The 56959-nt window shown below is 62.6% G+C and carries 51 protein-coding genes (2 of these 51 cut by a window edge); 30 read left to right on the top strand and 21 right to left on the bottom strand.

Translation table 11 applies throughout. From position 1 onward, the window contains the following. Both BT116_RS04365 and BT116_RS04360 read left to right on the top strand, forming a co-directional pair. Positions 1-1102, top strand: the 3' portion of a protein-coding gene (locus tag BT116_RS04365; protein ID WP_003197504.1) for an ABC transporter permease. It extends 5 nt beyond the left edge of the window; the window shows 1102 of its 1107 coding nt (coding positions 6-1107); its start codon lies off the left edge, out of view; the stop codon is at positions 1100-1102. Continuing rightward, a complete protein-coding gene (locus tag BT116_RS04360; RefSeq protein ID WP_072340374.1) occupies positions 1102-2028 on the top strand; it encodes an ABC transporter permease in 927 nt (308 codons plus the stop codon). Before BT116_RS04365 ends, BT116_RS04360 begins: the two co-directional genes overlap by 1 nt. 52 nt (positions 2029-2080) lie before the next feature. On the opposite strand, the gene BT116_RS04355 is transcribed toward BT116_RS04360, so the two are convergent. After that, entirely contained in the window at positions 2081-2518 is a 438-nt protein-coding gene (locus BT116_RS04355) for a hypothetical protein (RefSeq protein ID WP_072340371.1), read from the bottom strand. 82 nt (positions 2519-2600) lie between these two features. Here BT116_RS04355 and BT116_RS04350 point away from each other — a divergent pair, with 82 nt between their 5' ends. The 3 genes from BT116_RS04350 to BT116_RS04340 all read left to right on the top strand — a co-directional run bounded on the left by BT116_RS04350 (position 2601) and on the right by BT116_RS04340 (position 5208). After that, positions 2601-2951: a MerR family transcriptional regulator gene (locus BT116_RS04350; RefSeq protein WP_072340357.1), complete on the top strand. Its 351-nt coding sequence runs from the start codon at positions 2601-2603 to the stop codon at positions 2949-2951. Between the two features lie 25 nt (positions 2952-2976). Continuing rightward, complete coding sequence (locus BT116_RS04345; RefSeq protein WP_072340354.1) at positions 2977-3663, top strand: SDR family oxidoreductase; 687 nt, start codon at positions 2977-2979, stop codon at positions 3661-3663. Positions 3664-3849: 186 nt separating this feature from the next. Then, entirely contained in the window at positions 3850-5208 is a 1359-nt protein-coding gene (locus tag BT116_RS04340) for an 8-oxoguanine deaminase (RefSeq protein ID WP_072340351.1), read from the top strand. A gap of 243 nt (positions 5209-5451) precedes the next feature. Here the strand turns inward: BT116_RS04340 and BT116_RS04335 are convergent, their stop codons facing one another. Further along, positions 5452-6543, bottom strand: a complete 1092-nt coding sequence (locus tag BT116_RS04335) for a calcium:cation antiporter (protein WP_072340348.1) — start codon at positions 6541-6543, stop codon at positions 5452-5454. A gap of 316 nt (positions 6544-6859) precedes the next feature. Here BT116_RS04335 and BT116_RS04330 point away from each other — a divergent pair, with 316 nt between their 5' ends. The 3 genes from BT116_RS04330 to BT116_RS04320 all read left to right on the top strand — a co-directional run bounded on the left by BT116_RS04330 (position 6860) and on the right by BT116_RS04320 (position 10029). Next, the gene (locus tag BT116_RS04330; RefSeq protein ID WP_072340346.1) at positions 6860-7942 is read left to right on the top strand and encodes a BMP family ABC transporter substrate-binding protein; all 1083 of its coding nucleotides are present in this window, start codon (positions 6860-6862) and stop codon (positions 7940-7942) included. Positions 7943-8026: 84 nt separating this feature from the next. Continuing rightward, a complete protein-coding gene (locus tag BT116_RS04325) occupies positions 8027-8992 on the top strand; it encodes a 2-oxoglutarate and iron-dependent oxygenase domain-containing protein (protein WP_072340343.1) in 966 nt (321 codons plus the stop codon). An 83-nt stretch (positions 8993-9075) separates the two neighbouring features. Further along, entirely contained in the window at positions 9076-10029 is a 954-nt protein-coding gene (locus BT116_RS04320; RefSeq protein ID WP_072340340.1) for an adenosine deaminase, read from the top strand. Positions 10030-10284: 255 nt separating this feature from the next. Here the strand turns inward: BT116_RS04320 and BT116_RS04315 are convergent, their stop codons facing one another. From BT116_RS04315 to BT116_RS04305, 3 genes are all read right to left on the bottom strand, one after another. Beyond that, a complete protein-coding gene (locus BT116_RS04315; protein ID WP_072340337.1) occupies positions 10285-11667 on the bottom strand; it encodes an MFS transporter in 1383 nt (460 codons plus the stop codon). Positions 11668-11779: 112 nt separating this feature from the next. Continuing rightward, positions 11780-12514, bottom strand: a complete 735-nt coding sequence (locus BT116_RS04310; protein WP_072340334.1) for an ArsR/SmtB family transcription factor — start codon at positions 12512-12514, stop codon at positions 11780-11782. 141 nt (positions 12515-12655) lie between these two features. Then, a complete protein-coding gene (locus tag BT116_RS04305; RefSeq protein WP_072340331.1) occupies positions 12656-13585 on the bottom strand; it encodes a LysR family transcriptional regulator in 930 nt (309 codons plus the stop codon). 113 nt (positions 13586-13698) lie between these two features. On the opposite strand from BT116_RS04305, the gene BT116_RS04300 reads away from it, so the two are divergent. After that, on the top strand, positions 13699-14712 hold the full coding sequence (locus tag BT116_RS04300) for a zinc-binding alcohol dehydrogenase family protein (protein WP_072340328.1): 1014 nt from the start codon (positions 13699-13701) through the stop codon (positions 14710-14712). 174 nt (positions 14713-14886) lie between these two features. After that, positions 14887-15057, top strand: a complete 171-nt coding sequence (locus BT116_RS30990; RefSeq protein ID WP_170845930.1) for a hypothetical protein — start codon at positions 14887-14889, stop codon at positions 15055-15057. 1 nt (position 15058) lies between these two features. On the opposite strand, the gene BT116_RS04295 is transcribed toward BT116_RS30990, so the two are convergent. Both BT116_RS04295 and BT116_RS04290 read right to left on the bottom strand, forming a co-directional pair. Next, positions 15059-16261: a multidrug effflux MFS transporter gene (locus tag BT116_RS04295; RefSeq protein ID WP_072340325.1), complete on the bottom strand. Its 1203-nt coding sequence runs from the start codon at positions 16259-16261 to the stop codon at positions 15059-15061. Between the two features lie 95 nt (positions 16262-16356). Further along, positions 16357-16554, bottom strand: a complete 198-nt coding sequence (locus BT116_RS04290; protein ID WP_063323094.1) for a heavy-metal-associated domain-containing protein — start codon at positions 16552-16554, stop codon at positions 16357-16359. Between the two features lie 148 nt (positions 16555-16702). Between BT116_RS04290 and BT116_RS04285 the strand changes: the two genes are divergently transcribed. From BT116_RS04285 to cueR, 3 genes are all read left to right on the top strand, one after another. Next, positions 16703-17086 (top strand): hypothetical protein, encoded by a 384-nt coding sequence (locus BT116_RS04285; protein WP_072340322.1) that lies wholly within the window; start codon positions 16703-16705, stop codon positions 17084-17086. Between the two features lie 104 nt (positions 17087-17190). Then, positions 17191-19584: a heavy metal translocating P-type ATPase gene (locus BT116_RS04280; protein ID WP_072340319.1), complete on the top strand. Its 2394-nt coding sequence runs from the start codon at positions 17191-17193 to the stop codon at positions 19582-19584. After that, the gene (gene cueR, locus BT116_RS04275; protein ID WP_072340315.1) at positions 19581-19994 is read left to right on the top strand and encodes a Cu(I)-responsive transcriptional regulator; all 414 of its coding nucleotides are present in this window, start codon (positions 19581-19583) and stop codon (positions 19992-19994) included. The genes BT116_RS04280 and cueR overlap by 4 nt, the downstream gene beginning before the upstream one ends. A gap of 292 nt (positions 19995-20286) precedes the next feature. Here cueR and BT116_RS04270 read toward each other — a convergent pair whose 3' ends face one another. Together BT116_RS04270 and BT116_RS04265 are read right to left on the bottom strand one after the other, a co-directional pair. Continuing rightward, on the bottom strand, positions 20287-21180 hold the full coding sequence (locus BT116_RS04270) for a PA4780 family RIO1-like protein kinase (protein WP_072340312.1): 894 nt from the start codon (positions 21178-21180) through the stop codon (positions 20287-20289). 239 nt (positions 21181-21419) lie between these two features. Then, positions 21420-22211 (bottom strand): AraC family transcriptional regulator, encoded by a 792-nt coding sequence (locus BT116_RS04265; protein WP_072340309.1) that lies wholly within the window; start codon positions 22209-22211, stop codon positions 21420-21422. 79 nt (positions 22212-22290) lie between these two features. On the opposite strand from BT116_RS04265, the gene BT116_RS04260 reads away from it, so the two are divergent. Then, positions 22291-23319 (top strand): bile acid:sodium symporter family protein, encoded by a 1029-nt coding sequence (locus tag BT116_RS04260; protein ID WP_072340306.1) that lies wholly within the window; start codon positions 22291-22293, stop codon positions 23317-23319. On the opposite strand, the gene BT116_RS04255 is transcribed toward BT116_RS04260, so the two are convergent. Then, complete coding sequence (locus BT116_RS04255; RefSeq protein ID WP_063323100.1) at positions 23306-24583, bottom strand: acetyl-CoA C-acetyltransferase; 1278 nt, start codon at positions 24581-24583, stop codon at positions 23306-23308. The genes BT116_RS04260 and BT116_RS04255 overlap by 14 nt on opposite strands. A 194-nt stretch (positions 24584-24777) precedes the next feature. On the opposite strand from BT116_RS04255, the gene BT116_RS04250 reads away from it, so the two are divergent. Continuing rightward, a complete protein-coding gene (locus BT116_RS04250) occupies positions 24778-26130 on the top strand; it encodes a 3-oxoacyl-ACP reductase (protein WP_072340302.1) in 1353 nt (450 codons plus the stop codon). A gap of 2 nt (positions 26131-26132) precedes the next feature. Then, complete coding sequence (locus tag BT116_RS04245) at positions 26133-26987, top strand: MaoC family dehydratase (protein WP_072340299.1); 855 nt, start codon at positions 26133-26135, stop codon at positions 26985-26987. A 78-nt stretch (positions 26988-27065) separates the two neighbouring features. Here BT116_RS04245 and BT116_RS04240 read toward each other — a convergent pair whose 3' ends face one another. The 4 genes from BT116_RS04240 to BT116_RS04225 are packed head-to-tail and all read right to left on the bottom strand — an operon-like array spanning position 27066 to position 29322. Continuing rightward, positions 27066-27620 carry a DUF4136 domain-containing protein gene (locus BT116_RS04240; RefSeq protein WP_072340296.1) on the bottom strand — a complete coding sequence of 185 codons (555 nt, stop codon included), beginning with the start codon at positions 27618-27620 and terminating at the stop codon, positions 27066-27068. A gap of 20 nt (positions 27621-27640) precedes the next feature. Further along, positions 27641-28258 carry a DUF4136 domain-containing protein gene (locus BT116_RS04235; RefSeq protein WP_063323104.1) on the bottom strand — a complete coding sequence of 206 codons (618 nt, stop codon included), beginning with the start codon at positions 28256-28258 and terminating at the stop codon, positions 27641-27643. A 12-nt stretch (positions 28259-28270) separates the two neighbouring features. After that, on the bottom strand, positions 28271-29020 hold the full coding sequence (locus BT116_RS04230; RefSeq protein WP_063323105.1) for a methyltransferase: 750 nt from the start codon (positions 29018-29020) through the stop codon (positions 28271-28273). Further along, positions 29017-29322 (bottom strand): MazG-like family protein, encoded by a 306-nt coding sequence (locus BT116_RS04225; RefSeq protein WP_072340293.1) that lies wholly within the window; start codon positions 29320-29322, stop codon positions 29017-29019. The genes BT116_RS04230 and BT116_RS04225 overlap by 4 nt, the downstream gene beginning before the upstream one ends. A 164-nt stretch (positions 29323-29486) precedes the next feature. On the opposite strand from BT116_RS04225, the gene BT116_RS04220 reads away from it, so the two are divergent. Then, positions 29487-29780 carry a hypothetical protein gene (locus BT116_RS04220; RefSeq protein ID WP_018607618.1) on the top strand — a complete coding sequence of 98 codons (294 nt, stop codon included), beginning with the start codon at positions 29487-29489 and terminating at the stop codon, positions 29778-29780. A 132-nt stretch (positions 29781-29912) separates the two neighbouring features. Beyond that, on the top strand, positions 29913-31262 hold the full coding sequence (locus BT116_RS04215) for an MATE family efflux transporter (protein WP_072340291.1): 1350 nt from the start codon (positions 29913-29915) through the stop codon (positions 31260-31262). Positions 31263-31265: 3 nt separating this feature from the next. On the opposite strand, the gene BT116_RS04210 is transcribed toward BT116_RS04215, so the two are convergent. The 6 genes from BT116_RS04210 to BT116_RS04185 form a co-directional block, all read right to left on the bottom strand. Next, the gene (locus BT116_RS04210; RefSeq protein ID WP_072340288.1) at positions 31266-32063 is read right to left on the bottom strand and encodes a DUF4123 domain-containing protein; all 798 of its coding nucleotides are present in this window, start codon (positions 32061-32063) and stop codon (positions 31266-31268) included. Continuing rightward, complete coding sequence (locus tag BT116_RS04205; protein ID WP_072340285.1) at positions 32060-33367, bottom strand: type VI secretion system Vgr family protein; 1308 nt, start codon at positions 33365-33367, stop codon at positions 32060-32062. The genes BT116_RS04210 and BT116_RS04205 overlap by 4 nt, the downstream gene beginning before the upstream one ends. Before the next feature lie 427 nt (positions 33368-33794). Beyond that, positions 33795-35708, bottom strand: a complete 1914-nt coding sequence (gene speA / locus BT116_RS04200; RefSeq protein WP_014336393.1) for an arginine decarboxylase — start codon at positions 35706-35708, stop codon at positions 33795-33797. Positions 35709-35919: 211 nt separating this feature from the next. Then, positions 35920-36291 carry a translation initiation factor Sui1 gene (locus BT116_RS04195; protein ID WP_003197435.1) on the bottom strand — a complete coding sequence of 124 codons (372 nt, stop codon included), beginning with the start codon at positions 36289-36291 and terminating at the stop codon, positions 35920-35922. Between the two features lie 168 nt (positions 36292-36459). Continuing rightward, positions 36460-37017, bottom strand: a complete 558-nt coding sequence (locus BT116_RS04190; protein WP_063323109.1) for an NUDIX hydrolase — start codon at positions 37015-37017, stop codon at positions 36460-36462. Between the two features lie 3 nt (positions 37018-37020). Then, positions 37021-38088 (bottom strand): DUF2333 family protein, encoded by a 1068-nt coding sequence (locus BT116_RS04185; RefSeq protein WP_072340282.1) that lies wholly within the window; start codon positions 38086-38088, stop codon positions 37021-37023. A 284-nt stretch (positions 38089-38372) separates the two neighbouring features. Here BT116_RS04185 and BT116_RS04180 point away from each other — a divergent pair, with 284 nt between their 5' ends. The 5 genes from BT116_RS04180 (at position 38373) to accC (ending at position 44691) form a co-directional block, all read left to right on the top strand. After that, complete coding sequence (locus BT116_RS04180; RefSeq protein ID WP_072340280.1) at positions 38373-40043, top strand: GGDEF domain-containing response regulator; 1671 nt, start codon at positions 38373-38375, stop codon at positions 40041-40043. Positions 40044-40095: 52 nt separating this feature from the next. Then, complete coding sequence (locus BT116_RS04175) at positions 40096-42042, top strand: methyl-accepting chemotaxis protein (protein WP_072340278.1); 1947 nt, start codon at positions 40096-40098, stop codon at positions 42040-42042. A 311-nt stretch (positions 42043-42353) separates the two neighbouring features. Further along, the gene (gene aroQ / locus BT116_RS04170) at positions 42354-42806 is read left to right on the top strand and encodes a type II 3-dehydroquinate dehydratase (protein WP_063323112.1); all 453 of its coding nucleotides are present in this window, start codon (positions 42354-42356) and stop codon (positions 42804-42806) included. A gap of 47 nt (positions 42807-42853) precedes the next feature. Beyond that, a complete protein-coding gene (gene accB, locus BT116_RS04165; RefSeq protein WP_003197423.1) occupies positions 42854-43318 on the top strand; it encodes an acetyl-CoA carboxylase biotin carboxyl carrier protein in 465 nt (154 codons plus the stop codon). A 17-nt stretch (positions 43319-43335) separates the two neighbouring features. Continuing rightward, positions 43336-44691, top strand: a complete 1356-nt coding sequence (gene accC, locus BT116_RS04160; protein WP_072340276.1) for an acetyl-CoA carboxylase biotin carboxylase subunit — start codon at positions 43336-43338, stop codon at positions 44689-44691. Between the two features lie 77 nt (positions 44692-44768). On the opposite strand, the gene BT116_RS04155 is transcribed toward accC, so the two are convergent. After that, entirely contained in the window at positions 44769-48737 is a 3969-nt protein-coding gene (locus BT116_RS04155) for a dermonecrotic toxin domain-containing protein (protein ID WP_072340275.1), read from the bottom strand. A gap of 193 nt (positions 48738-48930) precedes the next feature. On the opposite strand from BT116_RS04155, the gene prmA reads away from it, so the two are divergent. The 7 genes from prmA to BT116_RS04120 all read left to right on the top strand — a co-directional run. Beyond that, positions 48931-49809: a 50S ribosomal protein L11 methyltransferase gene (prmA, locus tag BT116_RS04150; RefSeq protein ID WP_063323115.1), complete on the top strand. Its 879-nt coding sequence runs from the start codon at positions 48931-48933 to the stop codon at positions 49807-49809. A 30-nt stretch (positions 49810-49839) separates the two neighbouring features. Beyond that, positions 49840-51066: a DUF3426 domain-containing protein gene (locus tag BT116_RS04145; protein ID WP_072340272.1), complete on the top strand. Its 1227-nt coding sequence runs from the start codon at positions 49840-49842 to the stop codon at positions 51064-51066. A gap of 185 nt (positions 51067-51251) precedes the next feature. Next, on the top strand, positions 51252-52259 hold the full coding sequence (gene dusB / locus BT116_RS04140) for a tRNA dihydrouridine synthase DusB (RefSeq protein ID WP_072340269.1): 1008 nt from the start codon (positions 51252-51254) through the stop codon (positions 52257-52259). Beyond that, a complete protein-coding gene (gene fis, locus BT116_RS04135) occupies positions 52256-52576 on the top strand; it encodes a DNA-binding transcriptional regulator Fis (protein WP_003186237.1) in 321 nt (106 codons plus the stop codon). Before dusB ends, fis begins: the two co-directional genes overlap by 4 nt. Before the next feature lie 83 nt (positions 52577-52659). After that, entirely contained in the window at positions 52660-54267 is a 1608-nt protein-coding gene (purH, locus tag BT116_RS04130) for a bifunctional phosphoribosylaminoimidazolecarboxamide formyltransferase/IMP cyclohydrolase (protein WP_072340266.1), read from the top strand. Between the two features lie 140 nt (positions 54268-54407). After that, on the top strand, positions 54408-55703 hold the full coding sequence (gene purD / locus BT116_RS04125) for a phosphoribosylamine--glycine ligase (protein ID WP_072340263.1): 1296 nt from the start codon (positions 54408-54410) through the stop codon (positions 55701-55703). Between the two features lie 99 nt (positions 55704-55802). Continuing rightward, on the top strand, positions 55803-56959 hold the beginning of the coding sequence (locus tag BT116_RS04120; protein ID WP_072340260.1) for a hybrid sensor histidine kinase/response regulator. Its footprint extends 1633 nt past the window's final position; only the first 1157 of its 2790 coding nucleotides appear in the window; its start codon is at positions 55803-55805; its stop codon lies beyond the right edge, outside the window.

Raw genomic sequence — 56959 nt, 5'->3', positions numbered from 1 at the left:
GCTTTCTCTCGAACCACGCGGCCAACAATCGCGCCTGATGCTCTGGTGCTCGCCGCTACTGGCCGCCGTGTTGACCCTGGCCTGTGGCTCGCTACTGTTTATCGCCCTGGGGCACGACCCGCTGCAAACGCTGTACACCCTGTTGATCGCCCCGATCAGCGATCTGTACGGCGTGTCCGAATGGCTGGTCAAGACCTTGCCGATCCTGCTCTGCGCCCTCGGCCTGGCCGTGGCCTATCAGGCGCGAATCTGGAACATCGGCGCTGAAGGCCAGCTGTTGCTGGGCGCCTTGGCCGGCAGTGCCTTGGCGGTGAACATCATCGACATGCAAAGCCGCTGGGCACTGGTGCTGATCCTGCTGACCGGCACCCTGGCCGGTGCCGCCTGGGCCGGGCTCACGGCGTGGCTGCGCACGCGCTTCAATGCCAATGAAATCCTCACCAGCATCATGCTCAATTACATCGCCCTGAACCTGCTGCTGTTTTGCGTTCACGGACCGTTGAAAGACCCAGCGGGTTTCAATTTCCCGGAGTCGGCGATGTTCGGCGAGGCCAGTCGCCTGCCGTTGCTGCTGGAAGATGGTCGGGTCCATGCCGGGCTATATTTCGCCCTGCTGGCGCTGGTGGCGGTGTGGGTGTTGCTGCAGAAAAGCTTCGTCGGCTTTCAAATCAAGGTGCTGGGCCTCGATGCTCGCGCCGCCGGTTTCGCCGGTTTTCGCCAGAAGCCGCTGGTGTGGCTGGCGCTGTTGATCAGCGGGGCGCTGGCCGGGTTGGCCGGTGTCTGCGAAGTGACCGGGCCGATCGGCCAGCTGGTGCCGCAGGTGTCGCCGGGCTATGGCTATGCGGCGATTACCGTGGCGTTCCTGGGACGGCTCAATCCCATCGGCATTCTGTTTTCCAGCCTGTTGATGGCGTTGCTGTATATCGGCGGCGAGAGCGCGCAGATGTCGCTGAACCTTCCCCAGGCAATCACCCAACTGTTCCAGGGAATGATGCTGTTTTTCCTGTTGGCCTGCGACGTGCTGATCCTGTACCGGCCACGCCTGAACCTGCGCTGGGCCCGGCGCACCCGAACCACCGCCGTACAGGCAGGAGCGCTGTGATGGATATCGACCTGTTGAGTAATATTTTCTACGCCATGGTGCGCTGCGGCACACCCCTGCTGCTGGTGGCCCTGGGTGAATTGGTCTGCGAGAAAAGCGGCGTCCTCAACCTGGGCCAGGAAGGCATGATGCTGTTCGGTGCGGTGATCGGTTTTATCGTCGCGTTCAACAGCGGCAATCTGTGGCTCGGCGTGCTGCTAGCGATGGCTGCCGGCATGCTGTTGTCGGCGTTGTTCGCGTTGGTGGCGCTGGTATTCAACGCCAATCAGGTGGCCACCGGGCTGGCGTTGACGATTTTCGGCGTGGGCCTGTCGAGTTTTGTCGGCGCGGCCTGGGTCGGCAAACCACTGGCGGGGTTCGAGCCGCTGGCGATTCCCTACTTGAGTGACATTCCCTTGATCGGGCGGATGCTGTTTGCCCAGGATCTGCTGGTTTACCTGTCCTTCGCCCTGTTTGCCCTGGTGGCGTGGGTGATCATGAAAAGTCGCGCCGGGCTGATCATCCAGGCCGTCGGCGAGAACCCCGACGCCGCCAGTGCCATGGGCCTGCCGGTGTTAAGGGTGCGGACCCTGGCGGTGCTGTTCGGCGGCGCCATGGCCGGGTTGGCCGGCGCCTATCTGTCGCTGGCCTACACGCCGATGTGGGCCGAGAACATGAGCGCCGGGCGCGGCTGGATCGCCCTGGCGCTGGTGGTGTTCGCCAGTTGGCGGGTGTGGCGCCTGCTGCTGGGCGCCTACCTGTTCGGCCTCGCCAGCATCCTGCACCTGGTGGCCCAGGGCTTGGGGCTGGCGATTCCATCGAGCTTGCTGGCGATGTTGCCGTATGCCGCAACCATTGTGGTGCTGGTGCTGTTATCCCGGGACGCTGTGCGCACCCGACTGTATGCGCCGGTGTCCTTGGGGCAACCTTGGCAGTCGGGGCACTGAGGTACACCCGTGGCGAGGGAGCTTGCTCCCGCTGGGGCGCGCAGCGTCCCTCCTAGGAAGGCGACTGCTGCGCAGTCGAGCGGGAGCAAGCTCCCTCGCCACGGATGGGCAGTACCTGCATGACGCCCCACACCACCTCCAAAAACAGGAACACCCACAACACCGCACTGGCCCCATGAAGCAGCGCATACAGCATCCAGGCGGCAAACAGAAACCGCCCCGTCGCGTCAAAACGCCCATACAGCGGCTGCGGATCCCGAATCCGCAGCACCGCCCACACGCAGACAATCGAGCCCAGCAGATTCACCATCAGCACATGCGCCGGCGCAAACGGCGGCAGTTCTCCAGGCAGGTCGAATAGCTGAGCCAAGCTCATCAACACACCATGCAGCGCCGCAAAGCTCCACGGCGTGGCCAGCACGGCCGACACGATAAGGTCGTACCAGGCGCTGCCGCGCACCACCTGGCGATACTGCATCGAATTCCACATACACTTTGCTCCAGATAATTGGGGAGCGAAAAGGCTAAAGCCTGGGGTATGCTCCAAGGTCAAGCCCCTTGCGGAGTCATCCATGCGTATCGGTGAATTAGCCCAAGCCTGCGCCGTCAGTCGAGACACCCTGCGCTTCTACGAGGAGCGGGGCCTGATCGCGGCCGCGCGCAGTGCCAATGGCTATCGCGACTACCCCGCCGACGTGGTCCAACTGGTGCTCTATATCAAGACCGCCCAACGCCTGGGCTTTACCCTGGGCGAGATCGGCGCCAGCGTCGCCGCCCTGTGGAACGCCCCCGACCCGGACTGCGCCGTGACGCAATTGCTGCAAGACAAACTGAACCTGATCGAAACCCGTATGACCGAACTCGACGCGTTGCGTCACGAGCTGAAACAACGGCTCGGGCAACGCTGTCCATTAAATCCATGACCTTTTTCTTTCAAGGATGCCTCTCATGAATTCGGCAAGAAACGCATTGATCATCGGCGCCTCCCGGGGCCTGGGCCTTGGTCTGGTGAAGACCCTGCTCAGCGATGGCTGGAACGTGACCGCCACCGTGCGCAACCCGCAGAACGCAGAGGCTTTGAGGGCGCTGGGCCCGGTGCGGATCGAAAGACTCGACATGGACGACCAGCAAGCGGTCATCGCCCTGAGCCAACAACTCAAGGGCGAAACCTTCGACCTGCTGTTCGTCAACGCCGGCGTCAAGGGTCCGGACAACCAGAGCCCAGGCGGCGCGACGCTGGCCGAAGTCGGCCAGTTGTTCTTCACCAACGCCGTGGCGCCGATCAACCTGGCCCAGCGCTTCGTGGGCCAGATCCGCGACGGCAGCGGCGTGCTGGCGTTCATGAGCTCGGTGCTGGGCAGCGTGACCATGCCCGACGCCCCGGAACTGGCGCTGTACAAGGCCAGCAAGGCGGCGCTCAATTCCATGACCAACAGCTTCGTCAGCCAACTGGGCGAGCTGGCATTGACCGTGCTGTCGCTACACCCGGGCTGGGTCAAGACCGACATGGGCGGTGAAGGGGCGGACATCGATGTCGAAACCAGTACCCGTGGGTTGATTGACCAGGTCAACGCCTTCGCCGGCCAGGGCGGGCATCACTTCGTCAACTACAAGGGCGAAACGATTCCCTGGTAACCCCACCTTTCCTTTGTGGGAGCGAGCTTGCTCGCTCCCACAGGGGTCTCGACCTGACACTGGATCTGCGCCCGATAACCTGAGTAAACTCCGCACCTCGCCCCGTCCAACGGGCGACCCTGGATCAGCAGACAGGGCATCACTGAGCTGGCTAACCTGAACCCACTTTCAGAGGAGCCGGCCACCATGCCTGCGACCCGTACCTGGTTAAAAAATCCCCTCGCCATTTTTACCGCCAACGACCTCGATGCCCGTGGCGGCCTCGTCCTGCTGGACGGTGTGATCGTCGAACTGCTGAGCGCCGGCCAGCAACCCGCCCAGCCCTGTGACGACATCTTCGATGCACGTGAGCATGTGATCCTGCCGGGGTTGATCAACACCCACCATCACTTCTACCAAACCCTGACCCGCGCCTGGGCGCCGGTGGTGAACCAGCCGTTGTTTCCCTGGCTGAAGACCCTCTACCCGGTGTGGGCGCGGCTGACCCCGGAAAAACTTGCCCTGGCCAGCAAAGTGGCCTTGGCCGAGTTGCTGCTGTCAGGCTGCACCACGGCGGCCGACCACCATTACCTGTTCCCCGAAGGCCTGGAAAATGCCATCGACGTGCAGGTTCAGAGTGTTCGTGAACTGGGCATGCGCGCGATGCTGACCCGCGGTTCCATGAGCCTGGGCGAGGCCGACGGTGGCTTGCCGCCGCAGCAGACCGTGCAGCAGGGCCAGGTGATTCTCGACGACAGCCAGCGCTTGATCAGCCAATACCACGAGCGCGGTGACGGCGCCCGGATCCAGATTGCCCTGGCGCCCTGCTCACCGTTTTCGGTCACCCCCGAGATCATGCAGGCCAGCGCCGAGCTGGCGGAGCAACTCGACGTGCGCCTGCACACACACCTGGCCGAGACCCTCGATGAAGAGGACTTTTGCCTGCAACGCTTCGGCCTGCGCACCGTCGATTACCTGGACAGCGTCGGCTGGCTCGGACCGCGCACCTGGCTGGCCCATGGGATTCATTTCAACCCGGATGAAATCGTCCGCCTCGGCACCGCCGGCACCGGCATCTGTCACTGCCCAAGTTCGAACATGCGCCTGGCCTCGGGCATTTGCCCGACCCTGGACCTGACCGCCGTCGGCGCTCCCGTGGGCCTGGGGGTAGACGGTTCGGCATCCAACGATGCTTCGAACATGATCCTCGAAACCCGCCAGGCGCTGTACATCCAGCGCCTGCGCTATGGCGCGCAAGCGATCACGCCGGAACGCGTACTGGGCTGGGCGACCCGGGGCTCGGCACAACTGCTCGGGCGCGGCGATATCGGCGAACTGGCGGTGGGCAAGCAGGCCGACCTGGCGCTGTTCAAGCTTGATGAGCTGCGCTTTTCCGGCAGCCACGACCCGATCTCGGCCCTGCTGCTGTGCGGTGCGGATCGGGCGGATCGGGTGATGATCGGCGGGCACTGGCGAGTGATCGACGGGCAGGTCGAAGGGTTGGACTTGAAGGGTCTGATTGCCGATCACAGCCAGGCGGCGCGGGAACTGATCGCCGGAGCCTGATCCAGCCAAAATCCCCGGTGGGAGCCAATGCGGTTCATTTAAGAAAAATGATGGACCTGTGGCGAGGGAGCTTGCTCCCGCTCGGCTGCGAAGCAGTCGTAAACCGGTGTGTCCGATGCTCCGCATTTGGCAGGTTTTGGGGGCGCTCCGCGGCCCAGCGGGAGCAAGCTCCCTCGCCACGGGTTTGTCGATTGCCCTAAGTGAACAGCAAGCCCGCCCCCACAGTTTGGCTTTGTGCAGGGCCTAAAGCCCCAGCAACGACAACATGATGAACGTCGCGAACAACACAAAGTGGGTCATGCCTTCGATGGCATTGGTTTCGCCATCGTTGAGGTTGATGGCGCTGACGATCAGGGTGATGAAGATCATCACCGTCTGCACTGGGGTCATTGCCATCTGGAACGGCTGGCCGGTGTAGAGGGCCATGGCCTCCATTATCGGCACGGTCAGGATCACGGTGGACAGCGACGCGCCCAGCGCGATATTCACCACCGACTGCATGCGATTGGCGAGGGCCGCGCGCAGGGCGGTGAGGATTTCCGGTGCGGCGGAGATGGCGGCCACCAGGATCGCCGTGACCACCGGCGGCGCACCCGAGCCTTCCAACCCCAGGTCGAGGGCCTTGGACATGACTTCGGCCAGAGCGCCGATAATCACCACGCCAACCACCAGCGCACCGATGGAAAGCGTCAGGCTGATGGGTTCCGGTTCGTTTTCCACCGGCTCTTTCTTGCGGCGTTTTTCCGGATAGCTGTAGCTGAAGAAGTAACTGTGAGGCCCGACCTGCATGCGCAGGAACAAGGTGTACAGCACAATCATCGCGCCGATGGTAAAGGCCGAATACATTTTCCAGCTCTCGCGGGGAATGAACTCCGGCACCACCATCGATACCCCCATGGCGGTGAGAATCATCACGCTGTAGGTGCGCGCCGAATCGTCGTTGTAGGCCTGCTCGCCATGCTTGATCCCGCCCATCAGCGCCGCGAGCCCGAGGATGCCATTGATGTCGAGCATCACCGCCGAATAGATCGTGTCCCGCACCAGTGTCGATGACGCTTCGTTGCTCATCATGATCGCCAGGATCACCACCTCCACCAGCACCGCCGACAGCGTCAGGATCATCGTGCCGTAGGGATCACCGACCTTTTCCGCCAGCAGTTCGGCGTGATGGGCCACGCGCATCGAGGCGGCGACGATGAAGCCGATCAGCACCAGGCCGCCGATCAACGCGACCAGTTGCCCGTTGCCCAATAGCCAATGTTCCAGCGGGTAGGCGATGAACGCGGCGATCAGCGCCAGCAACAGCAGTTTTTCTTGCTTGAGCAAAGTGAGCATCGCGGGCCTGTCACCGTGGGCGGGGTCATGAGTTACTGACTGTAGGAGGCGGTGAACGTTTCGTTCGAGTGTGACGCACCAGTGGGTGGCGACTGGCAGGCGGCGCGCACCTTTATCGCCCGGACGATCTTATTGTGGCGAGGGCGCTTGCTCCCGCTGGGACGCGTAGCGGCCCCCGGCTTTTACGGTCGCCGCGCGACCGAGCGGGAGCAAGCGCCCTCGCCACAGTTGGACCGTGTCGATTAGTTGTCTTGTTGGTCAGCATTTTGCATTGGTGCCGTACAGCCAACCTCACAACAAAACGGAGTTCGAGTTCATGCACAAACGCCCCTTGAAGAAGTTGCTTTGCGCCGTCGTCGCCGCCGTCGGCCTGGGCGCCGGCCTGAATGCCAGTGCCGCCGACCCGCTGAAGGTCGGCTTCGTCTACATCGGCCCGATCGGCGATCACGGCTGGACCTATCAGCATGAACAAGGGCGCAAGGAGCTGGCGGCGAAATTCGGCGAACAGATCACCACCAACTACGTGGAAAACGTGCCGGAGGGTGCCGACGCCGAGCGGGTGATCCGCAACATGGCCAAGGACAAATACGACCTGATCTTCACCACCTCCTTCGGCTACATGAACCCGACACTGAAAGTCGCCAAGCAGTTTCCCAAGGTAATCTTCGAACACGCCACCGGCTACAAGCAGGACAAGAACCTGGGTACCTACCTGGCTCGCACCTACGAGGGCCGCTACGTCGGTGGTTTTCTCGCGGCCAAGATGACCAAGACCAAGAAGATCGGCTACGTCGCGTCCTTCCCGATCCCGGAAGTCATCCGCGACATCAACGCCATCCAACTGGCCCTCAACAAGTACAACCCCGGCAGCGAGATCAAAGTGGTGTGGGTCAACTCCTGGTTCGACCCGGGCAAGGAAGCCGACGCCGCCAACGCGCTGATCGACCAGGGCGTGGACGTGGTGTTCCAGCACACCGACAGCCCGGCACCGATCCAGGCAGCCGAGCGACGCGGCGTCTATGCGGTGGGCTACGCTTCGGACATGGCTCACTTCGGTCCCAAGGCGGTGCTGACCTCCATCGTCAATGACTGGGGCCCGCATTACATCCAGGCAACCCAAAGCGTGCTCGACCACAACTGGAAATCCCAAGACTACTGGGGCGGCCTGAAAGAAGGCACGGTAAAGCTGCCGATCAGCGACCTGGTGCCAGCAGCGGTCAAGGGCGAAGCCGAGCAGATCATCGCCGACATCGAGAGCGGTGCCTTCCATCCGTTCACCGGCCCGATCAAGGACCAGGCCGGCGTCGAGAAAATCCCGGCGGGCGCGAGCGCCACCAACGCGGAACTGGCGTCGATGAATTACTACGTCGAAGGCATGAAGGCCGAGATTCCCAAATAGTCCCCAAAACCAACCCCAAACCTATTGTGGGAGCGAGCTTGCTCGCTCCCACATGGGGCTCCTATTTCAAGCCAGGAAAGCCGCATGAACAGCCTGCCCATCATCGACATCAGCCCGCTCTACGGCGATGAGTCCGACGCCTGGCAAACCGTCGCCGCGCAGATCGACCATGCCTGCCGCCAGTGGGGCTTTTTCTACATCAAGGGGCATCCCATCAGCGCCACGCGTATCGCCGAGGTGCTGGGCAGTGCCCAACGCTTCTTCGCCCTGCCCGTCGAAGAAAAACTCAAGATCGACATCACCCAGACCCGCCACCACCGTGGCTACGGCGCCGTCGCCACCGAACAACTGGACCCGACCAAGCCCAGCGACCTGAAGGAAACCTTCGACATGGGCCTGCACCTGCCGGCCGATCATCCCGAAGTCCTCGCGGAAAAACCGCTGCGCGGCCCCAACCGACACCCAAGCCTGAGCGGCTGGGAAAGCTTGATGGAGCAGCATTACCGCGACATGCAGGCCCTTGCCCAAACACTGCTGCGGGCCATGACTCTGGCCCTTGGCATCGAGCGGGACTTTTTCGACACGCGCTTCAACGAGCCAGTCAGCGTGCTGCGCCTAATTCATTACCCACCACGCCAGACCGCTAGCAGCGCCGAGCAACAAGGTGCGGGCGCCCATACCGACTACGGTTGCATCACCCTGCTCTACCAGGATGCCGCCGGCGGCCTGCAAGTGCGCAACGTCAACGGCCAATGGATCGACGCGCCACCCATCGATGGCACCTTCGTGGTCAACCTTGGCGACATGATGGCGCGCTGGAGCAACGACCGTTACCTGTCGACGCCGCATCGAGTGATCAGCCCGCTGGGGGTGGACCGGTACTCGATGCCGTTCTTTGCCGAGCCGCACCCCGACACGCTGATTCAATGCCTGCCCGGTTGCCAGGATGACGCCCACCCGCCAAAGTACCCAACGACGACCTGCGCCGAATTCCTGCTGTCGCGCTTCGCCGACACCTATGCTTACCGGCGTGAGTCGCTCGCCGTGTAGTGGATCAGCCGGTCAGGTTTTACCCGACATTGCGGCCAGCGCCTGTAGAATGCCCGCCATCGATTCGCTGATGAGAAAAGACCATGTACGACTGGCTGAACGCCCTGCCCAAGGCTGAACTGCACCTGCACCTGGAAGGCTCGCTGGAGCCCGAACTGCTGTTCGCCCTGGCCGAACGCAACAAGATCGCCCTGCCATGGAGCGACGTCGACACCTTGCGCAAGGCCTATGCCTTCAACAACCTGCAGGAATTCCTCGACCTGTATTACCAGGGCGCCGATGTGCTGCGCACGTCCCAGGACTTCTATGACCTGACCTGGGCCTACCTGTTGCGTTGCAAGGCGCAGAACGTGATCCACACCGAACCGTTCTTCGACCCGCAGACCCACACCGACCGTGGTATCGCGTTCGAAGTGGTGCTCAACGGCATCGCCGCCGCCCTCAAGGACGGTGAGCAGCAACTGGGCATCACCAGCGGCCTGATCCTGAGTTTCCTGCGCCACCTGAGCGAAGAACAGGCCGAGAAAACCCTCGACCAGGCGCTGCCGTTCCGCGAGGCCTTCGTGGCCGTGGGCCTGGACAGTTCGGAAATGGGCCATCCACCGAGCAAGTTCCAGCGCGTATTCGACCGCGCACGCATCGAAGGCTTCCTGACCGTCGCCCATGCCGGCGAAGAAGGTCCGCCCGAGTACATCTGGGAAGCCCTGGACCTGCTGAAGATCCAGCGCATCGACCATGGCGTGCGAGCCATTGAAGACGAGCGGCTGATGCAGCGGATCATCGACGAGCAGATTCCGCTGACCGTGTGCCCGCTGTCCAACACCAAGCTGTGCGTGTTCGACGACATGTCGCAGCACAACATCCTCGACATGCTCGAACGCGGGGTGAAAGTGACGGTGAACTCCGATGACCCGGCGTACTTCGGCGGCTACGTCACCGAGAACTTCCACGCGCTGTATACCCATCTGGGCATGACCCAGGACCAGGCCAAGCGCCTGGCCCAGAACAGCCTGGATGCGCGGCTGGTAAAACCTTAAGCCAGACAATCACCCCTGTAGGAGCGAGCTTGCTCGCGATGGCGGTACATCAGTCGACATTAATGTTGAATGCCGGACCGCTATCGCGAGCAAGCTCGCTCCCACCGGTTTTTTGATCGCCTGCAAATCCACAGTTGGACACAGATCCAATTGTGGGAGCGAGCTTGCTCGCGATGGCGGTGCATCAGTTGACATTAATGTTGAATGCCAGACCGCTATCGCGAGCAAGCTCGCTCCCACAAGGGGGGTTAGTGTTTAGTCGGCAGCGGGCGCTTCGCTCAACTCCTCCAACGTCTTGCCCCGGGTTTCCATACCGAACAACCAGACCACCCCCGCCGCCACGGCGAAGCACAACGCGCCCAGGGCAAATACGCCGCCCTGCCCGGTGATGGGGAACACCAACCCGGTCACCAATGGCCCGAGCAGCGAACCGATGCGACCGACCGCCGAGGCAAAACCAGAGCCTGTGGCCCGGGCCGAGGTGGGGTACAGCTCCGGCGTGTAGGTGTAGAGCACCGCCCACATGCCGAACAGGAAAAACTGCATCAGCAACCCGGTGCCGATCAACAGGCCAACGTTGCCGCCAAACACCGCGCTCTGCCCATACAGAAACGCCATCACCCCGCCGCCCAACAGCGTGATGACGCACACCGGTTTGCGCCCCCAGCGCTCCACCAGCCAGGCCGCCATCAGGAAACCGGGAATCCCGCCCAGAGAAATCAGCACCGTGTAATACACCGACTGGGTCACCGCGAACCCCGACTGCTGCAACAACGCGCTGAGCCAGGACGTCAGGCCGTAGAAACCGAGCAAGGCAAAGAACCAGACGCTCCAGATCATCATCGTGCGCTGGCGATACAGCGGCGACCAGATCTGCGCCAGGGCGGAAAAGAAATTGCCTGGCGTGCTCTCAACCCTTGGCAAACGGATCGGCTCCGGCAGGGTCTGATGCCCCAGCGAGGTCCGGACCTTGTCTTCGATTCGCTTGAGCACCGCGTCCGCTTCATCGCCCCGACCGGCTTGCTCCAGCCAGCGTGGCGACTCGGGAATGAAGAAACGAATCGCCAGGACAAACACCGCCGGCACCGCCAGCACCAGGAAGATGTCGCGCCAGCCGACCACCGGCAGCAGGAAATACGACAGCACCCCCGCTGCCACGAAACCCAGCGGCCAGAAGCCGTCCATCAAGGCGATGTAGCGACCCCGACGCTTGGCCGGGATCAGCTCCGAAAGCATCGATTGGGCAATCGGAAACTCCATGCCCATGCCGATACCCAGCAGGATGCGAAACAGCGTCAAGGTCTCGATGTCCTGGGCCGTGGAGCACAAGTAACTGGCAATGCCCCACAGCACGATGCTCCACTGGAACACCGGCTTGCGCCCGAAACGATCGGCCAGCATGCCCGACAGCGACGCCCCCACCACCATGCCGAAGAAGCTGGAGCTGGCGAGCAACCCGGCCTGGGCGGTACTCAGGCCGAACTCGGCTTTGATCGATCCCAACAGGAACGTCATCATCGCCAGGTCCATGGAGTCAAAGAAAAACGCCAGGGCGATGATGATGAAGATGACCCGGTGGTAACCGCTGATGGGTAACCGTTCCAATCGTTCCGCCGCGCTGTAGCCGTGAGTGCCCATGCTGCCTCCCCAATCCGATAATTTCCCCGGACCGAGTGTGCGCGAACCTCGCAGGTGGCTATTGCTGAATACGACCTACCCACAGCCCTGAGCGACGCATCGGAAGCGTTCTCTAGATTGCCATCTCCACCGTGTCCTGCCGGGCGAACCGGTGGATTTCCTGCTGGCCGAGCGTCGTCACCTGCAGGGCTCGCGAATCGTTGGGCAAGCTCAGCCAACCCGACTGCATGAACAGCTGCAGCAGGGCCGCCCCCAGCGCGCCCCCCAGGTGTGGACGACGCTCGCTCCAGTCCGGGCAGGCACAGGCAATGCGGGCGTTGCGATGGGCCAAGGCCTGGATGAACAGGCCACGTTCGGCCAGCTGATTAGCGCCTTTGTGGGTGACGATCACCCGCTGCTCGAACTGCTCGATCCACCCGGCATCCAGCAGTTGCTGATACAGATCCGCCGCCAGGGTGCCCCCCAGGTGATCGTCGCAAAGTCTGGCCCGCATCAACGACGTGGGAGCCGACGGCGCTTTGCTCGGCATGACCCGGCGCTTGAAGATGTCCGGGATCTGGCGCGGCGTACTGACCAGCGTCGCGCTGGCCAGCGCTTCGACGGCAGCGCCGATTTCAGGGGCTGCCAGGCGGAAAAACCGCTTGCGGCCCCGGGCTTCGACTTTCAACAGGCCTCCGGCGGACAGGCGTCCCAGATGCGCGCTGGCCGAGGACGGCGACAACCCGGCGAGCAATGCCAACTCCTCGGCCTGGCGGGCCGTGCCGTCCATCAAGGCCCACATCATTGCGCTGCGCTTGGGGTCAGCCAGCAGCGTGGCGATCTGGCTGATGCAAGGTGCATGTTCCATGTATTCACTCCCTGTTGAATCATTCGTCTACTGCTCTGGCGCAGGCGGTCGCTAGTATAAGCGGGGCGCTCGAGCTTTCCTGTCCTCCGGAAACCTTTGGAGGCGATTGTTCCTGAGGGAAAATTCTCTATTTGCCCGCGACTAATGGCCGGTCCCCGTCAAGACTGGAAAACGAGCCGTCAATTCACCGCAGCGGGCCTGGAGCATGTCCCGCAAAAGGTTGATGGGCTTGCTTAATTGCGCCCGGTGGGCACACAGCAGATTGAGGGGCGCGCGTTCGCATTGCAGGTTCGGCAAAAGGATTTTCAAGCGTCCGGCCAGCACGTCTGTGGACACATCCAGCCACGATTTATAGGCAATCCCGGCACCCGCCACCGCCCAGCGTCGCACCACATCGGCGTCGTCACTGAAACGGTCGCCACTGACGGTGAGGCTCACTTCCCGTTTGCCGTCATGAAAACCCCATCGGTCATGGACCCGACTGCCCAGCATGTACAACAGGCAGTTGTGCTGGGCCAGTTGTTCCAACTGATGGGGTGCACCGTGGCGAGCCAGATAGTCCGGCGATGCGCACAGCACCCGGCGGTTATCCGGGGCAATGGGCAGGGCGACCAGGCTCGAATCTTCCGGATCGCCATAACGCAAGGCGATGTCCACCGGCTGCTTGAACAGATCGGCTATGCGATCGCCCAGCAACAGCCGCACCGTCAGCCCGGGGTGCTCGCGCTGGAACGCGTCCAGCCAGGGCAGCAGCAGGTTGCGTCCCAGGTCCGACGGTGCGGACAACTGCAACACCCCACTGACCTGGTCCTGGCCACTGGTCAACAACCGCCGGCCCTCGTCAAGGCTGCTCAATGCGGCCCGGGCATATTCGAGAAAGCCCTCGCCTTCGGCCGTCAGGCGCAGGCTACGGGTGGAACGGGCCAACAGCCGCGCGCCGAGGTGCTGCTCGATCCGTTTCAACGCGGCACTGGCCACCGCCGCCGACAGGTCCATGACCCTGGCCGCAGCCGAAAGACTGCCCAGGTCCGCCGCCCGGACAAACAACTGCAAGTCATCGAAGCGAAGCATGACGACTCCATTATCAAAAAATCATTGAAAGAGCCTGTTCTTTTAGCCGGTTTTATCTCGACGATAAATAGCTAAACATGGCCTCCATCGAATTCATCTCACGGAGCCGCTTCATGAAAGCCATCGCCTACTACCACTCTTTGCCTATCACTGACCCGCAATCGCTCCAGGACATCGAGCTACCAGAACCGGTCGCCGGTCCCAGGGACCTGCTGGTGGAGGTCAAGGCTATTTCGGTCAACCCGGTGGACACCAAGGTCCGCCAGAACGTCCAGCCCGAAGACGGCGCGGCCAAGGTGCTGGGCTGGGACGTGGCCGGAGTGGTCAAGGCGGTGGGCAGCGAGGTCACGCTGTTCAAGGCCGGGGACCAGGTGTTCTATGCCGGCTCCATCGCCCGGGCCGGCGGCAACAGCGAGCTGCACGTGGTGGATGAGCGCATCGTCGGCCACATGCCCAAGACCCTCGGTTTCGCCGAAGCGGCGGCGCTGCCGCTGACGGCCATTACCGCCTGGGAGTTGTTGTTCGAGCGCCTGCAAATCCAGGAAGGCCAAAGCGACCTGGGCCAGAGCCTGTTGATCGTCGGCGCGGCGGGAGGCGTGGGTTCGATCCTGACGCAACTGGCCAGCCAACTCACCGGGCTGAAGGTGATTGGCACCGCGTCCCGTGTGCAGACCCAGGATTGGGTGCGCAGCCTGGGGGCCGACCTGGTGATCGACCACAGCCAGCCATTGAGCCAAGTGTTGAAAGAAGCGGGCCGGCCCCAGGTGACTCACGTCGCCAGCCTGACCCAGACCGACCAGCATCTGGACCAGTTGGTCGAAGCCCTCGCGCCCCAGGGCAAACTGGCGCTGATCGACGATCCCAAGGCGCTGGACGTGACCAAGCTCAAGCGCAAGAGCCTGTCGTTGCATTGGGAATTCATGTACACCCGCTCGCTGTTCGAAACGGCCGACATGCTTGAACAGCACAAACTGCTCAACCGCGTGGCCGCCCTGATCGACGCAGGCACACTGAAGACTACGGTTGGCGAGCATTTCGGCACCATCAACGCCGAGAACCTGCGCCGGGCGCATGCCTTGCTGGAAAGCGGCAAGTCCAAGGGCAAGATTGTGCTCGAGGGCTTCTGACGGCAGGTCGAAACACTTCACCTGTGGAGAGGGAGCTTGCTCCCTCTCCACAGGTGTTGCATTAACTTGGGACCGCACCGTCAGTCCGAGAATTGATCCTTGTCACAATTGCGATCGCATTCGGGTCTACACTCGAGGCCTTTGCAACGCAATCTTTTCGTGAGGAGGTCAGCAATGAAGATCCTGATAAAAGAAGTGGCAAAATCCCAGTGGCAAGTGCGCCTTGACCAGCACGTCGTCACCTTCCGTACCGAGGCCGAAGCCCAGGCCTTCGCCAGCACCCTACAAGCGCGGATCCTCGCGCCCCATCATTTCCCCGAACAACAGCAGCGCGCGGTCGGCTGAGTCAGCCCTCGCGACTGGCCTGGGCCAGCGTCCGGGAATTTTGCAGGCGACGGGTCAACATCGCTGCGCTCACCACCAACAGCCCGCAAAGGCTGATGACCAGCGCCATTGGCACGGCGGTGCCGTCATGCAGCGCCGCCACCAACGAGGCTGCCCCGGCGGCGACGGAAAACTGCAGGCATCCCAGCATCGCCGAAGCACTGCCGGCCCGGGCGCCCTGTCCATTCATGGCGCAGGCCGAGGCGTTGGGAAGGATGCACCCCAGGCTGGCGATGCAGATAAACAGCGGGAGCAGCAGCGGCCACAACTGCGCAGGTTGCAATGAGCTGACGGCCAGCAGGCTCAGCCCGGCGCCCACGTAGACCCATACCGCGCGGCTCAGCAGAAACGCCGGGCCGCGCTTGGACAGCAGCCGGGCGTTGACCTGCGCAACCAGGATGAAGCCCGCCGCGTTGGTGCCGAACAGCCAACCGAAATGTTCGGCCGGTACACCGTAGAGCTTGATAAAGACGAAAGGCGAACCGGCGATGTAGGCAAACATCCCAGCGATAGCGATACCCCCCGTCAGCGCATGGCCGAGGAAGACAGCGTCGGTCAATAACCGGCCATATTGGCGCAACGCCCCCGACAACGGTTGCCGAGGCACATAGTCCGGCAAACTTTCCGGCAGCCACAAGGCCACCGCCGTCGACGCCAATGCACTGAACAGGGTCAGGGCAATGAAAATCGACTGCCAGCCATGCAGGTTCACCAGCAACCCGCCCAGCATCGGCGCGAGAATCGGCGCCAGGCCCATCACCAGCATCAACTGCGAAAACACCTTGGCCGAACCCACCGCGTCGCATTTGTCGCTGACCACCGCCCGCGAGATCACCATCCCGGCGCATCCACCCAAGGCCTGGACGAAACGGGCGCCGATCAGCCATTCCAGGCTCGGCGCGTAGGCGCAGGCCAGGGAGGCCAGAGTGAACAGGCCGACGCCGGTCAGCAGCGGAATGCGCCGCCCGAACCGGTCCGCCACCGGCCCATAGGCCAATTGCCCGATGGACAAGCCGAGGAAATAGGCCGCCAGGGTCAACTGGATGTGTTTTTCATCGGTACCGAAGGCCGTGGCCATCGCCGGAAAGGCAGGCAGGTAGAAGTCGATCGCCAAGGGACCGAAAGCGCTCAAGGCGCCAAGAATCAGAATGGTACGGAGGTTCATCGGGCGTCCAGCTCAGGCGTCGTTCGACAGCCCGACAGTCTAGCCGTGCCGGACGCTCTTGAACATTCCGGTAGGTCGCTAACGATTAAAAAACTTCAAGCGGGGCTGGCCTCGTAGCCCTCCTCCTTGATGGCCGCGAGCACGGCATCGGCCGGCAACGAACTCTGGACCTGGACAGTCTTGGCGCCCAGGTCGATTTGCACATCGGCCGCCGGGTCCTTGGACTTGAGCGCCTGGGTGATGGCCTTGACACAGTGACCGCAGGACATGCCCTGGACATTGAAAGTTTGCATGAGATAACTCCTTGGGATTGAGGTTGCCAGCAGTCTCAAGCTTGCCATCATGGCAAGGTCAAGTTCTGACAAAAACTGCCGGGCTGGCAATCGGCATCGCGCTCAGCCAAGCTGCACACATCAAGGATTTAACACCGGAGGTTCAGCCATGCGCTGGTCAGCGTTCAGCCTGTTTTGCATGCTCGGTTTTTCAGCGGTGGCGCCCCAGGCATCGGCCGCCGGCGAAGACTACGGCGTGTTGATCATTTCTCGCGAGCGCCTGGAAGTGGCGACCAGTTGCGAAATCGGCATCTACATCCAGGATCAGCTCTCGGCCAGGCTGTTCCAGGAGCAAAGCACCTCGTTCAACCTGCCGCCGGGCCAGTTCTCCTTGCGCCTGAAGTTGCTGCCAGGCCAGGCACCGGGGTGCAACCCGGGCATGCTCGCGCCAGGGTCGCAGAACATCACCCTCAAGGCCGGTGACATCTTGAAGTTCCGCATCGCCATGAATGAACAAGGTATGTTCCTCAAGCAGGCGGGGCTCGGTTACTGACACGCCACTTGAACTTGTGGCTCGCTCCCACAGAGGATTGGCGCTTGACCTTGCCAACATGGCAAGGTTGATCCTGTAGTCATTCACTACAGGGAGCGTGACCGATGTCCGAATCCATCACATTCGATCTACCCATTGCCGGCATGACCTGCGCCAGCTGCGCCGGACGGGTCGAGCGGGCCTTGAGCAAAGTCACCGGTGCCAGCGCCGTCAGCGTCAACCTGGCGACGGAACAGGCGCGTGTCCAGGCCCCCGAAGGTAGCCTGCCGGCCTTGAAGCAGGCCGTCGAACAGGCAGGCTATAGCGTTCCGGTGCACACCCTGGAACTGAACATCGAAGGCATGACCTGCGCCTCCTGTGTCGGCCGGGTCGAACGCGCCTTGGGCAAGGTCGACGGGGTAAACAGGGTCAGCGTCAACCTGGCCAATGAGCGGGCCCACCTCGAACTGCTCGGCCAAGTGGATCCACAAAACCTGATCGATGCGGTCAAGCGCGCCGGCTATGACGCCACTGTCTGGCAGGCCGAACAGCCCGCTGACACGCAGGCCAACCGTCTGAACCGCGAGCGCCTGATATTGGTGCTGGCGATTGCGCTGTCGGTGCCGTTGGTATTGCCCATGCTGCTGCAGCCGTTCGGCGTGCACTGGATGCTCCCGGCCTGGGTCCAATTCGCCCTGGCGACGCCGGTGCAATTCGTCTTCGGTGCGCGTTTCTACGTCGCCGCCTTCAAGGCCGTGCGTGCCGGTGCCGGGAACATGGACCTGCTGGTGGCCCTGGGCACCAGCGCCGGCTACGGCTTGAGCCTTTATGAATGGGTGATCGCCCGCCCTGGCGGCATGCCGCACCTGTACTTCGAAGCCTCGGCCGTAGTAATTGCCCTGGTACTGCTCGGCAAATATCTGGAAAGCCGCGCCAAGCGACAAACCGCCAGCGCTATCCGCGCCCTCGAAGCCTTGCGTCCGGAACGGGCGATCCAGGTGATCGATGGCCAGGAGCGGGATGTTGCCATCAGTGCCCTGCGCTTGAATGACCTGGTGCTGGTCAAGCCCGGCGAACGCTTCCCGGTGGACGGCGAAGTGCTGGAAGGCCAGAGCCACGCCGACGAAGCGCTGATCAGCGGCGAAAGCCTGCCGGTGCCCAAGCAGCCCGGCGACAAAGTCACCGGCGGCGCCATCAACGGCGAAGGTCGGCTGCTGGTACGCACGCTGGCCCTGGGTACCGAAACCGTCCTGGCGCGCATCATTCGCCTGGTAGAAGACGCCCAGGCCGCCAAGGCCCCGATCCAGAAACTGGTGGATAAAGTCAGCCAGGTGTTCGTACCGGTGGTGCTGGTGCTGGCCCTGGCGACGTTGATCGGCTGGTGGTTGTACGGTGCGCAGTTGGAAACCGCGCTGATCAACGCCGTCGCCGTGCTAGTGATCGCCTGCCCCTGCGCCCTGGGCCTGGCGACGCCCACGGCGATTATGGCCGGCACCGGCGTGGCCGCGCGCCACGGGATTCTGATCAAGGACGCCGAGGCGCTGGAACGTGCCCATGAAGTCAACACCGTGGTGTTCGACAAGACCGGCACTCTGACCTCCGGCACTCCGCGCATCGCCCACTTGACGGCCTTGGAAGGTGATGAAGACGCGCTGCTGAAAATGGCCGGCGCGCTGCAACGCGGCAGCGAACACCCGCTCGCCAAAGCCGTACTGGATGCCTGCGCCGAGCGCGGCCTGGATGTGCCGGATGTCAGCGACAGCCAGTCCCTGGCCGGACGCGGCATTGCCGGTAGCCTCGACGGGCATCGCCTGGCCCTGGGCAATCGCCGTCTGCTGGACGAACTGGGCCTGGCCCCCGGCTCGCTGGCCGAGTCGGCACAGGCCTGGGAGACCGAAGGCCGCACGTTGTCCTGGCTGATCGAACAAGACGCGACGCCTCGGGTGCTGGGCCTGTTCGCCTTCGGTGATACCCTCAAGCCCGGGGCCCTCGCTGCCGTACAGGCCCTCAATGAGCGCCACATCGCCAGTCACTTGCTCACGGGCGATAACCGGGGTAGCGCCCGGGTGGTGGCCGAAGCGCTGGGGATCACCCAGGTCCATGCCGAAGTGCTGCCGGCGGATAAGTCCGCCATCGTCCAGCAGTTGAAAACACACTCGGTAGTGGCGATGGTCGGCGACGGCATCAACGACGCCCCGGCCCTGGCCGCCGCCGATATCGGCATTGCCATGGGCGGCGGCACCGACGTGGCGATGCATGCCGCGGGCATCACCCTCATGCGCGGCGATCCGCGACTGGTGCCGGCGGCGCTGGATATCAGCCGCAAGACCTACGCCAAGATCCGCCAGAACCTGTTCTGGGCGTTCGTCTATAACTTGATCGGCATCCCCCTGGCAGCGTTCGGCTTTCTCAATCCGGTGCTGGCCGGCGCGGCCATGGCGCTGTCGAGCGTCAGCGTGGTCAGCAATGCGTTACTGTTGAAGTTCTGGACACCCAAGCAGTTGGAGGACAAGCGATGAACATCGGCCAAGCGGCCCGCCAGAGTGGCCTGAGCGCGAAGATGATCCGTTACTACGAGTCCATCGGCCTGCTCAAGGCCGCCCATCGCACCGACAGCGGCTACCGGATCTACGGCACCGATGACCTGCACACCCTGGCGTTCATCAAGCGCTCCCGCGACTTGGGGTTTTCCCTGGAAGAGGTCGGCAAACTGCTGACCCTCTGGCAAGACCGCCAACGCGCCAGCGCCGACGTCAAGGCCCTGGCCCGGCAACACATCGATGAGCTGAACCAGAAAATCCGCGAACTGGCCGAACTGCGCGACACCCTCCAGGACCTGGTGGAACACTGCCACGGCGACCACCGTCCGGATTGCCCGATCCTCAAGGAACTGGCATCGGGGTGTTGCCAGGAAAACGCACCCCTCTGACATTCCCAGTGGGAGCGCGGTGGGTCTAGGATTTTGCAGTGCCTACAAAAAAACCCGCCTTGGCCTAATGCTATTCATTCAAGAAAAATGATGGACCTGTGGCGAGGGAGCTTGCTCCCGCTCGGCTGCGAAGCAGTCGTAAACCGGCGGGTGTGGTGTGTCTGATGCTGCGCATTTGGCAGGTTTAGGGGCCACTTCGCGGCCCAGCGGGAGCAAGCTCCCTCGCCACGGGTTTTGTCGATGGCCTTAAGTGAACAGCATTACGGCCATGGTCGGGTTTCCGTTCAGCCAATCATTGCATCCACGGCGGCGCTGGTTCTTCGGTCTTGCCGGGCGGGGCATCATCGGCGGCGCGGACGGCCTGGCGACGTTCCTCGTCCAGGCGCGCGGCCTCGATCTCGCGCATGATCCCGCCGACATCCGCCAGCTCTTCCGGCTCGTCGAACTCGCCGGTCAGCAGGCTGGCCGGGTGCAGGGTGCCGGCTTCGTACAACGCCCACATTTCCTTGGCGTACTTGGTGCGCTTGAGCTCCGGAGCGAACCGGCCGAAGTAGGACGCCATGTTGCCCACGTCCCGCTCCAACATGCTGAAAGCATGGTTGTTACCCGCAGCATCCACGGCCTGCGGCAGGTCGATGATCACCGGCCCGGTCGGCGTGAGCAGGACGTTGAACTCCGACAGGTCGCCGTGCACCAGACCGGTACACAGCATCAGCACGATCTGGGAAATCAGATAGGCGTGATATTCACGGGCCTGGTCCGGCTCCAGCACCACGTCGTTCAGACGCGGCGCTGCATCGCCGTACTCGTCGGTCACCAGTTCCATCAGCAGCACGCCTTCAAGGAAGTCGTACGGCTTGGGCACGCGCACACCCGCGCTGGCCAAGCGGAACAGTGCCGCCACTTCGGCATTCTGCCAGGCGTCCTCGGTTTCCTTGCGCCCGAACTTCGAGCCCTTGGCCATGGCCCGGGCCTGACGGCTGTTGCGGACCTTGCGGCCCTCCTGATATTCGGCCGCCTGACGAAAACTTCGCTTGTTCGCCTCCTTGTAGACCTTCGCGCAACGTAGCTCGTTGCCGCAGCGCACCACATAAACAGCTGCTTCTTTACCACTCATGAGTGGGCGCAGCACCTCGTCGACCAGACCGTCCTCGATCAGGGGTTCAATGCGTTTTGGAGTCTTCATCAGCTTTTATTGTGGGTCCTTTATTACCAAACACGCGAATGACAGTCGTTATACGGCAATCCTTCCTCCACGGGGAGGGGTTGCCGACCTATGAACTTGCGATGCACACAATGTGCCTGATTAATCGACCGAGCCGAATCATAGCCGAGACCGGACTTGGCGTTGGCAACTGAATGCCCGGGCATTTGCGACAAGAGCTGACAGCCGTGCCTACCGTCGGTTGTAAGCGATGCGACGACTCAATGCTTGAACAGTTCCCCCGGCGTAAAGCCGAACATCCCCTTGAACGCGGCAATGAACGCGGACGTTGAATCATAGCCACAGGACAACGCAGCGCTGGTGACGCTGTCGCCCTGCTCCAGCGACCCCAGGGACGACAACAGGCGCATGCGCTGGCGCCAGGCGCGAAAGCTCAGGCCGGTCTCGCGTTGAAACAGGCGCATCAGGGTTTTTTCCGACGTACCCAGACGCTCAGCCCAGGCGTGCAAGGTGACGTTCTGCTCAGGCTGTTCGATCAACTCATTACACAGCCCCAGCAGACGGGCATGTCGCGGCAGCGGCAGGGAGAACCCCACTTCCGGCAGGGTCGCCAGTTGATCCAGCAACACCTGCACCAACCGTTGTTCCTGGGTATCGCCTTGCGGGTAATCGACCGGAAGCTGACAGAACACCTTGATCAACTCACGGGCCAGTGGCGTGACTTCCAGCACCCGACAGCGCTCATCGGCCCAGGGGCAGGCGTGACGATGGACATACAGGCTGCGCATTTCCGCCCGGGTGGAGGTCACCACCTGATGTTCCAGGTCGGCAGGGATCCAGATGCCCCGTTGTGGTGGGGCGAAGAAGCTGCCGGCGGCGGTGTGTACGCCGAGAACGCCGCTGATGGCGTAGGAAAATTGCACCCAGTCATGACGATGGGCTTGCGTCCAGGAACCGGCGCTCAAGCTTTCGACGCGGGCATACAGCGGCCTCGGCAATTGCGCCAGGTCGGGGATACGTCGTTCCAGCTGCTGGTGTCCGTTAGGCGGCATTGATTGGCCTTATGTCGCAAGACGACTGATGAGGACGACGTTAGGCTAAGTCGACTTTTCTTACAACATGCGGTGCCCTATGCATATCTTCAGACACCTCAAACGCATGGTGACCGACTGGTTCCTGTGCGGCATGGTGCTCGCCACGCTGCTGGCGTACTTCTTTCCCACCTTTGGCGCCACGGGCGGTGCCATGCATGCCGAATGGGTGGTCAACATCGGCATCTTCGTGGTGTTCTTCCTGCACGGGGTCAACCTGTCCGGCGAACAGATCCGCCACGGTTTGAAGAACATCCGCCTGCATGTGATGGTGCAGGGTTTCACCTTTGGCGTGTTTCCATTGATCTGGCTGATCAGCCACTGGCTAGTCGGCAGCCATGTGCCTGCGCTGCTGATGCTGGGGTTCTTCTACCTGTGCGCCCTGCCCTCGACGATTTCTTCCTCGGTGGCCCTGACTGGCAGTGCAAAAGGTAACGTGCCGGCGGCGATTCTCAACGCGAGCCTGTCCAGCGTACTGGGGATTTTCCTGACACCGCTGCTGGTCAGTTTCGTGGTCGGCAGCGGCGCCGGAGGTATCGACCTGGGGTCAACCTTGCTCGACCTGTGCCTGATGTTGCTGCTGCCACTGGTGCTGGGGCAGTTCCTGCGGCGTTGGCTGGCCGGTTTTTTCGGTCGGTACAAACGCTACACCAGCGTCATTGACAAGCTGGTGATCCTGCTACTGGTCTATGCGGCCTTCTGCAACTCGATGGTGTCCGGCATCTGGCAACAGCAAGGCCACGGTGTGCTCTTGAGCGCAGTGCTTGGCAGTGCCGTACTGTTGGCGATCATCTTGTGGGCGACCACCCGCACCGCCCGCGCCCTGCACTTCAGCAGCGCCGATGAGGTTGCCGCGGTGTTCTGTGCCAGCAAGAAATCCCTCGCCGCCGGAGTGCCCATGGCGGCGTTGATTTTCGGCAACCATCCCGGCCTGGGGCTGATCCTGCTGCCGATCATGATCTATCACCCGCTGCAGTTGATCGTCTGCTCGATCCTCGCCGAGCGCTACGCCAGCCATCACCGGGAACTGGCGTCCCGCCAGGACGGCGCCGCCCTCAACGCTCGATAATCGCCGTCACCCCCTGGCCTGCGGCGGCGCAGATGGAGATCAAGCCGCGACCTCGCCCGGCGGCATCAAGCAACTTGGCGAGGTTGGCGACAATGCGCCCGCCCGTGGCGGCAAACGGGTGTCCGGCGGCCAGGGAACTGCCCTTGACGTTCAACCGACTGCGGTCGATGGACCCGAGTGGCGCGTCGAGGCCCAGGCGGGTCTTGCAGTAGTCCGGGTCTTCCCAGGCCTTCAGTGTGCATAACACTTGGGCGGCGAACGCTTCATGGATCTCGTAGTAATCAAAGTCCTGCAAGGTCAAGCCGTTGCGCGCCAGCAACCGCGGCACGGCGTAGACCGGCGCCATCAACAGTCCTTCGGCGCCATTGACGAAATCCACCGCCGCCGTTTCGCCGTCGCGCAGGTACGCCAGGATCGGCAGGCCTCGGGCCTTGGCCCACTCTTCGCTGCCCAGCAGCACCAACGAAGCGCCATCGGTCAGTGGCGTGGAATTACCCGCGGTCATCGTGCCCTTCGCGCTTTTTTCGAAGGCCGGCTTGAGGGCAGCGAGTTTTTCCAGGGTCAGGTCCGGGCGCAGGTTGTTGTCCCGGGTCAGCCCAAGAAACGGTGTCATCAAGTCGTTCTGCCAACCTTCGGCATAGGACGCGGCCATTTTCTGATGGCTTTCCAGGGCCAACTGGTCTTGCGCCTCCCGGGGGATCTGCCAGGTCTGGGCCATCAATTCGCAATGCTCACCCATGTTCAGGCCGGTGCGCGGTTCGTTGATGCGCGGCAGGTCGGGGACGAGGTGCTGGGGACGCAGTTGCAGGAAGGTCTTGATCTTGTCGGCGGTGGTCTTGGCGCGATTGGCTTGCAGCAGGATCCTGCGCAGGCCTTCATTGACCGCAATCGGTGCATCAGAGGTGGTGTCGACGCCGCCGGCAATACCGCTGTCGATCTGCCCCAGGGCGATCTTGTTGGCCACCAGCAGCACCGTTTCCAGCCCGGTGCCACAGGCCTGTTGTACATCATAGGCCGGCGTCATCGGTGACAGCCGCGAGCCAAGCACGCACTCGCGGGTCATGTTCATATCCCGGGAGTGCTTGAGCACCGCACCGGCAGCCACTTCGCCGATGTGCAAGCCATGCAGGTTGTAGCGTTCGATCAGCCCCTCGAGGGCAGCCGTCAACATCGCCTGGTTGCTGGCGGTGGCATAGGCCCCGTTGGAGCGGGCGAACGGAATGCGGTTACCACCGATGATCGCGACGCGGCGTAGTTGTGTCATGAAGAACTCCCTGTGTAGGTCTAGTGCCCTATGAAGACTCAACCGAACCCTGTGGGAGCAAGCTTTGCTCCCAAAGGAATTCGATGCCCTGGAAAAGAGCACTCCCGCTCAAGCTTAGGCTTTATCTCGCCAATCGAACGACTGATTGCCAATCATGGTCCACACTTGGAACCTCATCAGCCGGAGTGTGTTCCATGTCTGACCGTTATATCGACTTCGCCAATTCGCCCATTGGCCGGCGCATGGTCGGGTCCCTCGGCCTGCCATCGCCGGTGCGCCTGGAACGCTGGCAGGCCGGGCGCCTGCGGCCGATCGAAGGCGCATTGCTACTGGGCGGCGGGCCGTTGACCGAACAGATCGGCACGTTTGCCAAGCGCCTGACCGACAGCATTTTCATCTACGGCGGCGAGCCGACCCTGGCCACCGAGTGGATCCCCGGCCATGGCCCGAAAATCAAGGCGGTGGTGTACGACGCCAGCCATTTGCTGCAGGTCGACCAGCTCAAGCAGTTGCGCGAATTTTTCCAGCCGCTGATGAAAAACCTCGACCACAGCGCCCATGTCGTCATCCTCGGTCGCGCGCCGGAAAGTCTTGCCGAGCCATTCACCGCCAGTGCCCAGCGGGCGTTGGAGGGTTTCAGCCGTTCCCTGGCCAAAGAGCTGCGCCACGGTGGGACGCTGCAACTGCTGTACGTCGGCGACGGCGCCGAAGCCCAGCTGGAAGGCGCACTGCGGTTTTTCCTGTCGCCCAAGAGCGCCTTCATCTCCGGGCAGGTCATTCGCCTCAACGCCTGTGATACCCAGGTCCAGGACTGGACCCGACCACTGACCGGGCTCAAGGCACTGGTCACCGGTGCAGCCCGCGGGATCGGCGCCTCCATCGCCGAAACCCTGGCCCGCGATGGTGCCGACGTGATCCTGCTGGACGTCCCCCAGGCCAAGACCGACCTCGACGCCCTGGCGGCACGTTTGAGCGGGCGCAGCGTCACGCTGGATATCTGCGCCGAAGACGCCGCCGCCCAGTTGATCGAGCACCTGCCCGACGGCGTCGACATCGTGGTGCACAACGCTGGCATCACCCGGGACAAGACCCTCGCCAACATGACCCCGGAATTCTGGGACGCCGTGTTGGCCGTCAACCTCAACGCCCCGCAAGTGCTGACCAAGGCCCTGCTCGACAGCGGCACCCTGCGCGACAATGGCCGGGTCGTTCTGCTGGCCTCCATCAGCGGCATTGCCGGCAACCGTGGGCAGACCAACTATGCGGCGAGCAAGGCCGGGCTGATCGGCTTGGCCCAGGCCTGGGCCCCGTTGTTGCAACCACGGGGCATCAGCATCAACGCCGTGGCGCCGGGTTTCATTGAAACGCGCATGACCGCCGAGATTCCCTTCGCGCTACGCGAAGCCGGGCGGCGCATGAGTTCCCTGGGCCAGGGCGGCCTGCCCCAGGATGTCGCCGAAGCCGTTGCATGGCTGGCGCAACCGGGCACGGGTGCCGTGACCGGCCAGGCCCTGCGGGTATGTGGGCAAAGCCTTCTGGGAGCGTGACCATGACAATCCAATGGCATGAAGTCAGCAGCCCGCCCTCCATGTCCGGGCTTTATTCGAAAGCGGCGACACGGCGCAAGGTCACCGGAACGACCCTGCCCGAGGAAGGGCTGCGTCAAGTGCTTCAGGTCGACCCGCAACGCCTGGCGGCCTATCGCAAAGTCTGCGGGTTCGTCGATAACGGACTGCTGCCGCCGACCTATCCCCACGTCTTGGCGTTTGCCCTGCAAATGCAATTGCTCACCGCGCGGAATTTTCCATTCCCACTGCTGGGGCTGATCCACTTGAGCAACCGCATTCGTGTATTGCGGCCCATGGGCGCGGTTGGCCAAGTGCGGGCCAGCGTCCATGTCGAGAACCTGCAAGCCCATCCCAAGGGTGCGGTGTTCAATCTCGTGACCCACATCGATGACCAGTTGGGCCCTTTATGGGAGGCTGAGAGCCAGATGCTGTGCAAGGGGGTCCAGCTTGACGGCGCGCTGGTGGAAGACCGGCCGGACATCAGCCTGCCCTTGATGGAGGTGGCGCACTGGACCGCGCCGGTCGACATTGGCCGGCAGTACGCCAAGGTGTCCGGCGACTACAACCCGATTCACCTGAGCGGTATCAGCGCCAGGCTGTTCGGCTTCCCCACCGCCATCGCCCACGGCTTGTGGAACAAGGCCAGGACCCTCGCGGCGCTGGATGACCACCTGCCCGAGGCCAACATCGAGATCGAGGTGACCTTCAAGAAACCGGTACGCCTGCCCAGCGAAGTGACGCTGCTGGCGAGTGCGGCGGGGTCCAGTGGGCAACTGCAACTGGTGGGGACCGGGGCGCTGGAGCATATGGTGGGAGAGTGGCGGCCGGTGACCTGAGCAGCCCCCCCTAATGTTGGAGCGAGCTTGCTCGCGATGGCAGTGGCTCAGCCTCCCCCCATCTTGAATTCGCCGTGCTCAGCGCGGCGGGTAGTTGGACAGGATCCGCCCAACCGTCTCGCGCACGGCGGTGTTGCGGTCAGCCGGGTTGGGGGAGTTGCTGAGCAGTTGTTCGTCACTGCCCCGCCACACCAGCTTGCCGTCCTTACCATCGAGCAGGTCGATCTGCACGGTGGCGACCTTGTAGCTGATGTTGCGGGTTTCGTTGTACATCGGCCCGCCCCAATAGCCATTCCAAGGGCCGCCCCACCCGCCGCCGTAGTGGGTGGTGACCTGCTGCTGGCGGTCCTCGACGATCAAATAGGCCTGGACCAGCACATCGCCACGCCCGCCAGCCGCCGGACGCAAGCCGCGCTGGTCGAGTTGATCGGCAACCGCCTGGCGGATCCGCTGTTCGGTCAGGTCGCTCTTGATGCGAGGGTCATCGGGGCGATATTGCAGCGCCGGGTCTTTCCAGCTCCAACTGCGATACGCCGCGAAATCGCGGCTGGTGTCGAAATCATGGTTGACCTGATTAGAGGCACAAGCGCCCAACAACAGGGTGAAGGCCAGTAGAGCAAGACGGCGAAACATGGTTTTTCTCCGTTGCGTAATCAACTTGGAGGATATGCCGACATGGCTTTTTCCACCGCCGCACGAATGGCATCGGTGCGCTCGCTTTGACTGCCCCGCTGGCCGGTCTCGGCGCTGGCGCTCCATACCGGTTGCCCCGTGCGGGCATCGAACAGATCCACCCGCACCACCACGACCTGCTCCTGATACGTGCGCACCATCGGCACCGGATGGTACATCCCATAACCCGGGCCATAGCGGTCATAACGGTTATAGCCGCCGTAGTAACCGGCATCATAGTCGTCCCGAACCTGGCGCACGCGGGTTTCCAGACGCAGGTCGGCGCTGACGAACAGGTCGGCGGGCCGGTTGTCATGCAGCGGGCGCAGGCCACGCTGGTCCAGGGCATTGCTCACCGCTTCGGCCACTTGGGCCGAATCCGCCCAGGCGGAACCCGACGGCAGGCGCCCGTCGCGCCAGGCCCAACTGCGATAGCGTCCATAGTCACGGGGCGGCGCAGGGTAAGCGCTGCGGTCGAATACCGTGGCGGCCTCGGCCGGTGCCGGCGGCAGTGGATTGGACGTGGCGACATAGGGGTTGCTGCCCTGGCAGGCCGCCAGTCCCAGGCACAGCATCAACAACCCTGAACGACCTTTCATTTCGCTCTCCGGTCACACTGGACGGCAGATCCAGTGCAGATAACGTCCCAACCCGGCAAACGCCGGATGGCGACGGTGGGCCAGTTCCATTTCCAGCAACTGCGCAAGCTCCACGCGGCCCTGGAACTCTACCGGCATATAGTCATGGAAAACCCGCACGCCACTCTGGTTTTCGACCTGCCACAGGCCTTCAAGTTGCGCCGCCAACTCTCGTGGATCAAGAGGCTGTTGCGGCGTCAGGCTCTGTTTTTCGCCGGCCATGTCATTTTTGCGCAACTTGCGAAAATGCCCCTTGAGCAGGTTGCGATAGACCAGCGCGTCGCGGTTGTAGAACGCCAGGGACAGCCAGCCGCCAGGGACCGTGAGTTGATGCAGCACCGGCAGGATCGCGTGAGGTTCGGCCAGCCATTCCAGCACCGCGTGACACAACACCAGGTCGTAAGGTTCGGTGAGCTGGCCGAGCAGGTCCTGCCACGGCGCCTGGATGAACGTGGCGCTCTGGCCCGCCTCGGCAAAGCGCTGGCGGGCGCCTTCGAGCATGGGCTCGGCCGGCTCGGCCAGGGTCACCTGGTGACCGCGTTCGGCCAGCCACAACGACATGTGGCCCAGGCCGGCACCGATGTCCAGCACGCGCAGCGGGCGCTGTGGCAAGGCTTCCAGCAGATCGGCCTGAAGCACCGCCAGGCGGATCGCGCCCTTGGCTCCACCGTAGATTTTTTCGGCAAAACGCGTGGCGAGCTGATCGAAATGACGGTCGCTCATTGGCCGAACCGCCGTTCGCTGTCAGCCAGTTTGCTGCGCACCACGGCGTCCATGTCCAGGCCCAGTTCGCTGCAAAGCAGCAACAGGTACAACACGATGTCACCGACCTCCTGCCCAGCGTGGGCCAGTTTGTCTGCCGGCAACTGGCGCGACTGGTCCTCGGTCAGCCACTGGAAAATCTCCACCAGTTCGGCCATTTCCACACTGGCGGCCATGACGAGGTTTTTCGGGCTGTGGAATTGCCGCCAGTCGTTACGGTCACGAATGGCATGCAGGCGTTCGGTCAGTTCAACAAGGTTCATCGGGTTCTCCTGAATGCGCATAGCTTCAGGGGGATGACCAGGGAAGGCAAGAGTCTCGGTACGAAGCGACAGTTTGCCCCATAATCGAACCAACTCGGCCGCTACAGCTCCTACAATCAGGAGCCAACGGCTCAGCTCAGATCCCCTCCCATCAGGATGCACACATGCAGGCAGAAAGCTTTTTCGAATGGCTCGGCCAGGCGCTCGGTTCGGTGATCCGTTTCATCGTCGACCTGCTCAGCGGTCTCTTCAACACCCTGGCCAATGCCGGCGGCAATTTTGTCGATGGGCTGTCACGTACCCTGGGCATGGACACCTCGATCATCAGCATCATCGCGCTGATCCTCGGGCTGATGCTGCTTTACTCGGCGATCCGCGCCTTCATGCGGGCCTCGATCGTCATGGGCATCATCTGGCTGGTGCTGGGGTTGTGGTTGCTGAGTTGGATCATTCACTAAAGCACCCAGCGATCCCAAGCCGAACACAACCTTGTGGCGAGGGGATTTATCCCCTCGCCACAATGAATCCAAGTTCCGCAGGGAACGATCAGGCGAGAACCCGCTACAATCGCGCTCCATCAAGGAGCCCGCATGTCCAACCTGACCACCGACTGGCGCGACCGCCTTACCCATCGCCGGGTCTGGGCGCTGGCTGCGCCAATGATTCTCTCGAACATTTCCGTACCGCTGGTGGCCTTGGTGGACAGCACCGTCATCGGCCATTTGCCCCATGCCCATCAGTTGGGCGCGGTAGCGGTCGGGGCGAGCTTGTATACGGTGTTGGCGTGGGCCATGGGTTTCCTGCGCATGGGCACCACCGGGTTCGCCGCCCAGGCTGCCGGGCGCGGTGATGGGGCGGCGTTGCGACAAGTGCTGCTGCAAGGGCTGTTGTTGGCGATGGGGTTGGCGGTACTGCTCGGTGCCGTCGGCGTGCCATTGAGCGACGTGGCGCTGCACTTCATGCAGCCGTCCGCCGAGCTCAACCAGTTGACCCGTGACTTCTTCCACACCCGGCTCTTCGGCTTGCCGGCGGCGCTGGCCAGTTATGCGCTGGTGGGCTGGTTCCTCGGTGCCCAGAATGCCCGGGCCCCGCTGGCGATCCTGTTGGTAACCAACCTGATCAACATCGTCCTGAACCTGTGGTTCGTGATCGGCCTGGACTGGGGCGTGACCGGTTCGGCCCGGGCGTCGGTCATTGCCGAGTGGACCGGTGCGCTGGTCGGCCTGGCCCTGGCTCGTCACACACTCCGCGCCTGGCCTGGACAGATTGCCTGGGCCGCCCTGGGGTTATGGCAGAGCTGGCGCCCGCTGCTGGCGGTGAACCGGGACATTTTCATCCGCAGCCTGGCGCTGCAAGCGGTGTTTTTCCTGATCACCGTGCAAGGCGCACGCCTGGGGGATGCGACCGTGGCGGCCAATGCCCTGCTGCTCAACGGCCTGTTGCTGACAGCCCACGCCCTGGACGGCCTGGCCCATGCCGTCGAAGCGCTGTGCGGCCATGCCATTGGCGCGCGAGACCGCCTGGCACTGCGTCGCTCGCTGGTGGTGGCGTGTGGCTGGTCGTTGATCGCAAGCCTGGGCTTTGCACTGCTGTTCCTGCTCGCCGGCCACCTGTTCATCGACATGCAGACCGACATTCCTGACGTGCGCGCCACCGCTTATCACTACCTGCCTTACCTGGCCGCCTTGCCGCTGATTGCGGTCTGGAGTTACTTGCTCGACGGGCTGTTCATTGGCGCCACCCGTGCCCGGGAAATGCGCAACGGCATGCTGTTGACCCTGCTGCTGGTGTTGCCCATCGCCTGGGCGCTGCAAGGGCTGGGCAACCATGGGCTATGGATAACCTTCCTGCTGTTCATGGCCTTGCGCAGCCTGACCCTCGGCGCTTTCGCCTGGCACTTGCAGCGGCACGACCGCTGGCTCGGCGCATCAACCCACTAACGCTCAATCCTGGCCGCCCTGCCAGCGCCGGCGCAGATGCTCGAACCGCTCGCGCTGCGAACCACCCACCAGGCCAGGCCCTGGCCGGGCATCGGGGTATTGCAGGCGCAGCCACAACCAGTCATCGAGCACCGCCCGCTCGGTAAACCCCAGCGTCAGGCCCTGCTGCAAATCCCCCCAGAGCCGCTGGTAATTACATCCGGTGGAGCGGCACCATTGCCAGGCGTGACGCTCCAGCAGGCATCGTTGCAACTGGTCCTGCTGCCGGTCGCTGAGCCCGTGCTCTTTCTCCAGCGCCGCCACTGGCAACCCAGGGTTGGACAGTTGTTGCCAACCCTGGCTGCCGATCGCCCGGTCGGCCCAGGTGCCACCAAACCAACGCAACAAACTGATCGGGCCCAGCCAACAACTGAGTTCTTGAGGGTCGCAACCGTCGAAGAAATAGCTGGCGATGTACGGGTTGTAATAGCTCAACAAAGCTTTGTGGTGCAGACCCAGGGTCACCGTCAGCATGCGCCGCAGATGCGCCAGCAATTGCGCAGCGGGCGATGGGCTGACCAACAACAGCCCCGGCCAGGAACCTGGGTCCAGGTGACAGAGGCTGGCCAGCGCAGGCGAATGGCGCAGATCCACCAACAGCGGACCGTGCTCTCGCAGCCCATGCAGCTCGGTGTTTTCAAACAAGGCAAAGCACCGGGCCTTGGCGAACTGCGCGCGCACAAGCCGCGCAGCGCCAGGCGCACTCGGTACGTCGAGCAGCAGCCATTGCGGCGGTGATCCAGACAGGGCTGCGGCGTTCATCGAGCAACACTCGCGCCGCGCCGCATGAGCATACGGCAGGTGCACAGTGGCTGGGAGCAGGGGCTGAAAGGCCCGCCTTCGGGCAACAAGCACAACAAGACCAGCGGCTCGGCATCCCGGATTGCAGACAGCAGGAGCGGATCGGCAACCGACGGCCCACGCGTTTCGCCTGTGGATGACTCATCCACAATCTCTACTGAGGCAGGCGCATCCAGAAATGCACTGATCATTGGCCGATCCGGATCGCCTTCGATAAAGCTCACCAGCACCTCGGTGCCGTCACTCAAGGCGCCCGTCACGCCTGGGGCCAGTTCGGGCGCCAAAGGCAGCCAGCAATGACTGGGGCTCGCGCCTTCGCCCTGGTAGAGCCAGTCAAACTGCACCGCCACGCGCCCCGCTCCCAGCTCCGACGGCTCGTCCACCGCCACGACCCAGCCACGTTGCCGGCTCACCATGCGCGGTTTTGCCGGGACCTCGCCCGGCACGAACAGCACGCCCCGGGGAATGGCCTTGAAATGATTGCCGTACACCCCCGCCTGTGCGCGGTGCTCGACCTTCGTCAGCAGCCAGCGCCGGTTCCAGTCGGCAAACGGATGGCCCGTCAGCTTCAGCACCTGACCACCGTGCAGGTTCATCACGTCGCTGCGCCCCTGGGCGACCCGCTCCCCCGACACATCGGTTTGCACACTGAAGGACCGCACTGAGGCAATCGGGTCGTCGTCCGCGTAGACCGCCTTACCGGCAGGGGGAAAACTGTGTGGATTATCAGCGAACACCAGGCAATGCCCGTCCCGGGTGTGTTCGAAATGAAAGTGGATACCCGCCTGGGCGCATACGCGCTGCAGGAACTGCAAGTCCGACTCTCGATACTGGGTACAGAAATCCTGCAGTGGATAATCGCCACTCAAATCCAGGCACAGGCTGCGGCCAATGATGTCATGGGCCTTGAGCACCTGGCGAATGATCTGCGGCACCGAGCGGGCGCTGAAAACCCGCTGGCTGAATCGCTGCGCCAGACAGGCCAGCTTCGGCCCGATACGCACCCGGCAGCCGGCGCCATGACTGTGTTGGACCAACTCATGAAGCTGCCCATGAACACCTCGGCCCGGGGCCCCGAAACTCAACCAGACGCTGCGGTACAACAGGCCCGCCAGGTCCAGGTTCGCGTCGCGCAACGACAGTTGCGCTTCATAGACGAAGGGTTCGCTGATCGCTTCGCTACCCGTGAAGGCCACGACGTCAACAGGCTCGGGCAGACCGGCTATCTCCAGACGAAAGGCTGGCTCGCTGGCTGGATCGGACATCGGCGTTTCTCTACAGGAGGGGCGGTCGGGGATTCTCGCCGAGAGCCATGGCCGAGTAGAGGGGCCAAGTACAAGTTAGGAAAGGGACTACACGAAATAAGGACATCGCCGGTTAAATGCACCGACGCGCAGAAATAACGACGGCACAAATGAAAACGCCCTCCGGGACTGTCCGAAAAAACCCGCAGCGCGCGGTGTATTTTCTGACAGCCCTGGAGGGCATTGCCGATCAGTGAAAAAGGTGAGCCCCGCTGTAATCTTGTGGCGAGGGGAGTTATCCCCGCTGGGCTGCGCAGCAGCCCCTAAGCAGCCAACTCAATCTGCCTGACACACCGGTTGTCGGCATTTAGGGCCGCTTCGCGACCCAGCGGGGATGAAGCCCCTCGCCACAAAGGGAGTTCTTTGCTTAGCGAATACTCATGACCCATCAGGAAGACAGATAGGACGAACGCGTCAGCCCCAGGCGCAAGGCATCGAGGAACTGGGTACGTTCGGCGGCGCTGATACGGGCGCTGGCGCACTTGTCGCGGTAGTGAGTCATCAACTCCTCCGGCGACAGGTGCACGTAGCGCAGCATGTCCTCGATAGTATCGTGGGTTTCGATACCGGCGTGGTACACGCTGCCATCGGCGTTCTGGTAGATGTTCACCGAGTCGGTGTCACCGAACAGGTTGTGCATGTCACCAAGGATTTCCTGGTAGGCGCCCACCAGGAAAATGCCCAGCAGATAGTCTTCATCCGGCTTGAGAGCGTGAACCGGCAGGCTGGTCTCGATGCTCTGCTCGTCGACGTACTGCTTGATCTTGCCGTCCGAGTCGCAGGTCAGGTCTTGCAGCACGGCGCGGCGCAGCGGCTCTTCGTCCAGGCGATGCAGCGGCAGGATCGGCAACACCTGGCCGATGGCCCAGGTGTCCGGCAGGCTCTGGAACACCGAGAAGTTGCAGATGTATTTGTCGGCCAACTTGTCGTTGAGCTCATCCAACACCTGGCGGTGCGAGCGCTGGCGCGCCTTCAACGAGTTGTGCAGGCGACGGCACACCGCGAAGTAACACTGCTCGGCCAAGGCTTTTTCCGCCAGGGTCAGCTTGCCGTCGGCATATTGGGTCGCCACGTCGCTCATGTAGTGGGTGGCGCGCCAGTAAGTCTCGGTGACCATCTCGATATCGGTCGGGCCCAGCAGGTCAACCAGCCATTGCACGGTTTCCGGCAGTTCCTGCTTGTTGTCGATCACCGGCACGTCGTCGTTGTGTTTCTCGACGTCGGTCACTTGCACCACCAGCATGGCGTGGTGAGCGGTCAGCGAGCGGCCGCTTTCGGAGAAGATGTTCGGATGCGGCAGGCTCTGGGCATCGCAGAACTCCTTGAGCATGCCGACCACGACACCGGCGTAATCGTCCATGTCGTAGTTGATCGAGCTGGCATTGCGCGAGTGCGTGCCGTCGTAGTCCACGCCCAGGCCACCGCCGACGTCGATGTGATCCACCGGCAGGCCGAGGTTGCGCAGCTCACCGTAGTAACGGATCGCTTCCTTGAAGCCATGCTGGTAGTCCGCCAGGTTGGCGATCTGCGAACCCATGTGGAAGTGCAGCAGGCGAATGCCCTGGTCCAGGCCGGCAGCACGGAAACGCTCGACCACCGACAGCAGTTGCGCGGCCGACAAACCGAACTTGGACTTCTCGCCACCGGTATCGGCCCACTTGCTCGACGCCAGGGACGACAGGCGCACGCGCAAGCCGACCTGCGGCTTGACCTTGAGCGTTGCGGCCTCTTCGATCACCAGGCCGACTTCGGACTCTTTCTCGATGACGATGAAGACGTTGTGACCGAGCTTCTGGCCCATCAGCGCCAGACGGATGAATTCGCGGTCCTTGTAGCCGTTGCAGACGATGGTCCCGCCCTTCGGCGCCAGGGCCAGGACCGCCAGCAGCTCCGGCTTGGAACCGGCTTCCAGGCCGATGGAAACGTTCTGGGTGGCGATGATGTTCTCGATCACCGCTTCCTGCTGGTTGACCTTGATCGGATAGAGCGCGGTGTACTTGCTCTGGTATTCCAGGCGCGCGATGTTGCTGTCGAAGGCGCCGGTGAGCTGGCGCACACGGTCTTGCAGGATGTCGGGGAAGCGCACCAGCAAGGGCAGTGACAGGCCGCTCTGGCGCAACTGGTCGACTTGCTCGAACAGGTCGATGGGCGAGCTGTCGGGACCGTTCGGACGGACTTCGACGCGACCGGCTTCATTGATCGCGAAATACCCGGCCCCCCAATGGCGAATCCCGTAAACACTGCGGCTGTCCGCAACTGTCCATTGGCTGCCATCGTCTTTGCGTGTGCGTCGTACGGACATCGAAGTCCCCTATAAAGAAGTCAAAATGCACCATCCGGTCGGAGGCTGGGGCAGTCTAGAGAGTGAAAATGACGAATTGCCTGTTAGCAAGGTAGACCCTGCTCCCAGCGATGAGTTTAGAAACCCGTTCAGAACAGGCTCTGTGAAAACCATGCGGGCGACCTCGAACGTTGGATTCGGGTCAAGCCGAGGGTGGTTTTCACAGAGGCTGCTAGCCGCCGGATTTCTTTGCCTTGAAGCCGTGCTTGACCAGTTCCGCCAGCAGCAGCTCGACGTGATCGCCCTGGATCTCGATGATGCCGTCTTTCAACGCACCACCGGTGCCACAGCGTTTCTTCAACGTGGTGGCCAGCTCCTTGAGCGCGTCTTCGGCCAACGGCACGCCAGTGATCGTGGTCACCGTCTTGCCGCCGCGCCCTTTGCTTTCACGGCGCACGCGCGCTATGCCGTCACCGGCAGGGATGGCGGTCTGTTTGCAGATGCAGGCATCCACCGGCTGACGGCAATCAGGACAATGACGACCGGCGTCGGTAGAAAATACCAGGCCGCCCAGGGCGGCGAAGGATGCGGCTTTTTTGGCCACCGGCAATCCTCTCGGGAGGACAAAGACTGGTCGAGGGGGAATGTGCCTCGACCGCGAAACCCCACTCAGGCAGGGGCAGCGCTACTGGACCGCAGACGCGGTTCAGCTTGAAAAGTCGCGCAGTGTAACGGCAAAAAGCCGACTTGCTAAGGGCCAATCAGCGCCAATTTATAGCTTCTTTGCGACGCTGCCGCCATGGACCCGCAAATAGCGTTCAAGCGCCGCCAGAGAGTCCGGGCAGTAAGGCTTGCGCTGGATTTCATCAAGCACCTGCTCGAGGGGCAGGAAACGCGCTTCGAGGACTTCTTCGGGCTGCAGGACCAACGGGCCGTCCCATACCGCCGAGAACGCCGAGCACCACAGGCGACTGCCAGGGTCTTCGAAATAAAAATGGTCGTGTGCGGTCAGTTCCACGCCGCTCACGCCCAGCTCTTCCGCCAGTTCACGGGCAGCCGATTCGGCGTAGGTCTCATCGGCCTGCACCATGCCGCCCGCCGCCACGTCCCAGAAACCAGGGTAGATGGCCTTGCTCAGGGTGCGCCGATGAACACACAGCTCACCGGACGAATTGAACAGCATGATGTAGGTGCCGCGTCCGATCAGGCCACGCTCGCGCAGCTCTGAACGCACCAGGCTGCCGAGCAGGTTGTCCTGCTCATCGACCCACGCAATCAGCTCGGCATCCGAGGCCACTCGATGGGCGACCTCCCGGGGGCTTTCGCTCATGAATCAACCCTGGTTCAGCAGTTGCCGCAAGTCGATGACCGCTGCGTTGGCCCGGGAAATGTAGTTGGCCATGACCAGCGAGTGGTTCGCCAATACACCGAAGCCGCTGCCGTTGAGGATCATCGGGCTCCAGACCGGTTCCTGGGACGCTTCCAGTTCACGGATGATCTGCCGCACGCTGACCGTGGCGTTCTTTTTCGCCAGGACATCGGCGAAGTCCACTTCGATGGCGCGCAGCAGGTGCGACAACGCCCATGCCTGGCCACGGGCCTCATAGAACACGTTATCGATTTGCAGCCACGGGGTCTCGACCACCTCTTCATCCACCTGCGGCACCTGGCCCGGGGCCGGGACTTCGGTTTTCAGCGAGGTGTTGAGCTTGACCCGGCCAACGCTGGCCGACAGACGCTGGGACAACGAACCCAGGCGAGTGCCGACATCCCCGAGCCAGTTGTTCAGGTTGTCGGCGCGGGCGTAGAACAGTGCGCTTTTCTGGTTTGGGTCGGACAGACGCGCCTGATAGCGGCTCAGGGAATTGATGCCTTCCTGGTATTCAGATTCGCTGGAGGGCAGTACCCAACTGCGGTTGTCGAAGTTGAAGCGCGGTTCGGCCTTGGCCAGGTCGGCGTCCTCGGCGGACTGGGACTGGGAACGGGCGAAGTCCTTGCGCAGGGCACGGCTCAGGTCGCGGACCTGCACCAGCACGCCGTATTCCCAGCTCGGCATGTTGTCCATCCACAGGCCAGGTGGGAAGCGGTCGTTGGAGATGTAGCCACCCGGCTTGCTCAGCAGGGTCCCGGCCACCGTCTTGAGCGTCTCGACCGTGGTGTAGCCCACCACCATCTGCCGGCCATCTTTCTCGGCCGCGGCCTGGGCGTTCTGCTGCACAGGGAACAGCGCGGGCTCCTGGCTCCAATACCAGCCGACGGCAATGGTCACCAGCAGGTAAAGGCCGATCAGCGTCGCCAGTGCGCGGCTGAAAAAAAGCCCACCCAGGTAGCTGCGGGTGTCCGACTTCGGCTCGGCGGCACGTTCAGGCGCGCTGCCCGCGCGGTTTTTCCAGTCCAGCATGGTGATATCCCTTCAATCACTTGAGTTCTCGGTTCGACCACAACCCTACGCCATCGTGCCTGATTTGAAACGCAATAATGCGGCGCCCATCATGCCGGGCGCGACAGGGCAATCGAACAGCACTATAAAGGAAGCGTTGCCATCGGCCTACGAGACCGGTCAGTCACAAACTGAATTTCGCGACTGGACAGAATATTGACGTATGACACTCATGCAGAGGAAAAGAGGTGCTAGCATAGAGCCACCAGTCGATCTCAGCATGCACCCTAACTAGTAGTCAGGATATGACCGAGCCAGAAGACCCCAGCCGTGAGCGCCTCAAGCACCACTTTGCCCAGCGGGTAATTCATCAGGCTCGTCAGATCCTGGAGATTTGGCAGCGCCTGCAACGCAGTGAGTGGTCAAGCACCGACCTGTCGGAGCTCAGCGAAGCCAACCTGCGCCTGCTGCGCTTTGCCGAGCGCTTCGAACAGCCCGAACACTCCCAGTTGGCCCAAGGCATCAGCCAGTCGCTGCAAGCGGTGGACGCCAATCGTGGGCGCCTGAGCAGCCACCTGATCACCGAAATCAACCGCTTGATGCAGCGCTTGTCGCGTACCGGCCTGCGCCATGGCGACCAACTCGAACAAACCTTCCTGCCGCCGCTGCGCAAACCCATCTACGTGTTGCTGCAAGACCATGACCGCGCCGAGCGCCTGGCCAAGCAGTTGGAGTTCTTCGGCCTCGGCGCCCAGGCGCTGGACAGCGTCGCGGGGTTCCGCGCCTCCATGCTCGAGCGCCTGCCGGCGGCGATTGTCATGGATGTGGATTTCAGCGGACCCGGCGCGGGCCTGAAACTGGCCGCCGAAGCCCAGGAAGGCCTGGAGCAACCGCTGCCGCTGTTGTTCTTCAGTTTGTTGGAAACCGACACGCCGACACGCCTGGCCGCGGTGCGCGCTGGTGGGCAGGAGTTTCTCACCGGCACCCTCGAAGCCTCGAGCCTGCTGGAAAAGATCGAAGTGCTGACCTGCGTTGCCCAGTACGATCCGTACAAAGTGCTGATCATCGATGACTCCCGTGCCCAGGCCATGCATACCGAACGCTTGCTCAATAGCGCCGGCATCATCACCCGCACGCTGATCGAGCCGATCCAGGCCATGGCCGAACTCGCGGACTTCCAGCCCGACCTGATCATTCTCGACATGTACATGCCGGCCTGCACCGGCACGGAACTGGCCAAGGTGATACGTCACAACGACCGCTACGTCAGCGTGCCGATCATCTACCTGTCCGCCGAAGACGACCTGGACAAGCAACTCGATGCCATGAGCGAAGGTGGCGACGACTTCCTGACCAAACCGATCAAGCCCCGGCACCTGATCACCACGGTGCGCAACCGTGCCGCCCGGGCGCGCAACCTCAAGGCGCGGATGGTGCGCGACAGCCTCACCGGCCTGTACAACCACACCCATATCCTGCAACTGCTCGAGGATTGCAGCTTTCGCGCTCGTCGCGAAGGCAAGCCCCTGAGCTTTGCCATGCTCGATATCGACCATTTCAAACGGGTCAATGACAGCCACGGCCACCCCATGGGCGACCGGGTGATCAAGAGCCTGGCGCTGTTTCTCAAGCAACGCCTGCGCAAGACCGACTTCATCGGCCGTTACGGCGGCGAAGAGTTCGCCATCGTCATGCCCGACACCGACATCGACGCCGCCTGCAAAGTGCTGGATGAAATTCGCCAGCGCTTTGCCGAAATCCACTATCCGGCCCAGCCCAAAGATTTGTGGTGCACCTTCAGCGCCGGCGTGGTGGAGATGAGCGAGGACTCCGACAGCCTGATGATGGCCAGCCAGGCGGACGAAGCGCTGTATCGCGCCAAGCATGCCGGGCGCAACCGGATACAGAGCGCCCGCCAATCAAAGCAAAGTGCCACCTTTTCATCGGAATCGACCGATTCGGTCATAAACCTGTAACGCAAACGCAATAACTTCAGGCACTTACGATTCTGCCCCTGGTAGACACTTGATGCGCCTGAAGCTGCTGACCAATCTCAATACCCTTCTTTTAGTTGCCGTGTGCCTCGGCCTCGGCGCCACGCTGTGGTGGTCGCAGATTGCCCTGGAGCGCCCCTATCTGCTGATGGAGCGCTACCTGGGCCTGTCGCGACAATTCCAGGGCGAAGTGGCGCGCAACATCGAGGACTATCTGGCCAGCGGCGATGCCCTGCGCTTGAGCACCGCCACCCAGGCGCTGGAAACCCTGCAAAAAGACCTGGATCAATTTCCCCCGGAACTGGCCAAGGCCCTGCGCCCGAGCCTGGCGAACCTCGACAGCTTTAGCAAGACCGATCTGCTGGCCGCCGGCAAACTGGCCGGTGATCCACAGGCCTTGCTGCTACAGGCCGAACGAGAGTTGAGCGCCAGCCTCGATCAACTGGCCCAATACGCCAATGGCGCCCCGGCCTACTTGCCCCCGCTGTTTGCCGCGTCGCAGCACCTGGGCCGCCTATCCCTCACGCGGGACAAACTGGTCAGCAGTGGCCGCAGCGAATTGGCCGCCGACGTCGAGCGGGAACTGGCCAGCATCCGTGTGGAGGCCGAACGCCTCGACAGCCTGCCGCTGCTGGGCGTCACCGCCAGCAGCGAATCAGGCAGCGATGATTTCGCCGCGCTGATGGGTTTGCAAACCCAGGAAAAAACCGCCGCCGACGACGCTGGCATCGCCCTCAAACGCGAACTCAACAGCCTGCTCGGTCGTTACCCGGCAGAATTGGCCCGCACCCGTGAACTGATCCAGAAACGCACCGAACTGAGCAGCGCCACGCACCTGAAGATCGCCGATGTGCAACAGGCGATCGATACCATGGAGCCTGCGGTTCGCGCCCAGCATGGGCAGATTCAAGGAGAGGTTCGCGTGATCCAGGGCGTGATGATTGGCCTGATCCTGCTGATCGCCCTGCTCATCGACACCTTGCAGCGACGCCTGGCGCGGACCTTGACGCACCTGGCGCCAGCCCTGTCGACCTGGGCCGAAGGCGACTTCAGCCGGGACATCCGCGTGGGCGCCAGCAACCGCGAACTGCAAGACATCGAAGCGTCGCTCAATCGCCTGCGGGCTTATCTGGTGGATCTGGTGGGCACCATTCGCCTGAATGCCGAACAGGTCGCCGGCAGCAGCCGTGCCCTGGCCGAGTTGAGTGGCGAGCTACACGGCGGCGCCGAGGATCAGGCCAGCGACACGGCGCTGATCCGCGACTCCCTCAGCGAACTGGAAGCGACCATCCAGCAGGTGGCCGGCGATGCCAGCCAGGCCGCAGACGCCAGCCGCAGCGCCGGGCATGCCGTGGAGCAGGGGCAGAAGGTCATTGGCCTGAGCCTCACCGGCCTGCATGCGCTGGTGGGCGAAGTGCAAGGCAACGCGCAGATGATCGAACAACTGGCCGAGGAATCGGCCACCATCGGCGGTGTGCTGACGGTGATTCGCTCGATTGCCGACCAGACCAACCTGCTGGCCCTCAACGCCGCCATCGAAGCGGCCCGCGCCGGGGAAATGGGCCGGGGTTTTGCCGTGGTGGCCGAGGAAGTCCGCTCCCTGGCCCAACGCACGGCCGGTGCCACCGCCGAAATCCAGACACTGATCGCCCGTCTGCAACAGGCCGCACGCCAATCGGTGGACGGCATGCGCGCCCAGGTCGAACACGCCGAAGCCACCGCCAACCAGGCACAAGCCGCCGACGGCGCGCTGGATGAGATTGTCGGCGCCATCCAGACCATCGCCGACACGGCGGTACGCATCGCCGATGTCACCGCCCAACAAAGCGGCGCCGTCAGCGAAATCCGCGACCACAGCGAGCGGATTCACCAACTGGGCGGCGACAACCTGCTGCGCATCGGCCAGGGCCGGGAACAGGGTGACAACCTGCTGGTGCTGGGCGGACGTTTGCACACCGCCGTGCAGGCATTTCGGGTTTAGCGCCACAGACTGCATGAAACACTGTGGGCGAGCTTGCTCGCGATAGCGGTGGGTCAACTTGCGTCGATGCTGGATGTGCCGCCCGCCATCGCGAGCAAGCTCGCTCCCACATTGATTCGAGGGGACCCTGGAATTGATGCTCCCACGGGGTGCGGTTTACAACCGTATGACCGGATCAGAGACCTGGGTCACAAATTTCGCGCAAACATCGGTCATCGTGCTGGCTATTGCAGAGAACTGGACAGTCACAAAGGCTTTGCGGCATAGTCGCCAGGTTCTGATACCTGCTCACAGATAACAAGGAACAGCAGATGGCGACCCTATTGGTCCTGCACGGACCCAACCTGAACCTGCTGGGCACCCGTGAACCGGGCGTCTATGGCGCCGTGACACTGGCCCAGATCAACCAGGACCTCGAACAGCGGGCCCGCGCCGCCGGCCATCATTTGCTCTATCTGCAAAGCAACGCCGAATATGAATTGATCGACCGTATCCATGCCGCGCGTGGCGAAGGCGTGGACTTCATTTTGATCAATCCAGCAGCTTTTACACACACAAGCGTCGCATTACGTGACGCGCTGCTGGCGGTGAGCATCCCATTCATCGAAGTGCATTTGTCTAACGTGCACAAACGCGAACCTTTCCGCCATCACTCTTACTTCTCCGATGTAGCGGTGGGAGTGATCTGCGGCCTTGGCGCCAGCGGTTACCGACTGGCCCTGGAGGCCGCTCTAGAGCAGCTTGAAAGACAGGCGACAGCTTGAAAACAAGCGTTAAACGCCCCTGACCGACCCTTGGGAGTTGATGATTCATGGATATCCGTAAAGTTAAGAAATTGATCGAATTGCTGGAAGAGTCCGGCATCGACGAGCTTGAGATCAAGGAAGGCGAAGAGTCCGTACGCATCAGCCGCCACAGCAAGACCCCGGCCCAGCAGTTCTATGCACCGGCACCGATGCATGCGCCAGCCGCCGCGCCTGCTCCAGCAGCAGCGCCGGTTGCCGCAGCCGCGCCCGCCGCACCGGCTGCGCCAGCGCTCAACGGCACTGTTGCCCGTTCGCCAATGGTGGGCACGTTCTATCGCAAGTCTTCGCCATCCTCGCCGTCCTTCGTTGAAGTCGGCCAGACCGTGAAGAAAGGCGACACCCTGTGCATCGTCGAAGCCATGAAGATGATGAACCACATCGAAGCTGAAACCAGCGGTGTGATCGAGTCCATCCTCGTCGAAGACGGCCAGCCGGTTGAGTACGACCAACCGCTGTTCACCATCGTTTGAACCGCGGAGAGCCTTTGATGACTGCGAAGTTGGAAAAAGTTCTGATCGCTAACCGCGGTGAGATCGCCCTGCGGATTCTGCGTGCCTGCAAAGAGATGGGCATCAAGACCGTCGCCGTTTACTCCAAGGCCGACAAAGAACTGATGCACCTGGGCCTGGCAGACGAATCCGTCTGCATCGGTCCGGCGTCGGCTGCGCACTCCTACCTGCACATCCCGGCGATCATCGCCGCTGCCGAGGTGACCGGCGCCACCGCCATACACCCTGGCTACGGCTTCCTGGCGGAAAACGCCGACTTCGCCGAACAGGTCGAAAATTCCGGTTTTGCCTTCATTGGCCCGAAAGCCGACACCATCCGCCTGATGGGCGACAAGGTCTCGGCCAAGCACGCCATGATCGCTGCGGGCGTGCCAACCGTTCCGGGTTCCGACGGCCCGCTGCCTGAAGATGAAGAAACCGCTTTGCGCATCGGTCGCGAAGTTGGTTATCCGGTGATCATCAAGGCCGCTGGCGGCGGCGGTGGTCGTGGCATGCGCGTGGTACACAAGGAAGAAGACCTGATTTCCTCGGCGAAACTGACCCGCTCCGAAGCGGGCGCAGCGTTTGGCAACCCGATGGTCTACCTGGAAAAATTCCTGACCAACCCACGCCACGTCGAAGTCCAGGTGCTGTCCGACGGGCAGGGCCATGCGATCCATCTGGGCGACCGCGATTGCTCGCTGCAACGTCGTCACCAGAAAGTCCTCGAAGAAGCGCCGGCACCGGGCATCGACGAGCAGGCTCGCGAGGAAGTCCTGGCGCGTTGCGTCAAGGCCTGCATTGACATCGGCTATCGCGGCGCCGGTACCTTCGAGTTCCTGTACGAGAACGGTCGTTTCTACTTCATCGAAATGAACACCCGTGTTCAGGTGGAGCACCCGGTTTCGGAAATGGTCACGGGTATCGACATCGTCAAGGAGATGCTCAGCATCGCCGCCGGCAACAAGCTGTCGTTTACCCAGGATGACGTGGTCATCCGCGGTCACGCACTGGAATGCCGGATCAACGCCGAAGACCCGAAAACCTTCATGCCAAGCCCAGGCACGGTCAAGCATTTCCATGCCCCGGGCGGCAATGGCGTTCGCGTCGATTCGCACCTGTACAGCGGTTATGCCGTTCCGCCGAACTACGATTCGTTGATCGGCAAGCTGATCACCTACGGGGCGACCCGCGAAGAAGCCATGGCGCGCATGCGCAATGCGCTGGACGAAATCGTCGTGGACGGGATCAAGACCAACATCCCGCTGCACCGCGACCTGGTCCGTGACGAAGGCTTCTGCAAAGGCGGCGTCAACATCCATTACCTGGAACACAAGCTGGGCAACCAGCACTGATGTTTCAAGTGATGTAAAAGAGACCCCGGTCATTGGCCGGGGTCTTTTTTTGCCAGTCTTTCAGACACGCGAATGAATCAACTCAGCGCCACGGTAGGGAACGCGTGGGCTTCGATCTGCGCCGCAGTCGCTGGCCTGCCCTGCGGGGTGAGGACGGTACCGTAAGCATTGGCTACCAGCATTTCGCTTTTCAAGCGCGTCATGAAGCCGCGTGCGCGCACCGACACTGGGTCAGAGCCTTGTTTCGCCCTCGCCAGCACCGGTATGTAGTAGCGTTCGACCTGACTGCGCGATGTCTTGAACACCGAGGTAACACCACTGCGTATATCCAGTGCGACACCAAAAATATTCCCGAAGCAGGAAGAATACGACCAATGGTCCCAGGTGGGCCGCATGCCCTGGCGTCTCATCACAGACCTGACAGGCCCGCCGATATCGGAGCCTGTCAGCCAGTCCCCCCCCACCAGGGTGACGCGAATATCCTTGGCTGGTCCACCCAGGCGCCGCGTCACGTCCCGGAGACTGCGCTCGATAAGCGCACGGATATTGTGATCGAAATGAATGACCGCCCCCACCTTGGTCGTCGGGTTGTACAACGAAGCGATTACGCATGCTTGTGCGTTCATCGAGAACAGATAATTGTCCGCCGCAGCCTCGCTGAACCTCGCCACCACGGCCTCGCCCTGCAACGCCCCCCTTGATACATCTGGGAAAACATGACCGGGAAACGCCTCCCGCAGGTCACTCACTCGCCCAAGGACACGTACTTGATCATTTCCCCCTCTCAAGCCCACCTCGTTGTGTACCCACTTGCCCTTCCCCACCCTGCGGATAGGCAGGTTGTACAAGGCACCGGGGCGACTGGCATCCACCAGGCACAAACCGCCAAAGTGAGGATCCTCCTTCACCTGGTAGTACTTGCCTTTACTGCGGATGTAATAAGTAGTGTGTGGCTGCGATGCGCTGGACGGGCTGCGATAGGTGCCCTGGAAGATACTTTCCCCGGTTACCAGCTCCAGATTCTCAGGCGCTTTGCCAACTGCCTGTTTCGGCTTGAAACGTATGGGCTGGATGACTGGCCCAGTCTCTTTGGCAATCAGCGGCGTCACGCGTCTCAAGCGCTGCTCGGACAGTGACACAGGCTTCACGACAAGCTTCAGGCTCCTGGCTGCCCGCCCCAGCAGCGGAGCAAGGGTCCCGCCCCCCAAGGCTGCGAACAATAGGCCCCAGGAAGCCATCAGCCAGTGGCCCAACGCACGATCCGTGTCGCCCTGCCCATGCGCCTCGGCAGCCTGTTTGACGCTGACGGCAATGAAGGCGACATCCAGCAGCAAGGCGAAGGGCGGATAAACCAGGCACACGGGGGCCGATGCAAACAGCAGCCCCTTGATGACCTGCCGCCTGATCACCTCGGCGCGACTTTTGGTGACGTCTTCCACATCGCTGATGGCGCGCTCGATGTAGGCATCGAACTCCGCCTGGATATCGTTCACTCGATTGAACTCGCGCAATGTGTCGACGCCAATGCTCGTCGCCGCCAGCGCCACCAACGAACGCCGGACCGCCGCACGGGCGCCGAGGGCAACCCGTTCCAGCACATAGTCATGCAAGCGCGTGGCGACCGCCCCGGAAAAGTCCTGGTACCGGCGAAACGTGACACCGTCCGGAGCGTCCGGCGTGTACAGCCAATAGGCGCCCTTCGGGTCGAAGTAGGCAAAGACATAGGCGCCCATCACGATATGGCCGCCGATGGAAAACCTGATCACCCCTTCGCGCTGCACGACGCTCCCCGAATACACCGGACCGGACACCGGCACCGACTCACCCAGAAGGGTGACTTGCCGGGTGAGCCACCAGAACTCACTGGCACCCAACTGGGATTTGCCCGTTGCGACACGCAGGTCACGGTCCATTCGGGTTAACAGCAGGTTGCGGTAGGCATTGCGCCGCTGGGTGTATTCAGGGGCACGGGCATCGAGAAACCTGCCGCGGACCTGTCGCGCATATTGCTCGCCCAGGTATGCCCGCCGGATATAGGACGCAAGCTCCGCACTGCGGACCTGCCCCAAGTCCTGCCCCACCGATGAGCGCACACCTTTTCTGGGATTGTCGATACCCGAGTTATCGTCATACCCATGGATGACGAGCTCCAGCAGGCTGGCGACCTTCGTCTTGCCGTCCGCCAACCCTGGGTTGTAGTCGATGAGCACCGTTGCGGGATCGACCGGTTCCCGCACACCCTTGCTGCGCATGTAAGGAGCAATCGCTTGCGTGACGATACGCTTGGCGAAATCCACGAAGACTTCGTAACCCACCAACTGCTGATTGAACACCTGCTGATGGACCATAAGCTCCTGGCTCAAGGTGCTGATGTTTCGCCGCGCATCGAGCGGCAGGGCGGCGTACCAGCGGGGCGATTCGTCCAGTTCCACTTGCGCCAGGTTGTTGTCCAGGCCCATTGCAACAATGTCTTCAAGGCACGCCCTGAAACCTTCCACCGCGCCTCTGGGATCCTGGCTTGAATCCCATGTCGCCGGCTTGTCTGCCACGCGGGCAAAGTACGCCCGGGCCACGCTTCGGTCCGCTGGAGAAATCCGTTGCAGCAGGTACTCGCGGCCGGCTTCGCTGCGAGTCCAGGCACCTATCTCCACACTCACGGCCCAAAGCGAAGGCAACTCGATCCACTCCTGGCCATCCGGCTTGTCGGGGGCGTACAGCAGCAGGTCGCCTTGCAGGTCCTGGCGATAGAACAGGAGAAAATCGGCACACTTCAACGCGTTTGGAAGCACCAGGCAACTGACCCGTAGAACGCCGACGGACGGTGCCGAAGCCTCGCCCTCCCATAGCGCCTTGACGGCCTCATGGTTGGCCACCGTCAAGTGACCCGCACAGCGGGCAATGAACGCACTTTGCTGCAAACGTGCCGTGAACCAATCGAGCATGGCGTCTTTCAGATCCCCTCGGCCATACCGCTCGACCAATGCCTGCCGGTACCCGGCCGGGGCATCGACCTCTGCCAGCATTTGGCTGATGAACGCCGGGGAAAGCGGCTGGTTACGCAGCATGGCGCCGTTTTCCACCAGAAACACCGACACGGCGTCCTGCCTGACTGGACCGGCCGCCAGCAGCTCGCTCAGGCTGCGGGTTTGCACCGGCTGCCCCATGACACTTCGCCATTGCAACTGCACTCGAATGCTGTCCGGCTCGACCTCCATGTCCCGTTCACGTCGGACATAGTCCTTGGCCAGGCGCTGGGCAAAAGCCTGCAGCGAAGCCAGGCCATCGAGCCGCCCATCCAGCAACGCCTGGGCCTGGGTAGTCTGGTCCTGGAAAGCCTCCAGCTTTTTACGATCAACTTCGCCTAGCCCTCGCAACCAATCAGGCAACTGCAAACGCGCGATGGCCTCGAGGTCTTGACGCTCCTGCGTCGTCGCCAATGCAGTCAATTGACTCATCTGCCGCCAGCGGTGCTGGAGCGCTTCGATTTTCTCCCTGAGCTCATCGCCCCCCTGGCCCTCCAGCGGACCAGGCTGGAACAGCAGTTCGACTGCAGCCATGTGCTCATCGAGCTTGTGCCCGAGCAGCGCTTCAAGCGAGGCGTCGCGCTCCGCCATTCGCCAATGACGTCGCAAATAGTCTTTGTAGTGATAAATAAAACCCGAGGCGACACTCTCCACCGCCTGGACGATAACCGCCTGGCGCTCAATCGGGAAACCCAGGTCAGCCCCGTCCGGCCAGCGGTAGGGCGCATCCTGCTCTTCATCGCTAACCAGTGGTTTCTGATCGATCATGCGCTGCAACACCGTGTCGAGCAGGGTGTCAATGAAGTGAGGATCGATGTTGCCTTGGTGATAATGGGTGCGCAGCTCGACCAGCAGGTACTCCTCCAGTACCTCCAGCAAGCTCATCTGGGTTTGCAGTCGCGCGTCGATAGCCACCTGCCAACGCGTCAATCTCTCCAGAGTCATTTGTACAGTCGCCGCCTGCGGGGAAGAGACCGACCCCGTGCGCGCCATGTTGCTTTGCCGTTCGGCAGTGATGTCCATACACATTCCTCCCTACTGTGTGGACCGGCACCTTATCCGCCCGGCGATACGCCCATGGCATACATATATATATCGAAACACCCACCCGGATGGCGCGAGACTCGCTTATCCACTTTGGCGGCGACCTGGCGTACACTGCGCGCCTTTGCAGCCCTGCGCTGCCCCCTGTAGATTTTTTCCAAAGGTGCCCGCCATGCCTTGGCTGCAAGTACGTCTGGCCATCAGCCCGGAACAAGCCGAAACCTACGAAGACGCGTTTCTTGAAGTAGGCGCCGTATCGGTAACCTTCATGGACGCCGAAGACCAGCCGATCTTCGAGCCGGAGCTCAACACCACCCCGCTGTGGTCCCACACCCACCTGCTGGCCCTGTTCGAAGGCGGCACCGAGGCGGCCAGCGTGCTGGCCCACCTCGAGCTGCTGACCGGCAGCCCGCTGCCCGAGCATCACAGCGAAGTGATCGAAGACCAGGACTGGGAACGCAGCTGGATGGACAATTTCCAGCCGATGCGTTTCGGCCAGCGCCTGTGGATCGTCCCGAGCTGGCACGCCGCGCCAGAGCCGGACGCAGTCAACCTGCTGCTGGATCCGGGCCTGGCGTTCGGCACCGGCACCCACCCGACCACCGCACTGTGCCTGGAATGGCTCGACGGCCAGGACCTGAAGGACTGCAACGTACTCGACTTCGGCTGCGGGTCGGGGATCCTGGCGATTGCCGCGCTGCTGTTGGGCGCCAGGGAAGCGGTCGGCACCGACATCGACGTCCAGGCCCTGGAAGCGTCCCGCGACAACGCCGGGCGAAACAACATTGCCGAAGCATCGTTCCCGCTGTACTTGCCGCAGGACTTGCCACAGGTCCAGGCCGACGTCCTGGTGGCCAACATCCTCGCCGGCCCTCTGGTGTCCCTGGCGCCGCAACTGTCGAGCCTGGTCAAGCCGGGCGGACGCCTGGCGCTGTCGGGCATCTTGGCCGAACAGGGTGAAGAAGTCGCCGCCGCTTATGCCGCGGACTTTGACCTGGACCCGATCGCCAATCGCGATGGCTGGGTGCGCATCACCGGACGTCGGCGCTAGAATGACCGCCTGTATCCACCGGATTGCCGCATGACTGACAGCTTCGTCACCCAGTGCCCGCATTGCCATACCCGTTTTCGCGTCAGCCATGCTCAATTGAGCGTGGCCCGCGGGGTGGTTCGTTGCGGCTCGTGCCTGCAAGTGTTCAATGCCGCACGACAGTTGCTGGAACAACGCACTGCCAAACAAGCGGCGCCTGCCGTCGTGCCGGCCTCCAAGCCGGCGGTCGAAGCCCCGCCCCGGGCGATCAGCCAGAAACAATGGAGCGCTGCCGAGCTGGATCTGGATGACCTGGACAAGGAACTGGCGCGCCTGGAGCGGCGCGACAATCGCGCGCCAGGAAATACCGGCCGGCGCCGGGAAGACAACCTCAGCGCGCAACGCGACTCGCTCTCCAGCGAACAGCAAGCCTGGCCCGACAGCCTGTACAGTGAATCTTCCAGCGAGCGCGCCGAAGCCGTCCTCCAGGACACCATCGAACCGTTCGAACCCCACGAGCCGGCCCGACCACCGCGCACCGAACCGTCGCTATCCCTGGCCCTTGAACCACTGGAACCGGACGACGAGCCTGCCGCCCCTCTCCACCTGGCCCCGGACGACGAGCCCGACGAACACCTCGAGCGCCTGTCTGCCACCGACGACCACGACGACGAACCCGAGCAGTTGGCACCGTTGCGCAAGTCACGGGAACGCCAGGAGCCGGGGATACGCGCCGAAGCCCTCCACGACCTGGACGACGACCCGTTGCAACTGGACTGGCGCAAACGCCGCTCGCCCTGGGGCCGACGCTTGTTGTGGGGCCTGTTGATACTGCTCGCCAGCGCGGCCCTGGGCGGCCAGTACATCGCCTACCATTTCGAAGAACTGGCCCGCCAGGACCAGTACCGACCGTGGTTCCTGCAAATCTGTCCGACCATCGGTTGCGACGTACCGTCCAAGGTCGACATCGCCAAGATCAAAAGCAGCAACCTGGTGGTGCGCAGCCATCCGGAGTTCAGCGGCGCCCTGGTGGTGGACGCGATCATCTACAACCGTGCGCCCTTCTCCCAACCTTTTCCATTGCTGGAACTGCGCTTTGCCGACCTCAACGGCCACCTGATCGCCAGCCGTCGCTTCAAACCCGGAGAGTACTTGGGTGGCGACCTCGAGGACCGCGGCGAAATGCCGCCCCAGACGCCCATTCACATCGCGCTGGATATCCTGGACCCTGGCCCCAAAGCGGTGAACTACAGTCTGAGCTTCCATTCCCCGGAATGAAGCCGGCCAGGGTCGGCCAATTGACGGCAACTTTCTGACTGACCCTACCCAGACCAAACCGCTGGCGATAACAAAATAGCTGTTCAGATTTTATCCAATTCGATCTTTATCCAGTCATCGAGAGCGGGTATCATGCCAACCCTTTTTCGAAGTCTCATGATCCGACCCCACTTCAGGGAAGTCCTATGTCGGCGGTACGCATCGGCCCATATACATTGCAGAACGGCCTGATTCTCGCCCCTATGGCGGGGGTCACCGACCAGCCCTTTCGTCAGCTGTGCAAGCGCTTGGGCGCAGGATTGGTGGTTTCGGAAATGGTCACCAGCGACATGAGTTTGTGGAACACCCGCAAATCGCGTCTGCGCATGATCCACGAAGGTGATCCCGAGCCCCGCTCGGTACAGATCGCCGGTGGCGACGCACAGATGCTGGCGGAAGCGGCCCGGGCGAACGTCGAGCTGGGGGCGCAGATCATCGACATCAACATGGGTTGCCCGGCAAAAAAAGTCTGCAACAAGGCTGCAGGCTCGGCACTGTTGAAAGATGAAGCGCTGGTCACCGAGATCCTGCAGGCCGTAGTGGCCGCGGTCGATGTGCCGGTGACCCTGAAGATCCGCACCGGCTGGGACCGGGAGAACAAGAATGGCCTGGTGGTGGCGAAGATCGCCGAACAGGCGGGCATCACGGCGCTGGCGGTCCACGGCCGCACCCGAGCCGACCTGTACATCGGCGACGCCGAGTACGACACCATCGCCGCGATCAAGCAGGCGGTGTCGATTCCGGTGTTTGCCAATGGCGACATCGATTCGCCCGAGAAGGCCCGGTTCGTGCTCGACGCGACCGGTGCCGATGGCCTGTTGATCGGCCGGGCCGCCCAGGGGCGGCCATGGATTTTTCGTGAGATCGAACACTTCCTGCGCACGGGCCAAAAGCTCGCGGCGCCGCAGTTGTCCGAGGTGGAACGTATTCTGCTAGAGCATCTGGCCGCGCTACATGCCTTCTACGGAGAAGTCATGGGCGTACGCATCGCTCGCAAGCATGTGGGCTGGTATCTCGCAACCCTGCCGGGCGCCAGGGAGTTTCGCGCCCGTTTCAATCGTTTGGATGGTACGCAAGCACAATGCGCCGACGTTCAGGCGTTCTTCGCTGAGCGTTACAAGAGCCTGACAGGGGACGAAGGGGTGGCCGCATGACGATGATGACCGAGACTTTAGTGAGTGGAACAACACCCGTGAGCGACAACGTGAATTTGAAACAGCACCTCAATACGCCCAGCGAAGAAGGCCAGACCCTTCGCGGGAGTGTCGAGAAGGCGCTGCACAATTATTTCGCCCACCTTGAGGGCGCTGCCGTCACGGATGTGTACAACCTGGTGCTTTCCGAAGTCGAGGCGCCTCTGCTCGAAAGCGTGATGAACTACGTCAAGGGCAACCAGACCAAAGCCAGTGAGCTGCTGGGCCTGAACCGCGGCACCCTGCGCAAGAAACTCAAGCAGTACGATCTGCTGTAAGCATTCAATCAAACCAGAAAGGCGCCCGCGTAAAAAACGGTCGCCTTTTTTGCTGACTTCCCTTGCTTTTGATGGAAATTGAAATGACCGACCAGACCACCCGCCTGCCGATCCGCCGCGCCTTGATCAGCGTCTCCGACAAGACCGGGATCCTCGAATTCGCCCGCGAGCTGCAACAGCTGGGCGTCGAGATTCTCTCCACCGGCGGGACCTTCAAGCTGCTGCAGGACAACGGCGTCGCCGCAGTGGAAGTCGCGGACTACACCGGTTTTGCAGAAATGATGGACGGTCGGGTCAAAACCCTGCACCCGAAAATCCACGGCGGGATCCTGGGCCGTCGCGGCATCGACGACGCCATCATGAACGAACACGGCATCAAGCCGATCGACCTGGTAGCGGTCAACCTCTACCCGTTCGAAGCCACCATCAACAAGCCCGGCTGCGACCTGCCGACGGCCATCGAGAACATCGACATCGGCGGCCCGACCATGGTCCGCTCGGCGGCCAAGAACCACAAGGACGTGGCCATCGTGGTCAACGCCAGCGACTACGCCAGCGTGCTGGAAAACCTCAAGGCCGGCGGCCTGACCTACGCTCAGCGTTTCGACCTGATGCTCAAGGCCTTCGAACACACCGCCGCCTACGACGGCATGATCGCCAACTACATGGGCACCGTGAACCAGGCCGCTGAAACCCTGTCGACCGAAGGCCGCAGCGAATTCCCGCGCACCTTCAACACCCAGTTCGTCAAGGCCCAGGAAATGCGCTACGGCGAGAACCCGCACCAGAGCGCGGCGTTCTACGTGGAAGCCAAGCCTGCCGAAGTCGGCATTGCCACCGCCACCCAATTGCAAGGCAAGGAACTGTCGTTCAACAACGTGGCCGACACCGACGCCGCGCTGGAATGCGTGAAGAGCTTCGTCAAGCCCGCCTGCGTGATCGTCAAGCACGCCAACCCGTGCGGCGTGGCGGTGAGCCCGGACGCCGAGGGCGGCATCCGCCAGGCCTACGAACTGGCCTACGCCACCGACACCGAATCGGCCTTCGGCGGCATCATCGCCTTCAACCGTGAGCTGGACGCCGAGACCGCCAAGGCCATCGTCGAGCGCCAGTTCGTCGAAGTGATCATCGCCCCTTCGGTCACTGAAGAAGCCCGCGCCATCGTTGCCGCCAAGGCCAACGTTCGCCTGCTGGCCTGCGGCCAATGGTCGGCCGACCGCGTGCCGGCCTGGGACTACAAGCGCGTCAATGGCGGCCTGCTGGTCCAGAGCCGCGACATTGGCCTGATCGGCAGCGAAGACCTGAAAGTGGTGACCAAGCGCGCCCCGAGCGAGCAGGAAATCAACGACCTGATCTTCGCCTGGAAAGTCGCCAAGTACGTAAAATCCAACGCCATCGTCTACGCCAAGAACCGTCAGACCATCGGTGTCGGCGCCGGCCAGATGAGCCGCGTGAACTCGGCCCGCATCGCCGCCATCAAGGCTGAGCACGCCGGCTTGCAGGTACAAGGCGCGGTCATGGCCTCCGATGCGTTCTTCCCGTTCCGCGACGGCATCGACAACGCGGCCAAGGTCGGCATCACCGCCGTGATCCAGCCGGGTGGTTCGATGCGTGACAACGAAGTGATCGCCGCTGCTGATGAGGCAGGGATTGCGATGGTGTTCACCGGCATGCGCCACTTCCGTCACTAATTTGCTTGATCGTACCCACGCTCTGCGTGGGCACGCAGCCCGGGACGCTCTGCGTCCCTGGACGCAGAGCGTCCGTAGAGGCATTCCCACGCAGAGCGTGGGAACGATCAGCCCCATCAGCGTCATCCGAGGTTTTTGAAATGAATGTTTTGATCATTGGCAGCGGTGGCCGCGAACACGCCCTGGCCTGGAAAGTGGCCCAGGATCCACGCGTGCAGAAGGTTTTCGTGGCACCGGGCAATGCCGGCACCGCCATCGAAGCCAAATGCGAAAACGTTGCCATCGACGTGCTGGCCCTGGAACAACTGGCCGACTTCGCCGAGAAGAACGTCTCGCTGACCATCGTCGGCCCGGAAGTGCCGCTGGTCGCCGGCGTGGTCGATCTGTTCCGCTCCCGTGGCCTGGACTGCTTCGGCCCGACCGCCGGTGCCGCGCAGTTGGAAGGCTCGAAAGCGTTCACCAAGGATTTCCTGGCGCGTCACAAGATCCCGACCGCCGACTACCAGAACTTCACCGAAATCGAACCGGCCCTGGCGTACCTGCGCGAGAAAGGCGCACCGATCGTGATCAAGGCCGACGGCCTGGCTGCCGGTAAAGGCGTGATCGTTGCCATGACCCTGGCCGAAGCCGAAGACGCCGTGCGCGACATGCTCGCCGGCAACGCCTTCGGTGACGCCGGCTCCCGCGTGGTGATCGAAGAGTTCCTCGACGGCGAGGAAGCCAGCTTCATCGTTATGGTCGATGGCAAGAACGTCCTGCCAATGGCCACCAGCCAGGACCACAAGCGTGTCGGCGACGGCGACAGCGGCCCGAACACCGGCGGCATGGGTGCCTACTCCCCGGCCCCGGTGGTGACCGCCCAAGTACACCAGCGCGTCATGGACCTGGTGATCTGGCCGACCGTGCGCGGCATGGCCGAGGAAGGCAACGTCTACACCGGTTTCCTCTATGCCGGCCTGATGATCGACAAGGCTGGTAACCCAAAAGTCATCGAATTCAACTGCCGTTTCGGCGATCCTGAGACCCAACCGGTGATGCTGCGCCTGCAATCGAGCCTGGTCCTGCTGGTCGAGGCCGCACTGGCCCAGGCCCTGGACAAGGTCGAAGCCCAATGGGATCCGCGCCCAAGCGTCGGTGTCGTATTGGCGGCCGGCGGTTACCCGGGCGACTACGCCAAAGGTAGCGCAATCCGGGGCCTGGACGCCGCAGCCCGGCTGGAAGGCAAAGTCTTCCATGCAGGTACTGCATTGAAGGATGGGCAAGTGGTCACCGCCGGCGGTCGTGTGCTTTGCGCCACCGCCATGGGCGCCAGTGTCGACGACGCTCAGCAGCAGGCCTACAAGCTTGCCGCCGAGATCGACTGGGAAGGTTGCTTCTACCGCAAGGACATTGGCTACCGCGCCATTGCCCGCGAGCGTGGCGAAAATCTGGAATAACCCAGCCATTCAGCCAGGCAAGGGTCTGTGGCCCTTGCCTGACTGTTCCGGCGCCGCGCATAGTTATAATCTGGCATCAACCTACGAAGGGATTTCGCCGTGCGCTGGCTCAGGATTGCCATAGGCCTTACCGTCACCTTGCTGACGTTGCTCTGCATGCTCCCGGCCCAGGCCGCGCCAGGCAGTGGCTGGGCCGTATTGCTCGACGAACAGGGCGACCTGACGCTGAGCGACATCCGTTCTGCCCGCTACACCAATCAATTCAGCCCCATCGACCTGGACCGTCTCCAGGCCGCCGAGCCCGGCGGGGCATTGTGGTTGCGTTTCCGCCTGGCCCCCGACCGGCATGAACAGATCCTGCGCATCTTCGCGCCCGACCTGTCGCGCCTGAACCTCTACGTGCTGGACGGCGATACCCTGGTAGACCAGCAAGTCAGCGGCAATGCCACGCCGCACACCGAACCTGCGGTCCCCAGCAACGATTTGATGCTGCCCCTGCCACGCAGCGACAAATCGCTGGACGTCTACCTGCGATTGTCCTCGCGCCATGAGCTGCGCCCCTACATCACCTTGCAATCGGCAGTCGTGGCCGCGGCCGATCAGAACCAGACACTGATCTATGGGTTGCTGTTCGGCTGCATCGCCATGCTGGTGCTGCACAACCTTACCCGCTACGCCTACACCCGTTCACGCAGTTGCCTGTGGCTGGCAGCCTGTGAAGGACTGCTGATGCTCAGCCTGGCGCTGTTGCTGAATCTGGCCGGAGCCTGGCTGCCCGACTGGCCAGCCGTCCAGACGCCCGGAGCCTACCTGGCCTTGTTGCTGACGGCGCCCTGCGGCCTGATGTTCGCCTACCGTTTCTTCGCGCCCCTGGGGCCGCACCCGTTGAATCGGCTGCTGCTGGGGGACATCGTGCTCGTCATGCTGTGCAGCCTGTTGCTGTTGTTCGTCAACACGCTGCCGCTCAATATCATGACCTACGCCATCGTGGCCCTGGCCGGCCTGAGCATGCTGCTCGTCAGCGCCTGGCACTGGCAAAAGGGCTACCGCCCAGCCCGGCTGTTCGTCGCGGCCATGGTGGTCTTCAACCTGGGCACGCTGATCATCCTTCCGGCACTGCAAGGGCTCACGGAGGTTCCTCCCCAGGGCTTGATCATCACCCTGCTGATCTTCATCTGCATCAGCGGCCTGTTGATGAGTGTCGCCCTGGGCGAGCGCCAGCGCTCGATCAACGAAAGCCGGTTCAGCATCAGCCG

This window comes from Pseudomonas sp. NFACC16-2 (assembly GCF_900119205.1).
Lineage (GTDB): Bacteria > Pseudomonadota > Gammaproteobacteria > Pseudomonadales > Pseudomonadaceae > Aquipseudomonas > Aquipseudomonas fluorescens_Q.
The sequence above is the reverse complement of the archived record's forward strand: the minus strand, read 5'-3'. Positions and strand labels throughout refer to the sequence as shown.

Coding starts and splice junctions, on each gene's coding strand:
- BT116_RS04360 (WP_072340374.1), top strand. CDS start 1,102: ATGGATATCGACCTGTTGAGTAATATTTTCTACGCCATGGTGCGCTGC.
- BT116_RS04355 (WP_072340371.1), bottom strand. CDS start 2,518: ATGTGGAATTCGATGCAGTATCGCCAGGTGGTGCGCGGCAGCGCCTGG.
- BT116_RS04350 (WP_072340357.1), top strand. CDS start 2,601: ATGCGTATCGGTGAATTAGCCCAAGCCTGCGCCGTCAGTCGAGACACC.
- BT116_RS04345 (WP_072340354.1), top strand. CDS start 2,977: ATGAATTCGGCAAGAAACGCATTGATCATCGGCGCCTCCCGGGGCCTG.
- BT116_RS04340 (WP_072340351.1), top strand. CDS start 3,850: ATGCCTGCGACCCGTACCTGGTTAAAAAATCCCCTCGCCATTTTTACC.
- BT116_RS04335 (WP_072340348.1), bottom strand. CDS start 6,543: ATGCTCACTTTGCTCAAGCAAGAAAAACTGCTGTTGCTGGCGCTGATC.
- BT116_RS04330 (WP_072340346.1), top strand. CDS start 6,860: ATGCACAAACGCCCCTTGAAGAAGTTGCTTTGCGCCGTCGTCGCCGCC.
- BT116_RS04325 (WP_072340343.1), top strand. CDS start 8,027: ATGAACAGCCTGCCCATCATCGACATCAGCCCGCTCTACGGCGATGAG.
- BT116_RS04320 (WP_072340340.1), top strand. CDS start 9,076: ATGTACGACTGGCTGAACGCCCTGCCCAAGGCTGAACTGCACCTGCAC.
- BT116_RS04315 (WP_072340337.1), bottom strand. CDS start 11,667: ATGGGCACTCACGGCTACAGCGCGGCGGAACGATTGGAACGGTTACCC.
- BT116_RS04310 (WP_072340334.1), bottom strand. CDS start 12,514: ATGGAACATGCACCTTGCATCAGCCAGATCGCCACGCTGCTGGCTGAC.
- BT116_RS04305 (WP_072340331.1), bottom strand. CDS start 13,585: ATGCTTCGCTTCGATGACTTGCAGTTGTTTGTCCGGGCGGCGGACCTG.
- BT116_RS04300 (WP_072340328.1), top strand. CDS start 13,699: ATGAAAGCCATCGCCTACTACCACTCTTTGCCTATCACTGACCCGCAA.
- BT116_RS30990 (WP_170845930.1), top strand. CDS start 14,887: ATGAAGATCCTGATAAAAGAAGTGGCAAAATCCCAGTGGCAAGTGCGC.
- BT116_RS04295 (WP_072340325.1), bottom strand. CDS start 16,261: ATGAACCTCCGTACCATTCTGATTCTTGGCGCCTTGAGCGCTTTCGGT.
- BT116_RS04290 (WP_063323094.1), bottom strand. CDS start 16,554: ATGCAAACTTTCAATGTCCAGGGCATGTCCTGCGGTCACTGTGTCAAG.
- BT116_RS04285 (WP_072340322.1), top strand. CDS start 16,703: ATGCGCTGGTCAGCGTTCAGCCTGTTTTGCATGCTCGGTTTTTCAGCG.
- BT116_RS04280 (WP_072340319.1), top strand. CDS start 17,191: ATGTCCGAATCCATCACATTCGATCTACCCATTGCCGGCATGACCTGC.
- cueR (WP_072340315.1), top strand. CDS start 19,581: ATGAACATCGGCCAAGCGGCCCGCCAGAGTGGCCTGAGCGCGAAGATG.
- BT116_RS04270 (WP_072340312.1), bottom strand. CDS start 21,180: ATGAAGACTCCAAAACGCATTGAACCCCTGATCGAGGACGGTCTGGTC.
- BT116_RS04265 (WP_072340309.1), bottom strand. CDS start 22,211: ATGCCGCCTAACGGACACCAGCAGCTGGAACGACGTATCCCCGACCTG.
- BT116_RS04260 (WP_072340306.1), top strand. CDS start 22,291: ATGCATATCTTCAGACACCTCAAACGCATGGTGACCGACTGGTTCCTG.
- BT116_RS04255 (WP_063323100.1), bottom strand. CDS start 24,583: ATGACACAACTACGCCGCGTCGCGATCATCGGTGGTAACCGCATTCCG.
- BT116_RS04250 (WP_072340302.1), top strand. CDS start 24,778: ATGTCTGACCGTTATATCGACTTCGCCAATTCGCCCATTGGCCGGCGC.
- BT116_RS04245 (WP_072340299.1), top strand. CDS start 26,133: ATGACAATCCAATGGCATGAAGTCAGCAGCCCGCCCTCCATGTCCGGG.
- BT116_RS04240 (WP_072340296.1), bottom strand. CDS start 27,620: ATGTTTCGCCGTCTTGCTCTACTGGCCTTCACCCTGTTGTTGGGCGCT.
- BT116_RS04235 (WP_063323104.1), bottom strand. CDS start 28,258: ATGAAAGGTCGTTCAGGGTTGTTGATGCTGTGCCTGGGACTGGCGGCC.
- BT116_RS04230 (WP_063323105.1), bottom strand. CDS start 29,020: ATGAGCGACCGTCATTTCGATCAGCTCGCCACGCGTTTTGCCGAAAAA.
- BT116_RS04225 (WP_072340293.1), bottom strand. CDS start 29,322: ATGAACCTTGTTGAACTGACCGAACGCCTGCATGCCATTCGTGACCGT.
- BT116_RS04220 (WP_018607618.1), top strand. CDS start 29,487: ATGCAGGCAGAAAGCTTTTTCGAATGGCTCGGCCAGGCGCTCGGTTCG.
- BT116_RS04215 (WP_072340291.1), top strand. CDS start 29,913: ATGTCCAACCTGACCACCGACTGGCGCGACCGCCTTACCCATCGCCGG.
- BT116_RS04210 (WP_072340288.1), bottom strand. CDS start 32,063: ATGAACGCCGCAGCCCTGTCTGGATCACCGCCGCAATGGCTGCTGCTC.
- BT116_RS04205 (WP_072340285.1), bottom strand. CDS start 33,367: ATGTCCGATCCAGCCAGCGAGCCAGCCTTTCGTCTGGAGATAGCCGGT.
- speA (WP_014336393.1), bottom strand. CDS start 35,708: ATGTCCGTACGACGCACACGCAAAGACGATGGCAGCCAATGGACAGTT.
- BT116_RS04190 (WP_063323109.1), bottom strand. CDS start 37,017: ATGAGCGAAAGCCCCCGGGAGGTCGCCCATCGAGTGGCCTCGGATGCC.
- BT116_RS04185 (WP_072340282.1), bottom strand. CDS start 38,088: ATGCTGGACTGGAAAAACCGCGCGGGCAGCGCGCCTGAACGTGCCGCC.
- BT116_RS04180 (WP_072340280.1), top strand. CDS start 38,373: ATGACCGAGCCAGAAGACCCCAGCCGTGAGCGCCTCAAGCACCACTTT.
- BT116_RS04175 (WP_072340278.1), top strand. CDS start 40,096: ATGCGCCTGAAGCTGCTGACCAATCTCAATACCCTTCTTTTAGTTGCC.
- aroQ (WP_063323112.1), top strand. CDS start 42,354: ATGGCGACCCTATTGGTCCTGCACGGACCCAACCTGAACCTGCTGGGC.
- accB (WP_003197423.1), top strand. CDS start 42,854: ATGGATATCCGTAAAGTTAAGAAATTGATCGAATTGCTGGAAGAGTCC.
- accC (WP_072340276.1), top strand. CDS start 43,336: ATGACTGCGAAGTTGGAAAAAGTTCTGATCGCTAACCGCGGTGAGATC.
- BT116_RS04155 (WP_072340275.1), bottom strand. CDS start 48,737: ATGGACATCACTGCCGAACGGCAAAGCAACATGGCGCGCACGGGGTCG.
- prmA (WP_063323115.1), top strand. CDS start 48,931: ATGCCTTGGCTGCAAGTACGTCTGGCCATCAGCCCGGAACAAGCCGAA.
- BT116_RS04145 (WP_072340272.1), top strand. CDS start 49,840: ATGACTGACAGCTTCGTCACCCAGTGCCCGCATTGCCATACCCGTTTT.
- dusB (WP_072340269.1), top strand. CDS start 51,252: ATGTCGGCGGTACGCATCGGCCCATATACATTGCAGAACGGCCTGATT.
- fis (WP_003186237.1), top strand. CDS start 52,256: ATGACGATGATGACCGAGACTTTAGTGAGTGGAACAACACCCGTGAGC.
- purH (WP_072340266.1), top strand. CDS start 52,660: ATGACCGACCAGACCACCCGCCTGCCGATCCGCCGCGCCTTGATCAGC.
- purD (WP_072340263.1), top strand. CDS start 54,408: ATGAATGTTTTGATCATTGGCAGCGGTGGCCGCGAACACGCCCTGGCC.